We start from the raw sequence: 56,285 nt of genomic DNA, 5'->3' as shown, positions 1-56,285 counted from the left end.
TGTACCTGCGAGTGCGGATCCAGCCGCACCCCCGGTTCCGCCTCGACGGCAGGGACGTGTACGTGGAGCTTCCGGTCACACCATGGGAGGCCGCGCTGGGCGCGACAGTTCCGGTGCCCACGCCGAGCGGGGCGACGGCGAAGGTGAGCGTGCCCGCGGGCTCGTCCAGCGGCCGGCGGCTGCGGCTGCGCGGTGAGGGCATGCCGAACCCGCGCGGCACGAACGGCAACCTCTACGCCGAGCTCCGGATCATGGTGCCGCCCAGGCTCCGCGACCGGGAGCGCGCACTCTTCGAGGAACTCGCCGCCGTCTCCTCGTACGACCCCAGGAGGACACGATGAGTGACCCACGCGCCGGGGCGCGCCAGGCGTCTCGGCCGACAGCTCCCGCGCCGGCACACGTCCGGTACGCGATCGTGCCGGTGCCCAGGCTCTCCCTGCAGACCGTGGCCCGCCGCTCCGGCGTCCATCCCGACCTCATCCGCCGGTTCGTCGCCCTCGGCCTGGTCGAGGCCGAGCGCGACGCCTCCGGAGGGCTGGTGTTCGAACCCACTGCACCGGCAGTCCTCGCCCGCGTCCAGCGGCTGCGCACCGGACTCTGCCTCAACTACGCATCCATCGGCCTGGTGCTCGACCTGCTGGACCGCATCAGCATGCTCGAAGCCGCCCTGCGCCGCGCCGGTACGAGGAGTGAAACACCCCCATGGACATGAACCGTCTCACCCAGAAGTCCCAGGAAGCCCTCCAGGAGGCCCAGAGCGCGGCCGTCGGCATGGGGCAGACCGAGGTCGACGGGGAACACCTGCTGCTCGCGCTCCTCGATCAGGAGGACGGTCTGATCCCACGGTTGCTGCGACAGGCCGGCACCGAGCCGAAGGAGCTGCGCGCGGCCGTGCGTGAGGAACTCTCCCGCCGCCCGAAGGTCACCGGTCCGGGCGCGGCACCCGGCCAGGTCTTCGTCACTCAGCGCCTGTCCCGCCTGCTCGATGCCGCCGAGCGGGAGGCCAAACGCCTCAAGGACGAGTACGTGTCCGTGGAGCACCTCCTGCTCGCCCTGGCCGAGGAGGGCTCGGCGACCGCCGCCGGACGCCTGCTCAAGCAGCACGGCGTCACCCGGGACTCGTTCCTGAGCGCGCTCACCCAGGTCCGCGGCAACCAGCGCGTCACCTCCGCCAACCCCGAAGTGGCCTATGAGGCTCTGGAGAAGTACGGCCGCGACCTCGTCCTAGAGGCCCGATCCGGGCGGCTGGACCCGGTCATCGGCCGTGATGCGGAGATCCGCCGCGTCACCCAGATCCTCAGCCGCAAGACCAAGAACAACCCCGTCCTCATCGGCGATCCCGGCGTCGGCAAGACCGCCATCGTCGAGGGCCTGGCCCAGCGCATCGTCCGCGGCGACGTCCCCGAGGGCCTGCGCGACAAGACGGTGTTCGCTCTCGACATGGGCTCCCTGGTCGCCGGTGCCAAGTACCGCGGCGAGTTCGAGGAACGCCTCAAGGCCGTCCTGTCCGAGGTGAAGGCCGCCCAGGGACGCATCCTGCTCTTCGTCGACGAACTCCACACCGTCGTCGGCGCGGGCGCCGCCGAAGGGGCCATGGACGCGGGCAACATGCTCAAGCCGATGCTCGCCCGCGGCGAACTCCACATGATCGGCGCCACCACCCTCGACGAGTACCGCCAGCACATCGAGAAGGACGCCGCCCTCGAACGCCGCTTCCAGCAGGTGCTGGTCGACGAGCCGAGCGTGGAGGACACCATCTCCATCCTGCGCGGACTGCGCGAACGCCTGGAGGTCTTCCACGGAGTGAAGATCCAGGACACCGCGCTGGTCTCCGCGGCCACCCTCAGCCACCGCTACATCACCGACCGGTTCCTGCCCGACAAGGCCATCGACCTCGTCGACGAGGCGTGCGCCCGGCTGCGTACCGAGATCGACTCGATGCCCGCCGAACTCGACGAGATCACCCGCCGCGTCACCCGCCTGGAGATCGAGGAGGCGGCCCTGTCCAAGGAGACCGACGCCGCCAGCAGAACCCGCCTGGAGGAACTGCGCAAGGAACTGGCCGACCTGCGCGGCGAGGCCGACGCCAAACGCGCCCAGTGGGAGGCCGAACGGCAGGCCATCCGCCGGGTGCAGGAACTACGCCAGGAACTGGAGCAGGTCCGCCACGAGGCGGAGGAGGCCGAACGCGCCTACGACCTCAACCGCGCGGCCGAACTCCGCTACGGCCGCCTCCAGGACCTGGAGCGCCGGCTGAAGGCCGAGGAGGAGCAACTGGCCGTCAAACAAGGGCAGAACCGGCTGCTGCGCGAGGTCGTCACCGAGGAGGAGATCGCCGAGATCGTCGCCGCCTGGACCGGCATCCCCGTCGCCCGTCTCCAGGAGGGCGAACGCGAGAAGCTGCTGCGCCTCGACGAGATCCTGCGCGAGCGCGTCATCGGACAGGACGAGGCCGTCAAACTCGTCGCCGACGCCATCATCCGCGCCCGCTCCGGCATCCGCGACCCGCGCCGCCCCATCGGCTCGTTCATCTTCCTCGGCCCCACCGGCGTCGGGAAGACCGAGCTGGCCAAGACCCTCGCGGCGGCCCTGTTCGACTCCGAGGAGAACATGATCCGCCTCGACATGAGTGAGTACCAGGAGCGGCACACCGTCAGCCGGCTCATGGGCGCACCGCCCGGGTACATCGGCTACGAGGAAGGCGGCCAGCTCACCGAGGCCGTACGCCGCAAGCCGTACTCGGTCGTGCTGTTCGACGAGATCGAGAAGGCGCACACCGATGTCTTCAACACGCTGCTCCAGGTCCTCGACGACGGCCGCATCACCGACTCCCAGGGCCGAACCGTCGACTTCCGCAACACCGTGATCATCATGACGTCGAACATCGGCTCCGAGTACCTTCTCGACGGCGCCACCGCCGAGGGCGAGATCAAGCCGGACGCCCGCGCCCTGGTGATGGGCGAACTGCGCGGGCACTTCCGCCCGGAGTTCCTCAACCGCGTCGACGACATCGTGCTGTTCAAACCGCTCGGCGAGCGGCAGATCGAGCGGATCGTGGAGCTCCAGTTCGACGAGCTGCGCCGCCGGCTCGCCGAACGCCGCATCACTGTCGAACTCACCGAAGCGGCCCGTGAGTTGATCGCCCACCAGGGCTACGACCCGGTGTACGGGGCCCGGCCGCTGCGCCGCTACATCTCCCACGAGGTCGAGACGTTGGTCGGGCGCGCCCTGCTGCGCGGTGACGTCCAGGACGGCGCGACGGTCCGCGTCGACGCCGAACACGGAGAGCTGGTGGTCACCTACGACCAGCCCGAGGACGTGAAGGGAGCGCGGGCGGCATGAGCACGATGCAGGCGACGACCGTCAGGTGCCCCGACTGCGGGCGCGCCAACCGGGTTCCCGTGGCCGCGGAGGGCCGCCCCAGGTGCGGCCACTGCAAGCAGCCCCTGCCGTGGATGGTGGACGCGGGCGACGACGACTTCACCGAGGTCGCCGAGAGGGCCGACGTCCCCGTCGTGGTCGACCTGTGGGCCACCTGGTGCGGCCCCTGCCGCATGGTCAGCCCCGCGCTGGAGAAGGTCGCCACCGATCTCGCCGGCCGGATCAAACTCGTCAAGGTCGACGTCGACAAGAACCCGCGACTGTCGCGGCGTTTCGAGGTCCAGGCCGTACCGACACTGCTGATCCTCGACCAGGGCGAGACGGTCGCCCGGCAGGCGGGGGCGGCGCCCGCCCCCGCTCTGCGCCAGTGGGTGGAACAGTCGATCACCGCCCGGAAAGGGTGATACCGATGACCCTGCACGCAGACCCCCACCTCGCGCTCGTCCGGCCGGTCCGGCCCCTGACCCCGGAAGGGTGTCAGGAGTGTCTGCTGCTCGGCTCCCCGTGGGTCCACCTGAGGCTCTGCCTGACCTGCGGACACGTCGGCTGCTGCGACTCCTCGCCGAACAAGCACGCGCGCCGGCACGCGGCCGCCGACGCCCATCCGATCGTGCAATCGTTCCAGCCCGGCGAGGAATGGCGCTGGTGCTACGTTCACGAGGCGTTCGTCTGATGTCCGGCGACCAGTCGCTGCCGGGCGAAGAACCGGCGCCGGAGAAGGCGGACGAGGCCGCCTTCTGGGAGACCCCGGACATCTACGGCGCGTACCCGCGCCTCACGGAGGACCAGACAGCGCGTCTGGCGCAGCACGGGCAACGCCGGACCATGGCTCCGGACGACGTGCTGATCCGGGAGGGGGAGCGCTGCGAGACGTTCTTCGTCGTCCTCAGCGGTACCGTCGCCGTCGTCGAGGACTACGGCACTCCCGAGGAGCACGTGCTGCGCGTGCACGGCCCCGGTCGCTTCATCGGCGAACTCGGCCTGCTGTACGGACAAGTGGCCTTCTACACCGCTGTCGCCAGGGAGCCGGGCGAGGTCCTCGTCGTCTCCTTGGACCAGTTGCGCCACCTGGTGTCCCAGGACTCCACCATCGGGGACACCGTGCTGCGCGCCTGTCTGTGCCGTCGCGCCCTGCTCGTCGGACAGGGCGCCGGCTTCCGCATCATCGGCTCGCGCTACTCGCCCGACACCAGACGGCTGCGCGAGTTCGCCGTCCGCAACCGGCTGCCGCACCGCTGGATCGATCTGGAGACCGACAAGGAGGCCGAGGAACTGCTGTGCCGCTTCGGTGTCGGCCCGGCGGAGACACCACTCGTCATCTGGCGGGACACCACCTTGTTGCGCAACCCCAGCAACGCGGAACTGGCCCGGCTCATCGGCCTGCCGTCACTGCCCGCCGGAAACCGTCACGGCGACGTCCTCATCGTAGGCTCCGGACCCGCCGGCCTCGCTGCCGCGGTGTACGCCGCCTCCGAGGGCCTGAGCACCACGGTGGTGGAGGCGATGGCCACCGGCGGCCAGGCCGGCACGTCGTCCCGCATCGAGAATCTGCTCGGCTTCCCGTCCGGCGTCTCCGGCGCCGAACTCACCGAACGCGCCGTGCTCCAGGCCGACAAGTTCGGCGCCAGGATCAGCCTTCCGCTGGAGGCGACCGGTCTCCATCCCAAGGACGACGACCACTACGTCGTGACGTTCGCCGACGGCAGCGAGATCGCCGCCCGCGCCGTCGTCCTGGCCATGGGCGCCCGCTACCGCCGGCTCCAGGTACCCGGCATCGAACGCCTGGAGGGTACGAGCGTGCACTACTCGGCGACCGTCTACGAGGCCCAGCAGTGCCGCACCGACCCGGTGGCCGTCGTCGGCGGAGGCAACTCGGCGGGCCAGGCGGTGCTGTTCCTCGCCGGGTACGCGCCGAAGGTGCACCTGCTGGTCCGAGGAGCCGGCCTTGAGGCCCACATGTCCCGCTACCTGGTCGACCAGGTCGAGCGCCATCCGCGGGTGGAGGTCATGCTGCACACCGAGGTCACCGAGGTCATCGGCGAGGAAGTGCTGGAGGAGCTCGACGTGGTCGACAACCGCACGGGCGGGCACCGCCGGCTCGCGGTACGGAGCCTGTTCGTCTTCACCGGCGCCGACCCCCACACCGAGTGGCTCGCCGGCATCGCCCTCGACTCCCGCGGCTTCGTCCTCACCGGGCCGGAGGCCCAGGAAGCCTGCGCCTCCCCCGAGGTGTGGCACGGCCGCGGGCGCTCGTGCATGGCCCTGGAGGCCAGCCTGCCCGGGGTCTTCGCGGTCGGGGACGTCCGCAGCGGCTCGGTCAAGCGGGTGGCCTCCGCGGCCGGTGAGGGCGCGATGGCCATCCACTTCGTGCACCGGCACCTGGGGCACTCGGCCGTACCCGGCACCACGGGCACGTCAGCGGTCGCGGGCCACTCGGACGCCTCCCCACGCATACGTCACAAGGAGTCCGCATGGCTCGCATGACGAACGGCGCCCGTCATGGCGGCCCGGTCGCGAGCACCACGGAGTTCGTCGTCGACGTCTTCGACGCTCCCGTTCCGGCGCGGGACTCGGGCGAATAGGCTGCGCTGAGGAAGCTCGGTGCGATGCTCCGCGCACCGGCACACGCGCGGGTCGACAACGGCAGGGGGTGACGTCCGATGGCTGTGGGCACACATGCGGGCCCGGGTGACCCCGGGCTGTTCACCCCCGCCTCCGTGACCTGGCAGATGCACGGCGACCCCATGATGTGGGTCGCCGGCGTCCGCGCGCTGTACCTCCAGGCGCTGCATCCGCGCGCGGTCCGGGGTGTCATGCAGAACTCCGACTTCCGGCGGGACGCCTGGGGGCGGCTGATGCGGACCGCGCACTTCGTCGGGACCACGACCTACGGCACGAGCGAGGCCGCCGAGCGGGCCGGGGCGCGGGTACGGAAGATCCACAGCATGCTCACCGCGACCGACCCGGACACCGGCGAGCGGTACGGCGTCGACGAGCCGGAGCTGCTGCTGTGGGTGCACTGCGCCGAGATCGACTCCTATCTGCACGTCCTGCGCCGCTCCGGCTTCCCGCTCACCGACGCCCAGGCCGACCGGTACATCGCCGAACACCGCGTCAGCGCCCGCCTGGTGGGGCTCGACCCGCACACCGTGCCGGCGAGCCGGGCGGAGCTGGCCGCGTACTTCGAGGCGGTCCGGCCGGAGCTGGCCGCCGGACCCGAGGCACACGACGTGGACGACTTCCTGCTCCGGCCGCCGGCCCACCCCCTCCTCGTCCCGGCGCGCGCCCTGCTGTGGCGGCGGGTGGCCTTGCTGGCGTACGCGGCCCTGCCGCCGTACGCCCATGAGCTGTACGGCAGACCCGCCCCCGCGCCCGCCGTCGTCACCCGCCGGCTGCGCGTCACCGCAGCCGTGCTGCGCCGGATCCCCGCGCGGCTGCGCTGGCAGCTCCCGCCGAAGCACATCCTGCGCGCCATGGCGCGACTGGGCCCGCAGGCGCGTCCGGCACCGCACAAGGTGAGGGCCTGATCCGGCCCCGGCCCGCCTCTGGCCGTCGTGGATCACCGCGTGCTACGAAGAACCATGTCCGCGAACGAGGGATCCCGCGCGTACGACGCCGTCATCGTCGGCGCAGGCCACAACGGCCTGGTCGCCGCCGCCTACCTGGCCCGGGCCGGCCGCTCGGTGCTGGTGCTGGAACGCCTGGACCACACCGGCGGCGCCGCCGTCTCCACCCGCCCGTTCGCCGGGGTGGACGCCCGTCTGTCGCGCTACTCCTACCTGGTCAGTCTGCTGCCGGACAAGATCGTGCGCGACCTCGGACTGGACTTCCGCGTCCGCTCCCGCACCATCTCGTCCTACACCCCGGCGGAGCGCGCGGGCCGGCCCACCGGCCTCCTCGTCGGCGGCGGCGAGCAGCGCACCCGGGAGGCGTTCGCCCGGCTGACCGGCGGCGACCGCGAGTACGAGGCCTGGCGGCGCTTCTACGGCATGACCGGCCACGTCGCAAAGCGCGTCTTCCCGACGCTCACCGAACCGCTGCCCACCCGCGACGAACTGCGCCGCCGCATCGACGACGAGACCGCCTGGCGCGCCCTGTTCGAGGAGCCGGTCGGCGCCGCCATCGAGCGGACCTTCACCGACGACCTGGTCCGGGGCGTCGTCCTCACCGACGCGCTCATCGGCACCTTCGCCGACGCCCACGACCCCACCCTCGTCCAGAACCGCTGCTTCCTCTACCACGTCATCGGCGGCGGGACCGGTGCCTGGGACGTGCCGGTCGGCGGCATGGGCGCGCTGACCGACGCGCTGGCCGCCGCGGCGCGCGCGGCGGGCGCGCGGATCGCCACCGGGCACGAGGCGATCCGGATCGACACGGACGGCACGACCGCCGAGGTCGTCTACCGCACCGCCGCCGGCGAGGGCACCGCCGCCGCCCGGCACGTCCTGGTGAACGCCTCCCCGCACGAACTGGCCGTCCTCACCGGCGGTCCGACGCCCGAACCCGTCGAAGGGGCCCAGCTCAAGGTGAACATGCTGCTCACCCGGCTGCCCCGGCTGCGCGACCCCGAGGCCGACCCGCGCGAGGCGTTCGCCGGCACCTTCCACATCGCCGAGGGCTACCGGCAACTGGCCACCGCCCACGCCCAGGCCGCCGCCGGCGAACTCCCCGCCGCCCCGCCCTCGGAGATCTACTGCCACTCCCTGACCGATCCCACCATCCTCGGCGCCGACCTGGCCGAACGCGGCTACCAGACCCTCACCCTCTTCGGCCTGCACGCCCCGGCCCGGCTCTTCGACCGGGACAACGACGCCGTACGCGAGGAACTGCTGAAGTCCACCCTCGCCCAGCTCGACGCCCACCTCGCCGAGCCCCTCGTGGACTGCCTGGCCACCGACGCCGACGGCCGCCTCTGCATCGAGGCGAAGACCCCGCTCGACCTCGAACGGGACCTGCGGCTGCCCGGCGGCAACATCTTCCACCGGGCCCTGTCCTGGCCGTACGCCGAGGAGGACAGCGGCCGTTGGGGTGTCGAGACGCGGCACCCCAACGTCCTGCTGTGCGGGGCGGGCGCGGTACGCGGGGGCGGGGTCAGCGGGGTGCCGGGGCACAACGCGGCGATGGCGGTGCTGGAGCGGCACTGACCACGGGGTCCCGGCTCAGTCGGCCGAGCCCTGCCAGCCCACCGCCGCGATCCGTGCCGCGTCCGCCGGGCGCGCCCCGTCGAACAGCACCGTCCCGCCCGCGTCGACGCGCAGCGCGTCGACGTACGCGCCGCGGCCGACGTACAGCGCGTCCGTGGTGTACCGCCAGCGCAGAACCAGCCGGGGGTCGGCCGGCAGGGCGGCGGTCAGCCGGTGCCAGACGCGGCCCGACCAGCCGGTGACCGTGCCCGCCGGGTGGTCCTCGGGGTCCTCGCCATGGCGGGCGGTGGTGAAGGGAACCGGGTGCCAGGTGGTCCCGCCGTCCGTGGTGGACTCCAGGGCCACCAGGTCGGACCGGGGTTCGGTGTCCCACCACAGGGCGCAGCGCAGCCGGGCCGCGCCCGAGGAGGTGTCCAGCGCCGGCAGGGTGAGCGTGGCGGCCGTGGCGTTCGCCATGCCCGAGAACCAGGCCGTACGGCTGCTCGCCGGACGGACCGGCACCGCGCGGGCGAGGTGGTTCCCGGCGGCGACCCGGGGAGCGGAACCGGACCGCCAGCTGCGCACCGGGTGCACGGAGTTGCCGAGGACGACCAGGAACGAGTCGGTCGTGGGGTCGAGCACGAGCGAGGTGCCGGTGAAGCCGGTGTGGCCGGCCGTGTGCGGGGTGGCCATCGCGCCCATGTACCAGTGCTGGTACAGCTCGAAGCCGAGGCCGTGCTCGTCGCCGGGGAAGGCCGTGTTGAAGTCGGTGAACATCAGGTCCACCGACTCGGGCCGCAGGATGCGGGTCCGGCCGTAGCTGCCGCCGCCGAGCAGCGTACGGCCGAGGACCGCGAGGTCCCACGCGCTCGCGAACACGCCCGCGTGACCGGCCACCCCGCCCAGGCTGTACGCGTTCTCGTCGTGCACCTCGCCCCACACCATCCCGCGGTCCAGCCCGGACCAGGGCCGGCGCGCGTCCTCGGTGGCCGCGATCCGCGGCTTCCAGGAGGCGGGCGGGTTGTAGCGGGTGCTGTCCAGGCCGAGCGGGCCGGTGATCTCGTCACGCAGCAGGACGTCCAGCGTGCGGCCGGTGATCTTCTCCAGGACGAGCTGGAGGGAGATCAGGTTCAGGTCCGAGTAGAGGTAGGCGGTGCCCGGCGGGTTCAGGGGCGCCTCGTCCCAGATGAGCTGGAGCTTCCCTTCGTACGTCGGCGCGTCGTACAGCGGGAGCCACGCGCGGAAGCCCGAGGTGTGGGTGAGGAGTTGACGGATCGTCACCGACTGCTTGCCCGCGCGTCCGAACTCCGGGAGGTACGAGGCGACCGTCCCCTCCAGGGCCAGCGTGCCCCGCTCGATCTGCTGCACGGCGAGGAGGGAGGTGAACAGCTTGGAGACGGAGGCCAGGTCGAACACGGTGTCCCGGGTCATCGGGAGCTGCTGTTCGGGCGGCAGTTCGACGCCGGTGTCGGTCTTCTCGTCGTACCGGGCGTAGCGCACCGCCATGCCGATCGGCTCGTGCAGCGCCACGGTGCCGCCGCGCCCGGCGAGCAGTACGGCGCCCGCGTACCAGGGGTGCCGGGGGGAGGGCGCGAGGAACGCCTCGGCGTCCGTGACGAGTTGCCGCAGGTGCGCGGGGAGCAGCCCGGCGCGTTCCGGTGAGCCGTGGCGCAGGGTGGGGTGGCGGCCGGAGGCGGGTGCCGCGGCGGCCGGGCCCGCCGGGAGCGCGGCGAGGGCGAGTGCGCCGCCCGCCGCCAGGGTGCCCGCGACGAGCCGGCGGCGGGTGGGTCCGCTCGCTCGTCCGCCTGCCACGTGGTCCGTCATGCTGCGGCCTCCCGCGTGAAAGAATCTTTCGGTGCCTGCCTTGCACCGTGAAACTTTCCTGTCAGGAAGGGGATGTGTCAACGGGGCGCGTGAGCTCCGAGAGACCTGACGATGTATCAGAAGTGGGCTTCCGTCGTCCGGCCGGCTGCGGCATCCTGCGCCCATGCAGACGGAGCTGAGCGGGAAACCGGGAATCGAGCACGCCGTCTTCGGCTTCACGCCGTTCCCCGCCGTCGTCGCGGCCATCAGCCGGGCCGGCGGCTTCGGCGTGCTCGGGGCGGTCCGCTACACCGCCCCGACGACCTCGAACGCGACCTCGACTGGCTCGACGCCCACGCCGGGGGCCGGCCCTACGGACTGGACGTGGTCATGCCCGCGAACAAGGCCGAGGGCGTCACGGAGGCCGACGTCGAGGCGATGATCCCCGAGGAACACCGGCGGTTCGTCCGGGACACCCTCGCCGCGCACGGCGTCCCGGAACCGGCCGAGGGCGAGGCGTCCGGGTGGCGTATCACCGGCTGGATGGAACAGGTGGCCCGCACCCAGCTCGACGTGGCCCTCGACTACCCGATCAGACTGCTGGCCAACGCCCTCGGCTCTCCGCCCGCCGACGTCGTCGAGCGGGCCCACGACCGCGACATCCTGGTCGCCGCGCTCGCCGGCAGCGCCCGGCACGCCCGCAAGCACCGGGAAGCCGGTATCGACGTCGTGGTGGCCCAGGGCTATGAGGCCGGTGGCCACACCGGGGAGATCGCCACCATGGTGCTCACGTCCGAGGCCGTGGAGGCCGTCGACCCGCTCTCGTCCTGGCGGCGGGCGGCATCGGCAGCGGACCACAGGTGGCCGCCGCGCTCACCTTCGGCGCCCAAGGTGTATGGCTGGGCTCCATATGGCTGACCACGGCAGAAGCCGACCTCCACTCGCCCGCCCTGACCCGCAAACTGCTCGCCGCCGGGTCCGGGGACACCGTCCCCTCCCGCGCCCTGACCGGGAAACCCGCACGCCGGCTGCGCACCGAGTGGACAAGCGGCGGCTGCGGGACCCCTACTGGGAGGGCCGCACACGCCCCGTGTGAGACCGGTGTGGTCCCGCCCCATGGGGGACGGGACCACAGACAGGCTCGCGGCTCAGTGTTCGCGCCGGATCGCACCCGATCCGCACGTTCCGCCTCCCAACATCGCGGAGGAAATCAACGGTTGGCGTGCCGCCCGGTACGCGTCCGGGCCGCCCGGGTGCTTGACCCGCCCCGGCGCCGGACCCAGGATCGTGAGCCATGACGCAGGGACAGGGCAGCACGGTGGACGGGGTGCTGCGGCGCAGCGCCCGGCGCACCCCCGCACGGGTCGCGGTCGAGTACGCCGACCGTGCCTGGACGTACGAGGAACTCGACGAGGCCGTCTCCCGCGCGGCGGGCGTCCTGCTCGGCCAGGGCCTCGCCCCCGGCGACCGGGTCGGCTCCTACGGCCACAACTCGGACGCGTACCTGATCGGCTTCCTGGCCTGCGCCCGCGCCGGTCTCGTACACGTGCCGGTCAACCACAACCTCACCGGCGGCGACCTCGCCTACCTCGTCCGCCAGTCCGGCAGCTCCCTGGTGCTCACCGATCCCGGCATCGCCGGCCGGCTCCCCGACGGCGTCCGCACGCTGCCCCTGCGCGACACCGGCGATTCACTCCTGGCACGCCTGGCGACCACACCCCCGTACGACGGCCCCGAGCCACGCACCGAGGACCTGGTGCAGCTCCTCTACACGTCCGGGACCACCGCCCTGCCCAAGGGCGCGATGATGACGCACCGCGCCCTGGTCCACGAGTACCTGAGCGCGATCACCGCCCTCGACCTCGGCGCCGGCGACCGCCCCGCGCACTCCCTGCCGCTGTACCACTCCGCGCAACTGCACGTCTTCCTGCTGCCCTACCTCGCGGTCGGCGCCACCAACCTGATCCTCGACGCGCCCGACGGGGACCGGCTGTTCGACCTGATCGAAGCGGGCCGCGTGGACAGCCTGTTCGCCCCGCCGACGGTCTGGATCGGCCTTGCGGGCCGCCCGGACTTCGCGACCCGGGACCTGTCCGGGCTGCGCAAGGCCTACTACGGCGCGTCGGTCATGCCGGTGCCGGTCCTGGAACGCCTGCGCGAGCGGCTGCCGGAGCTCGGCTTCTACAACTGCTTCGGCCAGAGCGAGATCGGCCCGCTGGCCACCGTCCTCGCGCCCGACGAACACCAGGGCCGGATGGACTCCTGCGGCCGGCCCGTCCTGTTCGTCGACGCCCGCGTGGTCGACGAGGACGGCAAGGACGTCCCCACCGGCACGCCCGGCGAAATCGTCTACCGGTCACCGCAATTGTGCGAGGGTTACTGGGACAAGCCCGAGGAGACCGCCGAGGCCTTCCGCGACGGCTGGTTCCACTCCGGGGACCTCGCCGTGCGGGACGCCGACGGGTACTTCACCATCGTGGACCGGGTGAAGGACGTCATCAACTCCGGTGGCGTCCTGGTGGCTTCGCGCCAGGTCGAGGACGCCCTGTACACCCACGAGGCGGTCGCCGAGGCCGCCGTGGTCGGCCTGCCGGACGAGCGGTGGATCGAGGCCGTCACGGCGGTCGTCGTCCCGCGCGGCGAGGTGACGGAGGAGGAGCTGATCGCGCACGTGAAGGCGAGGCTCGCGCCGTTCAAGGCGCCCAAACGGGTGCTGTTCACGGGGGAGTTGCCGCGCAACGCGAGCGGCAAGATCCTCAAGCGCGAGCTGCGCGACCGCTTCGGCGGCCAACCGGGGGCGTAGGGCGGCCGACCGGGCCGCACGGCGACCGCCCGGACGTGTGGCCGCCTGGGCCCGGACGTACGGCGCTCGGGCCGCCACCGCTGTACGGCCTCACCGGGTTCCGCCGACCGGGTCTCACCCGGCGTCGCGTGGCCGCAGGTCCATGATCCGGCGGATCTTGCCCACCGAGCGCTCCAGTGACTCGGGTTCGACGATCTCCACGCCGACCGACACCCCGATGCCGTCCTTGACCGCCGCGACGATGGACCGGGCCGCCGCCTCCCGCACCTCCGGCGGCGCGTCGGGACGGGCCTCGGCCCGCACGGTCAGCGCGTCCATGCGGCCCTCGCGGGTGAGGCGCAACTGGAAGTGCGGCGCCACACCGGGCGTGCGCAGCACGATCTCCTCGATCTGGGTCGGGAACAGATTGACCCCGCGCAGGATCACCATGTCGTCGCTGCGCCCGGTGATCTTCTCCATCCGCCGAAACACCCGGGCCGTGCCGGGCAGCAGCCGCGTCAGGTCCCGCGTCCGGTACCGGACGATCGGCATGGCCTCCTTGGTCAGCGAGGTGAACACCAGCTCGCCCCGCTCGCCCTCCGGCAGCACCTCACCCGTGATCGGATCCACGACTTCCGGGTAGAAGTGGTCCTCCCACACATGGAGGCCGTCCTTGGTCTCCGCGCACTCCTGGGCGACGCCGGGGCCGATCACCTCGGACAGCCCGTAGATGTCGACGGCGTCGATCGCGAACCGCTCCTCGATCTCCCGCCGCATCTGCTCGGTCCAGGGCTCGGCACCGAAGACGCCCACCCGCAGCGAGGTGGTGCGCGGGTCCACGCCCTGCCGTTCGAACTCGTCCAGCAGGGTGAGCATGTAGGACGGGGTCACCATGATGACGGACGGCTTCAGGTCCTGGATCAGCTGCACCTGCCGGGCCGTCATGCCCCCGGACGCGGGGACGACCGTACAGCCCAGGCGCTCGGCGCCATAGTGCGCGCCGAGACCACCGGTGAACAGCCCATAGCCGTACGCCACATGGACGACATCGCCCGGCCGGCCGCCGGCCGCCCTGATCGACCGCGCCACCATGTCGGCCCACATGGAAATGTCGTTGTCCGTGTAGCCGACGACCGTGGGGCGTCCCGTGGTGCCGCTGGAGGCGTGCAGCCGGCGGATCTTCTCCCGGGGCACGGCGAACATGCCGTACGGGTAGTTCTCCCGGAGGTCCGCCTTGGTCGTGAAGGGGAAGCGCGCGAGATCGGCGAGGGTGCGGCAGTCCTCCGGGCGGACGCCGGCCTTGTCGAAGGACTCACGGTAGAACGGCACGTTCTCGTACGCGTGCCGCAGCGACGCGCGCAGCCGCTCCAGTTGCAGCGCCCGCAGCTCCTCGGGTCCGAGCCGTTCGCCCGCGTCGAGCAGGTCCGTCACATCCGCCATCGCGACGTCTCCCTCACCAGCACGTCATTCCACCGACCGATCATTCGGTCGAGGTGTTCCGGGTCAGTAAATGCAGGTCACGAACCCCGAGGCAAGAGGGCGGCGAAGAATTTCCGCGCGGGATCCCCCTTCCCGTTGCGTCCGAGCGGCGGGTGCCGCCATGATCGGCGGCATGCCGATCTTCAGCGCGTCCGACGGCACCCGGCTCGCCTACCACCTGCGGGGACGGGGGGAGCCGCTCGCCGTGGTGCCCGGCGGGCCCATGCGGGCCTCCGAGTACCTGGGGGACCTGGGCGGGCTGACCGCGCACCGCCGGCTGGCCCTGCTCGACCTGCGGGGGACCGGTGACTCGGAGGCGCCCGCGGACCCGGCGACGTACCGCTGCGACCGGATGGTCGAGGACCTGGAGGTATGGCGGGACCACATGGGCCTGGAGCACATGGATTTGCTCGCCCACTCGGCGGGTGCCGCCCTCGCGATGCTCTACGCGGCCCGCCATCCGCAGCGGATACGACGGCTGGTGCTGGTCACCCCCAACCCGTCCGCCCTGGGCCTGCGGGCCGTGGCCGAGGACCGGCTGGCCGCGGCCCGGCTGCGTGCGGGCGAGCTGTGGTTCGGGCGGGCGTTCCCCGCCTTCCGTGCCTGGCTCACGGGCGAGGCGGACTTCGACGACGTGTTCCTGCCGTTCTTCCACGGCCGCTGGGACGACACCGCCCGGGCCCACACGGACGCCGAGCTGCGCCAGACCAACGAGGAGGCCGGCGAGCGCTACTTCGCCGAGGGCGCCTTCACCCCGGACGCCACCCGGAAGGCCCTCGCCGCCCTGACCGCGCCGGTCCTCGTCTACGCGGGCGCGCTCGACGGCTGGCCGAGCCCCGCCGTCGCCCGCCGCACCGCCGAGGCCTTCCCGCACGCCGAGTGCGCCGTCCAGCCCGGCGCCGCGCACTACCCCTGGCTGGACGACCCGGAACGGTTCGTCGGCCGGACGCTCGCCTTCCTCGACCGGTGACGGGTTCCCCGGCCGGGGGGCTGGGGAGCGTGGGCGACGAGGGTGACCGGCACACGCAGTGATCACCGGGTGCGGTCCCGGCGGCGCGGGGCACCCCGCACTACGGCCGCTCCGCCCCGACCGCCACCTGCCGTGCCCACCGGTAGTCCGCCTTGCCGCTCGGCGACCACCGGCCCCGGACACCGCCTCCAGGGCCGGTGCGCCCACCCGCAGCAGATGCCGCAGCTTCGGCGCCCGCGGCAGCGCACCCGCCACCCGGTCCTCGAACTCCGCGTCGAAGACCAGCGCCACCAGGTCGGCGTCCCGGTAGAGATACCAACTCCTCTTCGGCATAGCGGTAGTTGACGTTCACCGGGACGATCCTGGCCTTCAGGCAGGCCGGCACCGTCTGGAGGTACTCCACGCCGTTGTACAGGTGCAGGCCGAGGTGCTCGCCGGGGCGCAGGCCGTAGTCGATCAGGTGGTGCGCGACGCGGTTGGCGGCGGCGTCCAGCTCAGACCGGCCACCGGCGCTCCACCCAGCAGTCCTCCGATGTCGAGATGCTCATGCCGGTCCTGCACGACGTCCTGGCGCAGACCGTCCTCCGACGGAGCCTTCGCCATGGTCCTCACCGACCGCGTCGGGGCCGCCCGCGCCCCCCGGCCGCCCGCCTGGCTGCTCGGCGGCGCCATGCGCAGCGAGCCCACCCTGTTCGCCGGCAAGGACTTCGTCTCCCCGAGGGCCGGCCAGGACTGCGCCGCCGACGTCTACCGGCAGGCCGGCATCACCGACCCGCGCCGGGACATCGACGCCGCCGAGCTGTACGTGCCGTTCTCGTGGTACAAGCCCATGTGGCTGGAGAACCTGGGCTTCGCCGCGGAGGGCGAGGGCTGGAAGCTCACCGAGTCCGGCGTGACCGGGCTCGACGGGGACCTGCCCGTCAACATGTCGGGCGGTGTGCTCTCCACCAACCCCATCGGCGCCTCCGGCATGATCCGCTTCGCCGAGGCCGCCCTCCAGGTGCGCGGCCAGGCCGGAGAACACCAGGTGGACGGCGCCCGCAGGGTGCTCGGGCACGCGTACGGCGGCGGCTCCCCGTTCTTCTCGATGTGGCTCGTGGGCGCCGAACCCCCCGACTCCTGACGGCCCCGCCGGAGCGGCCGGCCGGCCCGCCGGAGGGGTTCTCCCCGCGTGCCCTGTCCGCCGTGGCGACCGGTCGCTAGGCTGGCCCGCGGACGACGAACCGGGAGGAGCAGGGACGTGGCCGAGAGCACCATCCAGCAGCCGCCGCTCGCGGGCTGGGACAAGCCGGAGCTGGACCTGAGCAAGGCCGAGTGGCAGTCCAGCAGCCGCGGCCTGGGCGATGTCCAGATCGCCTTTGTCGAGGGCTTCATCGCGATGCGGAACAGCGGCCGGCCGGAGAGCCCTTCCCTGATCTTCACCCCCGCGGAATGGGGCGCCTTCGTCTCCGGCGCGCGCGAGGGCGAGTTCGACCTCACCTGAACCGGGGGTGTTCCGGCCGGATTTCCGGACACGCGACCGGCAGAGCCCTGCCGGGGCCGGGCCTGAGCCAGGCTGGCCCCAGCAAGGGGAAGGTCGTGTTCCGGAGGTGGGGCAAGGATGAACACTGCGCCGGTCATCGCAGCGGTCGACGGTTCCGCGGACAGTCTGCGCGCCCTGGACTGGGCCCTGGACGCCGCACGCCGCCGCGCGGCACCGCTGCGCGTGGTGCACGTACGGCAGTACGCCGCCTGGGGTCAGACCGACGTGCTGGTCGCCGGGCCGCCCGAGGCGGCGGGTGATCCGGTGCTCGACGAGGTGCGCGGCCGGCTCGCGGACCACGCCGGGCCGCCGGCCGTGGAGTACCTCGCCATGGAGGGCGTACCGGGTGCCGTCCTGCCCGAACTGGGCAGCGAAGCCCAGTTGTTGGTGCTCGGCTCCCGGGGCCGCGGCGGTTTCACCGGTCTGCTCCTCGGCTCCAACGGCCTCGCCGCCGCCCGGGACGCCGACTGCCCGGTGGTCGTCGTACCCCGGCCGGGCCGGGAGGTGCACGGGGAGGGGCCGGCCGAGCCCGGCGCGCGGGTCGTCGTCGGCCTGCACGTCGACAGCCCCGACGAGTCCGTCCTCGCCCTCGCGTTCGCCGAGGCCGCCCTGCGCGACGCCCGGCTCCAGGTGATCGCCGCCTACCCGTGGCCGGTGCAGACCTGGTCGGCGCCCGGCCAGCTGGTGCCGCCCCCGATCGACCAGGACGCCGTGGCGGACGAGACCCGCGCCCTCGCCGAGGGCTTCCTCGCCCCGCACCGCGAGCGGCACCCCCAGGTCCGCGCCGACGCCGAGGCGCTGCCGGGCGACGCGGCCGGCCACCTCGTCGCCGCCTCGAAGGACGCCGACCTGGTCGTCGTCGGCCGGCACCGGCGGCGGCTGCTCGCCCCGGCCCGCATGATGGGCTCGGTCACCCAGGCCGTCCTGCTGCACGCGGCGAGCCCGATCGCGGTGGTGCCGCCTGCGCCGCCACAGGAGTGAGGCCGGCAGAGTCCGTCGGTTCAGGGACGCGGGCGGCGTGATGCGGGCCGCGTGATCCAGGGTGACATCGGCTTAGCAGACCGCCCCGCGCTGCGCAATCCGTCCGGTGCCGACCGGCAGTCCTCCCGCTGTGGTGCGCCGCGCCATGGTGCCCGGACACACCCGAACCTATGGTTCCGGCACTCCCGGCTGGTCCGCCCCGCGTGGGAGCGGCCGGGACCCGTGTGTCCACCGAAGGAGCCGCCATGCCACTGTCCCCGTTCAGCCGGGCACCCGGAGCGCCCCCACGGGCCCGCCTGCTGCCCCGCCTGCTCGCCGTCCTCGCCGTCGTCCTCGGCACCGCGCTCGCCGGCCCCGCGCCCCAGGCCCACGCCGCCGTCACGCTCACCCGGGTGAGCGACTTCGGCTCCAACCCGGGCGCCCTCACCATGTACGTGTACCGGCCCGCCACCCTGCCGGCCCACCCGCCGGTGGTCGTGGCCCTGCACGGCTGCACGCAGAGCGCCCAGGTCTACGCCGACAACTCCGGGCTGCCGCAACTCGCCGACCGCGACGGCTTCCTGCTCGTGCTCGCCGAGACCGGCACCGCCAACAACGCCAGCAAGTGCTTCAACTGGTTCCAGACCGGCGACAACCGGCGCGGCCAGGGCGAGGCCCTGTCGGTCCGGCAGATGGTGAGCAACGCCGTCACCGCCTACGGCGCCGACCCGCAGCGCGTCTACGTCACCGGCCTGTCCGCCGGCGGCGCGATGACCGCGGTCATGCTCGCCGCCTACCCCGACGTGTTCTCGGCGGGCGCGGTCGTGGCCGGCCTGCCCTACGACTGCACCAAGGACAACAGCCCCTACACCTGCATGAACCCCGGCGTCGACCTGAGCCCGGCCGCGTGGGCCCAGCGGGTGCGGGACGCCTACCCGTCGTACGGCGGGCCGTGGCCGCGCACGGCCATCTGGTACGGCGACCAGGACACCACCGTCGTACCGCGCAACGCCACCGAACTGCGCGACCAGTGGACGGCCCTGCACGGCCTGTCCCAGACGCCCACGCGCACGACGACGATCGGGCCGGACGCCACCCGACAGGACCAGTACCTGGCCGCCGACGGCACGGTCGCCGTCGAGGTCGACCGGGTCCCGGGCATCGGGCACGGCACCCCGGTCGACCCGGGCACCGGCAGCGAACAGTGCGGGAGCACCGCGGCCCCGTACTTCCTCGACTCGATCTGCTCCAGCCGCTGGATCGCCCGGTTCTTCGGCCTGGACACCAGTACCCCGGGCGGCCCGGACCCGGACCCGGGCGGCGGCACCGCGGCCTGCTGGACGGCGAGCAACTACGCCCACGTACAGGCGGGACGGGCCACCACCAGCGGCGGCTACACCTACGCCAAGGGCTCCCAGCAGAACATGGGCCTCTACAACACGTTCGTCACCCACACCCTGAAGGAGTCACCCCCGGGCTACTTCACCGTCGCCGACACCGGCTGCCCCTGACAGCCGGTCAGCGCCCACGCAGGGTCGCCATGGTGCCCGACGCCGTCGAACGCGCCGTCATCATGGCGGCCCCACACATGTCCGGAACCTCCACACCACCCCTAGCCTCCAGCGCGTCCCCAACCCGTCGGAGGAACCCCATGCTTCCCCACCCCACACCACCGCTCGGCCGCGCCGGACGGCGCACCCGGGCCGCCCGGCGCACCGCGCTGGGCGCCCTCTCGCTCGCCGCCGCCTGCTCCCTCCTGGCCACCCCCGCCACCGCGGCACCCGTCGGCCCGGGACCGGCGGACGCCCACTGCGCGGCACAGGCGCGGCTGCACGTCCCCGGCGCCGCCCACCAGCAGGCCGACTGCCTGGACGAGCTGACCACCGCCGGGACCGTGGCCACCGGCCACACCGACCCGGCCGACTACGCGGGCCTCACCCCCAGGGACCTGCCCACGCCCAGCGGCGTCCCCGGCATCCAGATCGACGGCTACTTCCCGGACACCTCCACCACCAACACCAACCACGGCTGGCAGCACGACTCCCAGTTCGTCATCCGGCTGCCCGACCACTGGAACGGCGGCCTGGTGGTCGCCGGCACCCCCGGCAACCGCGAGCAGTACGCGAACGACCGGGCCATCGCCGACTGGGTGCTCGCCCGCGGCTACGCCTACGCCGCCACCGACAAGGGCAACACCGGCACGGCCTTCTACCGCGACGGCCGCCGTCCGGGCGACGCCATCGCCGAATGGAACACCCGCCTCACCCAGCTCACCCGCGCCGCCCGCGCCGTCGTCACCCAGCGCTACCACCGGCCCCCGGCCCGCACCCTCGCCACCGGCATGTCCAACGGCGGCTACCTGGTGCGCTGGCAGCTGGAGAACCACCCCGAGCTGTACGACGGCGGAGTCGACTGGGAGGGCACCCTCTGGCGCACCGACGGCCCCAACCTGCTGACCTTCCTGCCGGCCGCGCTGCGCCACTACCCCGCCTACGCCGCGGGCGGCCCCGGCGCGGCCGAGGCCGAGGCGGCGCTGCACCGGGCCGGCTTCCCGGCCGGCTCCGAGTTCCTGTGGCCGTACCACCACCAGGTCTACTGGGACCTCACCCAGCGGATCTACCGGGAGGAGCTCGACCCCGGCTACGACGGTGACACCGAGGCGGGCACCCCGTACTGCGCCTCCGGCACCCCCGCCTGCGACGCCGACTACGCCTACCCGGACCGGCCCGCCGACGTCCACCGGGCCGTCGACCGCATCGCCCTGACCGGACGCATCGGCAAGCCCCTGATCACCCTCCAGGGCACCCTCGACGTACTCCTGCCGATCAGCCAGGACTCCGACGTCTACGCGCGCATGGTCCACCAGGCCGGCCGCGGCTCCCTGCTGCGCTACTACCGCATCGAGGACGGCACCCACACCGACTCGCTCGCCGACGCCTTCCCCGACCGGCTCCGCCCGATGGTGCCCTGCCACCGCTCCGCCTTCACGGCCCTGGAACGCTGGCTCGCCGGAGCCGGCCGCCCGCCCGCCGACCGCACCGTCGCCCGCCCGGCCGACGCGGACCCGGCCACCCTGCTCACCAGCTGCCCCCTGCGCTAGGGCCTCTCGTTTGGATCATGCCGGGCTCGCGGGCCCTGGCACCGCGCCTCGCCGCGTTGTCGTCGGTTGCCATGGCTCCGCCATGGCGCCCTCCTCCGCCTTGCGATGCACTGCACCAGACCCCGCTCCCTGATCCGGCCTGATCCAAACGAAAGACCCTGGCCGCTGCCGTTGATCACCCCGGCGTCACGGGGCCGGCACGCTCCTCCGCCTGGCGGTGGCTGCACGTGCCGGGCCCGCCCGGCTCGGCTCGACGGCCCCCGGCAGCCGGTCCGGTCCGCACGGCAGCGCCTGGCCGATCTCCCGGGCGCCCGCAGGTCACCCACCGGAGCCCAGGCACGTACCATGGCCGCATGTCGTTCCTCCGCCGCCGCAGCGCGACCCCAGCCGGACCCGACTTCGACGTGCTGGCCATGGACCCGGGCGACTGGCCGGGCAACCTCGGCGCGGGCCTGCTGCCCGCCCCCGACGGCACCTGCCAGGGCGTCTTCCTGCGTTACGACCTCTTCGGCGGACGCGGCCCCGCCATGATCATCGGCAACCTCCCCGAGGGCTCCCCGGCCCGTGACGTCGCCGAGGGGGAGATCCCCTTCGAGGTGGGACAGCTGCTGCTGGCGCTGGAGAACGACGAGGAGGTCACCGTCGTCGGCGTCGAGGACACCCCGGTGCTCCAGGGCGACAACCTCCTCATCGTGCGGCGGCTGAAGCTCTCCGAGAGCCGGATCTCCTGCGTCCAGTTCGACCGCAGCGACGGCGTCCTCGTCACCATCGCGGCCTGGGACCGCCCGATCACCGACGACCTGTACGCCCTGCTGAAGCCGCTCCCGGCGGAGCTTTTCCAGCAGGGCTGAGAGCAGGGACGGGCGCGGGGCGAGGGCCGGGGTGACAGACCCCGGCCCTCGCTAGTGCGCCCGCCCTTCGAGCGTCACGTCCGCCGCCCGGACGAACCCGACCCGGTGGCCGTACTGGATCTCGTAGTACAGGTCCTGGCCCACCACGACCCGGTGCGAGTCGGGGGTGAAGGTGACCGCGTAGTAGTACTCGCCCGGCACCTCGTCACCGACCACGTACCGCTGCCCGGCCGGGATCGTGTAGGGCAGGGGTACCACCGACTGGGCGGGGACGTCCGCCGGGTAGGCCGCCTTCTCCGGGTAGGCGCGGCCGTACACCGGGATGCTCGCCAGGCCGTCCCTCGGCCTCACCACGAGGCCCTTCGCAGGTACCGCCGTCGGGTCCCCGACCGGGTTCCGGAACCATGCCTTCTGCCCCAGGTACCAGATGGCCGTCCAGTCGCCCCAGCGGTCGGCAACCGCGTACTGCTGGCCGGTGGAGACCCGCGAGGACAGGTCGTTCACCCCGTCGGTCGGGTCCGTCCCCAGCCCGATGTCCTTGATCAGCGGGGCGGTCACGTCATGGTCGGTGTACAGCCGCACCTCGCTGGAGCCGTGCGCCGCGCACGGCTCGCCCTTGGTGGTGCAGCCGGTGTACACGGGCCGGTTCGACGCGTAGTCCGGCAGGATCGTCAGCACCTTGGCGTGCCGGCCGGCCGTGGGCCGGAACGGGTGGCCGAGCAGCTGGAAGTAGTGCTGCCAGTCCCAGTAGGGGCCGGGGTCCGTGTGCATCCCCGGGACGCTGGACGCGGTCGGACCGGGCACGTTGTCGTGGCCGAGGATGTGCTGCCGGTCCAGCGGGACGTCATACGTCCGGGCCAGGTACCGCACCAGCCGCGCCGAGGACCGGTACATCGCCTCCGTGTACCAGGCGTCCGGCGAGGCGAGGAAGCCCTCGTGCTCGATGCCGATCGACTTGGCGTTGACGTACCAGTTGCCGGCGTGCCAGGCCACGTCCTTGCCCTTGACGTGCTGGGCGATCAGACCGTCGGTGGAGCGGATCGTGTAGTTCCAGGACACATAGGTGGGGTCCTGGATGAGGTTCATGACCCCGTCCCAGGCGCCCTCCGTGTCATGGATGACGATGTACTTGACGCTCTGCGACGCCGGGCGGTCACCGAGGTCGTGATTGCCGTAGTCGTTGTCCCCGAACTCCTCGTACGGCGCCGGGACCGACACACAGGACACCGACTTGGGGCACTCGGTGCCGTCCGCGGACAGCGTGCGCAGGCCGGTGCGGCCCAGTCGGCCGGTGTCGGGGGTCAGCCGCGGCTGGGCGGCCAGGGACACCTGCTGGCCGTCGTCCGTGACGCGCTCCTCGCCGGTGCGCAGCACGTCGTACACGTCGTCGGCGTACGCGGCGGCGGTCGCCGTGTCGTCGGCGCCGGAGAACCGGGCCACCGCGCCGTACCAGTCGGCCGGGTCGGCGCTCAGCGGCTCGCCCAGCTCCTTCTGCGTGGCGGCGAGCAGGGCGGCACCGCCCGCCACGTTCGCCGCGGGGTCGGTGCGCAGCTCCTCGGCGGGGATGCCGGTCAGCTCCGCCGCCCTCGGCAGCGTCTTCAGACGGGCCGGGACCGCCGACTCGGCCGGAGCCTCGACGACGGGGTGCAGCGCGGCACGAGCGCTGTCGCCCCGGGCGTCCTCCGTTCCCTCGGCGAAGTGCTCCGCGGTGGCGAGCGCGGTCCGGGCGTCGGTGAGGTGCATCGGGCCGTAGCCGCCGGTCACGCTCGGCGCGCCGCCGTGCGCGTCCCAGCGCGACTGGAGGTAGGAGACGGCCAGCAGAACGCTCTGCGGCACGTGGTAGTCGGCCGCCGCGGTGGCGAACGCGTGCTGCAACCGGTGCGTGGTGGAATCCGCGGCGGCGGAATCCGCGGCGGTGGGCGCCGGGGCGGCGCCGAGCAGGGGCAGCAGCAGGGCCGCGGAGGCGAGCGGGACGGCGGTCCGCCGCAGACGTCTGTGGCCGGTGGACGTGGGGTCGGTGGCGGATCCTCGCAATGCGGCCTCCTGTGACGGGCGGGGCGTGGCGGGGCGTACGGCGCCGAGCTGGGTCAGTGGTACCGGCTTGCCGACGATCCGTCAATGATGCCTTCAGGCCCGTGATTTCCCATGTCACGGAGGGTTTCCGGCGAGTTTCGCGGCGGCGGTGCGCGGGCCTGCGGGGCGTCACTGGCATACACCAGTGGCTCTCGGAGTCCGGGGGTGCGGAGAAGGTCCGCGGTGCGCCGCCGCTCAGGACGCACCGCGGAGCCGTCGCCCCGTCAGCGAGTGCCGACCGCCGCGCGGACGGCCTTGCGGGCCATCTGGCAGTCGTCGTGCAACCGCCTGAGCAGCAGCCGCTGTTCCTCGCCGGACGGCATGGCACCGGGATGGGACACGGCCGGTGCCGCCGGGGCCGTGTCGTGCATCGAACGCTGCACGGCCGTCTCGTACCTGCGGATCTCCCGGGTCAGCAGGAGCATCAGGTTCACCAGGAAGGCGTCCCGGGAGGCCGGGCCCGCCGACTGGGCGATCTGGCTGATCTGCCGCCGGGCCACCGGCGCGTCCCCGAGCACCAGCCACAGCGTCGCCAGGTCGTACCCCGGCAGATACCAGCCCGCGTGCTCCCAGTCCACCAGCACTGGACCGGCCGGTGACAACAGGATGTTCGACAGCAGGGCGTCGCCGTGGCAGAACTGGAGCATGCCGTGCCGGCCCACCTCATGGGCGATGCCGTGCAGCAGCTTTTGCAGGTCGCCGAGGTCCCGGTCGGTGAGCAGGCCCAGCTCGTGGAACCGGGAGATCCGGGCCGCGTAGTCCAGCGGCACGTCGAAGGTGCCCGCCGGGGGCCGCCAGGCGTTCAGCCGGCAGATCGCGCCGAGCGCGGCCCTGATGTCCGCGCGCGGCGGGGCCTCCATCGGATGCCGCTGGAACGCCGCCGTCCGGCCCGGCATCCGCTCGATCACCAGCGTGCAGTTGTCCGGGTCCGCCGCGATCAGCCTCGGCACCCGGACCGGCGGCCGGTGCCGGACGAACGAGCGGTATGCGGCTATTTCCTGCCGGCTCCGCTCCGCCCAGGCAGGTGAGTGGTCCAGGAGACACTTCGCGACGGCCGTGCTGCGCCCTGTCGTCCCGACGAGGAGGACGGATCGTCCGCTGCGCCGCAGGACCTGCACCGGGGCGAACTCCGGGCAGATCCGGTGCACCGAGGCGAGCGCGGTGCGCAGCTGCGCGCCCTGGGGGCCGGACAAGTCCAGCCTCCCGCTGAGCGGTTGGGTGCCGGGCTGGCCCGGGACCCGCCGGGTGCGGCCCGCGACCGGCACGGGACCGCCCGGACGCGGCGCCGGGTCGAGATAGGGCCCGCCGCCCGCCGGGCGGGGGCGCAGCGGCCGGGGCGGGGCGGACACGGAGGACGATGCTGCGTACATGGGAGAAACAGATCCCTTCGTGTGCCTGCGGTGCCTGCCTGTACGTCCGCGTCCCGAACTCATGCTCACGTCGCGTGCCCCGTGAGCGTGGTTCCGGGAGCGTGCGCCCACCCGGCCCGGCCGTCTGGGTACACCCTGGGGAATGTGCCCGTCACCGCCCGCCGTGATCCTCCGTGTACGGCTGTCGTATCCGTCGTATCCGTCGTGTCCGCCGTATACGGCCGTCATATGCGGGTGGCGACCGGGTCGGGGTGGCGCGTTCCTACCTGACACCCGATCGCCGGTGGCACACCATCTGGCGGACCCTGGCGAACCCTGGCGAATAGTCGCCCGGCAACGTGCACCCGGCTACTGTCAACTCAGCCGAGTACCTGGGGGCTTGATGTGAGCGGACAACCCAACACCCGCCTTGCGGACCTGTTCGGCCTGGCCGGCTGGTCGAAGGGCGAACTCGCGAGGCTGGTCAACCGGCAGGCGGCGGCCATGGGCCACCCCCAGCTGGCGACCGACACCTCCCGGGTGCGGCGGTGGATCGACAAGGGAGAGATCCCGCGCGATCCGGTGCCGCGGGTGCTGGCGGCCCTGTTCACCGAGCGTCTCGGCCGTGTCGTGACCATCGAGGACCTAGGTCTGGTGCGGCACGGGCGTACGGGGAAACGGCAGAGCGACGGGATCGAGGAGCATCCCGGCGGTGTGCCGTGGGCGCCCGAACGGACCGCCGCGGTCCTCACCGAATTCACGGGAATGGACCTCATGCTCAACCGACGCGGCTTGGTGGGCGCGGGTGCCGCGCTCGCCGCGGGATCCACACTCAGCAGCGCCATGCACGACTGGCTGCACACCGACCCGGCCCTGAAGGCCGACGCCCCTGTCCTCGACGACCCCCTGCACGCCGACCCCGCCGGGTTCGACCGCTACGAGGCCGCCCCCATCGGGTCCCAGGAGGTCGAGGAGCTGGAGCGCTCGGTCGAGGTGTTCCGCGCCTGGGACGCGGCCCGCGGCGGCGGGTTGCAGCGCAAGGCGGTCGTGGGCCAGCTCAACGAGGTGGGCGGCATGCTCGCCTACCACCATCCCCCCCACCTCCAGCGGCGCCTGTGGGGCGTCGCGGCCAACCTCGCCGTCCTCGCGGGCTGGATGTCGCACGACGTCGGCCTGGAGCCCACGGCGCAGAAGTACTTCGTCATCGCCGCCCACGCCGCCAGAGAGGGAGGTGACCGGCCGCGCGCGGGCGAGGCGCTGTCGCGGGCGGCCCGGCAGATGGTGCACCTCGGCCGGCCGGACGACGCGCTGGACCTGATGAAGCTCGCCCAGTCCGGCGCCGGGGACCGCCTGCAACCACGGACGAAGGCGATGTTCCACACCATCGAAGCCTGGGCGCAGGCGTCGATGGGCAAGGGCCAGGCGATGCGCCGCACGCTCGGGCGGGCGGAGGACCTCTTCGTCGCCGACCGGCAGGACGTGGAACCGCCGGACTGGATGCAGACCTTCAAGGACGAGGATCTGTACGGCATGCAGGCGCTCGCGTACCGCACGCTGGCGGAGTTCGACCCGGGCGCGGCCGCGTCCGCCCAGCACTACGCGCAGAAGGCCCTCGCCCTCCGCGTCGACGGGCGGGAGCGGTCGAAGATCTTCGACCATCTGTCCATGGCGTCGGCCTGCTTCATCGCCGACGACCCCGAACAGGCCGACCGCTACGCCCGGCTGGCCCTGATGTCGATGGGTTCGAACTCCTCCCGGCGCACCTGGGACCGGCTGCGGCAGATGTACCGGCTGACCGCGGAGTACGCCGGCTACCCGAAGATCCACGAACTGCGGGAGGAGATCAGGCTCGCCCTGCCCAAGCCGAGGAGCAAGGGGGACGGCAACAGCGCTCAGGCGTAGGGGCCTGTGCGCTGCCCGGCCGGAGGGCCGGTCATGTGGTGACCGTCAGGTCGTGACCTTGACGACGAGCACGCACGCGTCGTCCTCGCGCCCGGCTCCGCCGAACTCCTCGACGACCGTTCGCACACAGTCCTGCGCGGTGCGCGCCGCGCCGAACCGTGGGGCGAGGCCGAGCAGCCGGTCCGCAGCCGCCGTCCCGCTGCGGCCCGACAGCAGCCCGTCGGTGTGCAGGAGGAGCAGGTCGCCCGGTCGCAGGGTGACGACGGACTGTCCGTAGACGGCGCCCGAGGAGGCGCCGAGCAGGACGCCGTCCGGTGTGTTCAGCACGCGCCCCGTCCCGTCGCGGTACAGCAGCGGGGCGGGGTGTCCTGCCTGCGCCCACACCAGGGTGCGGGTCTCGGGCCGGTAGCGGCAGCAGACGGCGCTGCCGAGGGCGGGCTGCACGGTGGTGTCGAGTAACTGGTTGAGCAGGGTGAGCAGTTGGCCGGGCTCCGTGCCGGCCATCGCCATCCCGCGTACGGCGCCGAGCAGTGTGGCCACGCCGGAGGCGACGGCCACGCCCTGTCCGGTGAGGTCGCCGACGCTGAGCAGGGTCTGGCCGTCGGGTAGTTCCAGGGCGTCGTACCAGTCGCCGCCGAGCAGCGTGGGGGTCGCGGCCGGGAGACGGTGGGCCGCCAGGTCCAGCGCGCCCGGCCCCTGGCGCGGGAGCCGCAGGGAGCCGCGCCAGGGCGGCAGCACGGCTTCCTGCAACTCGACCGCGATCCGGTGCTCGGTCTGCTGCTGCCGGCGGTGGAGGTGCAGCGAGTCACGGGTCTCGCGCACCGTCCGCTGGCTGCGGCGCAGTTCGCTGACGTCGCGCAGCACGGCCCACATGGAGGTCGTGCCGCCGTCGGCGCCGAGCACCGGTTCGCCCATCATGTGCACGGTCCGCACGGAGGCGTCGGGCCGTACGACACGGAACTCGCCGTCGATCGGCTTGGCGTCGACCAGGCAGTCCGTGACCATCGCGGTGAGTTTCGGCCGGTCCTCGTCCAGGACCAGGCTGGGCAGCTCATCCAGGGTGAGCGCCGGACGGTCGGGGTCGAGGCCGAGGATCTGGTACAGCTCGCCGGACCAGGTGGCCTCGTCCGTCAGCAGATCCCACTCGGCGCTGCCGACGCGGCTGAGCAGCGAGCCGCTCGGGACGGCGGCCGGCGCGGGCGCTCCCGCGGGCGGCGCCGCGGGCTCGGCCGGGGCGGGCCGCGGGCCGTCCCGCAGCTGGGCCAAGTGGGCGTCCAGATCGTCGAGTTGGTGCAGGGCGAGGTGGTACAGGGCCCGCTGCCAGCGCTCCTCGGGGTCCGCGCCGTCGCTCCGGGTGTCCCGCCGTACGGCGTCCACGTCGCCCTTGAGTCGCCGCGCCTGCGTGATCAGCGCCTCGACCGAGCCGCGACCGGGCGGCTGGGCGGCTGGGCGGTCCGCGGAGACTGGGGACGGCATGACGCACTCCGATGCGGGACGGTACGGCGGGGACGACGGGGGACCGCTACGACTGTCGCACAGCCCGCGACGCCCTGTAAGGGATTTGGCAACACACGATACGGTGGTGCTTTTGGCATATGCCAGAGTCTTCCCGGAGGGATCCGCAGGTACGAATGGCGTACCCGCCGAGGTGGCCAAGTCGTAGAACTGATACGCGAGTTGAGCCAGCTCGTGCCGCCCGGCCCCGATGTTCAAGCGCATGTTCGACGTTTGTGTGTTCGGTGACGGAGCGGAGCGGCCGGTACCTGACGAAGTCTGACTGGAATTGGCGGCATGTGACAGGGCCGAGCCGACTCCTTAAGAGCATGGACATCACCGTCGAACAGCTCGCCGAGGCCCGGCTCGTCACCGCCCAGGACCAGGAGGTCCCGGTGCCCGCCACTCTTCGTTACACCGCCGCCGACCCCCTCGCCGTGTTCGTGGACTTCCCGGCCGAGGCCGCGCTGCACGGTGAGGAGGTCACCTGGACCTTCGCGCGCGCCCTGCTCGACCAGGGGCTGCGGGCCCCAGCCGGCCACGGGGACGTGCAGATATGGCCGTACGGCCGTACCCGGACGGTCGTGGAGTTCCACTCGCCGCACGGCATGGCCCTGCTGCTGTTCCCGGCGTCGTCGCTGCGGCGCTTCCTGGTGCGCACGTACGAGGTGGTGGCCGGCGGGCAGGAGGACGTGGCCGACGTGGTGGAGCGGGGGCTGAGCGCGTTGTTCGGCGGGGTGTGAGGCGGTGACACCTCAGCGGCGGCGGTTCGCCAGCCAGCCAGGCGACCAGCCAGCCAGGCAACCAGCCAGCCAGGCAGCCAGCCAGCTGGCCGGACGGCACCGGCCGGCCGCGCCGCCGGCGTCAGCGGCTCGCGGTGGCGTACAGGTCCGGACGCGGGGCCAGGTCGACGGCCACCCGGCCTCCCGTCCGAAGCGCACGGACCCCCGCCTCGGCGACGGCGGACGCCGCGTAGCCGTCCCACACGTCCGGCCCGGTGACCTCCCCGCGCCGGGTCGCGTCGACCCACGCCTGCACCTCACGGTCGTAGGCGTCGGCGAAGCGGACGAGATAGTCCTGCGCCACCTCTTTCCGGGCGCCGCCCCGGGTGGTGACCACCATGGTGTGCTCGTCGCCGATCCGGGCGCTGCCCGCCTCGCACACCGCCTCGCAGCGCACCTGGTAGCCGAAGCCGCTGTTCACGAAGACCTCCACGTCCACCAGGGCGCCCCGCTCGGTCTCGAAGAGCACGAACTGCGGGTCGAGCAGGCCCTCGGGCGCGCCCGAGGACGGCGTGGGCCGCAGCACGGTGACCGCCGTCAGCTCCTGCCCGAGCAGCCAGCGGGCCGCGTCGATCTCGTGCGAGACCGAGCTGTTGATCAGCATGGCGCTGGTGAAGCCGACGGGGGAGGAGACGTTGCGATGCGTGCAGTGCAGCATCAGCGGCCGGCCCAGGCCGCCCCCGTCCAGCAGGGCCTTGAGCCGCCGGTACTGGGCGTCGTAGCGGCGCATGAAGCCGATCTGTGCCAGCCGGCGGCCCAGCGCCGCCTCGGCCTCCACGATCCGCAGGGCGCCGGCGGAGTCCGGCACCATGGGCTTCTCGCACAGCACCGGCAGCCGGCGGGCGAAGGCGGCGAGCAGCGCCTCCTCGTGCGCGGGGCCGGGGGAGGCGATCAGGACGGCCGCCACACCGGGCGCGTCGAGCGCGGCCACCGGGTCCGTGTGCACGCTGACCCCGTCGAGCCCGGCCGCCGCTGACGCGGCCCGCTCGGCATCGGGGTCGGCCACCGCCGCGACCCTCGCTCCACTGACCACCTGGTCGAGCCGTCGTATGTGATCGGCCCCCATGTGTCCGGCACCCAGTACCGCCACACCCAGCAGGTCACCCATGTGTGCGCTCCCTCACGCCGACGATCACGCCGTAGCGTACGCCGACGCGAGGGCGGGCCCGCAGGGTCAGTACCGCAGCACTCCCGCGATGCCGTCGGCGTCGCCCAGCGCGCCGTCGGGCACGAAGCGCACCTCGGCGCCCGTCTCCAGGCACTGCTCGACGATCTCGTCCACGATGTCGTCGCGGGCGTCGAGGTCGCCGGGTTCGGCCGGCACCAGGTGCTCGCCGACATCGCGGACGGTGGCCCGGAAGTCCTCCTCCACGGCCAGCAGCCGGACCCGGCCCTCCCGGGCGCTCTGCCACAGCTCGTCCAGCCCGGCCGCGTACGTGCGGTGACCGCGCGCCGAGGTCAGCTCCTCGACCACGGCCGTGGTGTCCTTGCGGGACTCCTCCGCCAGTACCGGGCGCAGCGCCTGCCAGACCGCGTCGGGGCCGGCGTGCCCGAGGCCGCCGTGCGGGACGTGCACGGCGGACTTGGCGACGCTGCCGACCTCGTCCAGCAGCGAGAGCGCCGCCTGCTCGCCCATGACGTAGAGCGGCCGGGGCTGTTCGCGCAGGACCGTGCTCATGGCGGTGTCCGCCTCGCGCAGGAACTGGCGGGTGCCCTCGTCGCGGAAGGTGCTCGGCAGATCGCCGATCCGCATCTGGCGCTCCGCGTCGAAGTTCTCCCGTCTGCGCTCCAGCGGGAAGCCGCCCCCGTGGGCCTCCACGACCCGGTCCGGGCCGCCGCTCCACAGGGTGACGCGGTCCGCGGAGACGGACAGCACCCAGTAGGGCCGCTCGGCGGTGTGTGCGGCGACCAGGTTGCGGGTGAGGAAGGTGTCGGACAGCACCACGCGCTCGGGGACGGTCCGGGCCAGGGACCAGACCTGGTGCTCACCCGGCGCGGCGAAGATCACCAGACCGTCCTCGGCATGCGTCAGGTCGACCTCCGCGAGGGCGCGGTCGAGCTGTGCCACCACGTCGGCGCGCCGTTCACGGGTGACGGCGGGGTCGGACTCCAGGCGCCTGCGCGCCTCGGTCAGCGCGTTGCGCAGCCGGACCGGATCCTGGCCGCTTCCGCGTTCCCGACGGTGCGTCGGGGTCAGTACGGAGACTGCCGGATAGGGGCGCGGGCGCCGCAGTTCGGCAAGGGTCACGGGACTCAGTGCGTGCTCCATGACACGACGATAGGGCGGATTCACCATTACGGCATTCGGGGTAATCCGGGCCTCGGCGGCGGTGACGCGGCCCGGCGGCCGGTGGCCGTACTCGCCAGTAACCGGACCGTGTCGCGCCCGGGACGCCCTCGCGCCGCACCGCGACGTCGACGGACCGCCGCCGGCGTACGACGACGAGGGCCCGCGCGGCGCGGCGGAGGTGCCCGTGGTCTTCGTGCACGGCCGGACCGCGAACCGGCACCGCTGGGGCCACCGGATGACGCACTTCTCCGCACGGCGCCGAGCGGTCGGCTGGACTGCGCGGACACGGCGAGAGCGCGGGCGCGGGGGCGCGGACCGTCACCGAACCGGCACGGGTCGTCATGGCGCTCCGCGATCACCTCGGCGCGGATCGGTGCGCGCCGGTCGCCCACTCGACGGGCGGGATGGTCCCGCGGACCGTGGCCCCCACGCACTCCGCGCACTCCGCGCACCCCGCGCGGCTGGAGCGGATGGTGCTGGTCGACTCCCTCGGCCGGATGACCTACCGCAGCGGCCGGGGCCTGCCCATGGGGCGGCCCCCGCCCTGGTGCCGTTCCGGCTGTTCGTGGCCGCCGCCATCGACGCCCCTGTGCGCCGGGTCGCCCGCGCGAGGAGATCCGGGCGCGCGTCCCCGCGCCTCCACCGCCACCCCGCGCGAGGTCGTCCTGGCGCTCTACGGCGCGATGCGGGCCTTCGGCGTCCCGGGCCGGGCGGGGGAGGCCGCCGTACCGAACCTGACGGTGCACGGCCACCACGACGTCCGGCTGCCGGTGCGGCGGATGCTCCGGCCGGCCGAGCCTGCCTCGACGCGGTCGTCCGCGTCCTGGACGCGGGTCACGGACCGCCGGTGGAGCAGCCGGCCGAACTGATCGGGGTGATGGACTTGTTTCTGACCGCGAAGCCGTAGCGGGGCGTACCGCTCGGGCTGCTTGAGGAAGTTTTTGCCTGTGGCCGGTTCGTGTCGTCCCATGCCCGGTGGCAGGCCTGTCCATGGATTTTGCTGAGGCAAAACGCGGCTGAAACGCGGCTGAAACCGTGGGGCGGACGTCCGCGCCGTGTTACGTCTGCGTTGACTCGGCGGACCGCCTGACGGACGCTCGTCATATAGGTGCTCGATACAACTGGTTTGCCGGTCGATTCCCCCCGCGACCGTGAAAGCGCAGGTGAACGCGGGACCGACGGGCAGCCGGAGGCAGGAGGTAGCGCATGTGCGGCATCACCGGATGGGTCTCCTTCGACCGCGACCTCGCGGCCGAGTCCGCCACTTTGCATGCGATGACCGAGACGATGGCCTGCCGCGGCCCGGACGACCGCGGCACCTGGACCGAGGGCCCCGCCGCCCTGGGACACCGCCGGCTCGCCATCATCGACCTGCCGGGCGGCCGTCAGCCGATGTCCCTGCCGACCCCCGAGGGCACCGTCGCCCTCGTCTACTCCGGGGAGACCTACAACTTCACCGAGCTGCGCCGGGAACTCACCGACCGCGGCCACCGGTTCACCACCGACTCCGACACCGAGGTCGTGCTGCACGGCTACCTGGAGTGGGGCGACGCCGTCGCCGAACGGCTCAACGGCATGTACGCGTTCGCCGTGTGGGACGGCCGCCACGACAAGCTGGTCATGATCCGCGACCGCATGGGCATCAAGCCGTTCTACTACCAGCCCACCGCCGACGGCGTCCTCTTCGGCTCCGAACCCAAGGCGATCCTCGCCAACCCGCTGGTCCGGCCCCGCGTCACGCTGGACGGCCTGCGCGAGCTGTTCGTCATGGTCAAGACGCCGGGACACGCCTTCTGGGACGGCATGCGCGAGGTCGAGCCCGGCACGGTCGTCACCGTCGACCGCTCCGGCCTGTCCACCCGCGTGTACTGGCGCCTGGAGACCCGCCCGCACACCGACGACCGCGACACCACCATCGCCACCGTGCGCTCGCTCCTCGACGACATCGTGCGCCGCCAGCTGGTCGCCGACGTGCCGCGCTGCACCCTGCTCTCCGGCGGGCTCGACTCCTCCGCCATGACCGCGCTGGCCGCCCGGCAACTCGCCGCGCAGGGCGAGAAGGTGCGCAGCTTCGCCGTCGACTTCGTCGGCCAGGCCGACAACTTCGTCGCCGACGAACTGCGCGGCACCCCCGACACGCCCTTCGTGCACGACGTGGCCCGGCTCGCCGGCACCGACCACCAGGACATCGTGCTCGAAGCCGACGCCCTCGCCGACCCCGCCGTCCGCGCCCAGGTCATCCGGGCCCGCGACCTGCCGTCCGGCCTCGGCGACATGGACAGCTCCCTGCTGCTGCTCTTCCGTGCCATCCGGGAGAAGTCCACGGTGGCCCTGTCCGGCGAGTCCGCCGACGAGGTCTTCGGCGGGTACCTCCAGTTCTTCGACGAGGAGGCGCGCCGCGCCGACACCTTCCCGTGGCTGACGACCATGGGCCGCCACTTCGGCGAGGACGCCGACGTGATCCGTGCCGACCTCGCCAAGTCCCTGGACCTGGAGAGCTATGTCGCCGACGGCTACCGCACCGCCGTCGCCGGCATCGACCGGCTGGACGGCGAGAGCGACTTCGAGTACCGGATGCGGCAGATCAGCCACCTGCACCTGACCCGCTTCGTGCGCATGCTGCTCGACCGCAAGGACCGCATGAGCATGGCCGTCGGGCTGGAGGTCCGGGTGCCGTTCTGCGACCACCGGCTGGTCGAGTACGTCTACAACGCGCCCTGGGCCCTGAAGTCCTTCGACGGCCGGGAGAAGAGCCTGCTGCGGGAGGCGGCGGCGGACGTCCTGCCGCGCTCGGTGTACGAGCGCGTCAAGAGCCCGTACCCGTCCACGCAGGACCCCCGGTACGCCCGCGCCCTCCAGGAGCAGACCAAGGAGCTGCTCGCCCGGCCCTCCCACCCCGTCTTCGACCTCGTCGACCGGGACCGGGTCCGCCAGGCCGCCGAACGCGAGGCGCCGGTCTCCACCCAGGCGGCCCGGCGCGGCCTGGAACGCACCCTGGACCTCGCGCAGTGGCTGGACCTCTACTCGCCGGAGCTGGTGCTCGACTGAGCGGTCAGCCGAGCCCGATGGCGCGGTCCGCGGCCTGTGCCGACGGCTGCCACCAGGTGGTCACCGGCTCCCAGACGAGCACCCGGCGCCCGGTGCCGAGCCGCCCCGCGGTGAAGGAGCGGCCCCAGTGCGCGGCCGATGCCGCCACCCCCACCCCCACCACCCGGCGGGCCTCCGGGTCCGCCGGGTCGGCGATGGTCCGCACGTCGGCGTAGGCCGTGCCGCCCGCCGCGAGCCGGTAGCTGCCCGCGCCGCCCTCCGGCAACGGCAACGCGATCCCGTCCAGGTCCCCGAAGGTCACCGTGGGCACCCGGTCGACGGCACACGCGCGCGTGCCGCTGTTGGTGACGCTGGTGCGCAGCACGGTCGGGTGGCCGGTCACGGCCTTCGCCCGGATCGTCAGCGCCTTCTCGGCACAGCGGGCGGGCCGGTCCCGGCCGGGGGCGGCCTGGCTCTGCGGGGCGGTCAGCAGCAGGGCCGCCACGGCGGCCGAGGCGGCGGATACGGCGATGACGGCGCGCATGCGCATGACGGGCTCCCTGTCGCGGTCACGTACGGGATGGGGGATACGGCGGCCTGGGCACGCCTTGTCGAGTGGGACGGCCGGCGCGGCCGGGAGGTTGCCCCGGTACGCGGCATTCACCCGGATGCGCCACATCCGGTGCGGGCCGGCGCGGGCGGGACCGGCGGCCGGCGGTGTGCGGCCCTCAGCCGGTGCTGTCCGAGGCGGCACTCTGGCGGCTCGCGTCGGCCGGGCAGGAACTGCCGCTCGCGGGCAGCGAGCCGTACAGCAGGAAGTCGTTGACCTTGCGGTGCACACACAGGGAGGACGAGTACCCGGTGTGGCCCTCGCCCTTGTTGTCGAGCACCACCGCCGACGGGCCGAGCCGGTCCGCCGTCTCCACGGCCCACCGGTACGGCGTCGCCGGATCGCCGCGCGTGCCGACGAGCAGCATCTTCGCCGAGCGGACGTCCTTCACCCGGTCGCGGATGAAGTCGGTGCCCCGGGGCCGGCCGTAGTACAGCAGCAGTTGGGTGAGCCGGTAGCGGCCGAAGACCGGCGAGGCCTGGTCGTAGGCGGCCCGCAGGTCCTTCAGGTCCTCGGTGAGCCGTGCCGCGGTGGGCCGGTCGGGGTCGTCCGCGCAGTTGATCGCCATCAGCGCCGCCGGCAGGTTGTCCGCCGGGACGTCCTGGGCGTCGGTCAGCCCGCCGTCCGTCCGGTGCCGCTCGTGGGACGGCAGCCCGATGCCGCCCGTGGTGAAGGCCAGGACGCCCCGGGTGTCACCGTCGTCGACCAGCGAGGCCAGCGCCCGTTCCAGCGAGGGCCACAGGTCCCTGCTGTACAGGGCCTGCCCGATGGCGCCCACCAGGTCCTGGCCGGAGAACGATCCGCCGAAGTCCGTGGGCACCGGGTTCTCGTCGAGCGAGCGCACCAGCCGGATCACCTGGTCCCCGGCCCTGCGCCGGTCCCGCCCGAACGGACAGCCGAGGTCCGTCGTACACCAGTCCAGGAAGTCGTCCAGCGCCGTCTGCTGCCCCTCGGCCCCCGCCACCCCCTGCTCGGCCAGCGACTCGGTCAGCGTGTCCACGCCGTCCAGGACGACCCGGCCGACCTTGCCGGGGAACTGCGCCGCGTACACCGCGCCGAGCCGGCTGCCGTACGAGAAGCCGAGGTAGTTGAGCCGGCCGTCGCCGAGCGCCTGGCGGATGACGTCCAGGTCGCGGGAGGCGTTCACGGTGCCGATGTGCGCCAGCACCGGGCCGGAGGACCGGGCGCACTGGTCGGCGGCCTGCCGCAACCGGTTGAGCAGCGTCCGCGGACGGCTGATGTCGGTGTCCTTCTCGGTCACGGCCGAGGCCTCGTCGCTCCCGTCGCCGCAGCTGACGGGGGAGGACCGGCCGACCCCGCGCGGATCGAAGGTGACCAGGTCGTAGCCCTTGGTCAGGTCCATGAACTGCTTGCCCTCGGCGGCCAGAGAGGGGATGCCGGCGGCGCCCGGACCGCCGAAGTTCAGCAGCAGCGAGCCCTGGGACGTCCCGCTGGCGCGGTAGCGGGCCAGCGCCACGTCGAGCGTGCCGGCGCCCGGTCGCGCGTAGTCGAGCGGGACGGTGACCTTCGCGCACTGGAGGTCCTTCGGCATGGCCGTCCCCCGGCAGGGGGCCCAGGTGAGCTTCTGCCGGTAGAACCGGGACAGGTCGGGCTGCGGCTGGTCGGCGGCAGCCGCGGGCAGCCCGGCTCCGAACAGCGCGAGGGCGAGGGCCGAGGCACCCGCGCAGCGCCGGACGGCGGGCCGTGTGGACAGCTTGGCCAGCATCGTTCGCCTCCCGGGGCGCCCGCCGCGGACCGGGGTCGGCGCCCTCGGATCAGGTTAAGCGGGCCCCGGACGGCCCGCCTCCGGGCGAGCGGGGCGGCTGCCGGCGGTGTATTGTGCCCGCCCTCCGTGCCCGTCGGCGATCTTTCAGCGGCTTTGCGTGCAGTTCGATAACCGTGCCGCTCGATGGGGTGAAAGGCCGATCGGCCATAACTCCGATTGGCTGGACTCCGTTTTAGGTGGTGCGGGTGAGTACTCGCGATGATGTCTGGAAGGCAGGGAACCTATGAGACGGGCTACCCGAAACGGTGTGATCGCCGTCGCCGCCGCGTCCGGTGCGATGGCCGTGGCGCTGCCGGTGTCCACCGCCTTCGCGGCGGGCGGGTCCGACGCCCACGGCTCGGCGGCCGGCTCGCCCGGCGTGGTCTCCGGCAACGGCATCCAGCTGCCGGTGCACGTGCCGGTGAACGTCTGCGGCAACACGGTGGACGTCGTGGGGCTGCTCAATCCGGCCGCGGGCAACGCGTGCGCGAACACCGGCGGGGGGAAGAGCGGCGGCACGGGAAAGGACGGGGCGTCGGCCACGTCCGGCGGGGCGTCCGCCCACGGCGCCACCGAGGGCTCGCCCGGGGTGCTGTCGGGCAACGGCATCCAGCTCCCCGTCGACCTGCCGGTCAACGTCAGCGGGAACAGCGTCGACGTCGTCGGCATCGGCAACCCGGCGATCGGCAACCAGTCGGTCAACGGCCCCGGCGACGAACCGACCCGGCCCCCGCGGACCCCGGCCCCGACACACCGGGCCCCGAAGCCGCCGGCCCCCGTCCGGTCGCACCCCGCTCCGCACCCGGCCACCTCCACGCTGGCCCACACGGGAGCGGACATGACGGCCCCGGCCGTCGCCGGCAGCGCCGCGCTCCTCCTCACGGGCGCGATCCTGTACCGCCGCTTCCGCCCCGGCCGCCCCCACTGACCCACCCCTCACACGGCCCCGCCGGACCCCGGCCCGGCGGGGCCGTGCGCTGCCGCGCGGGGTGCGGTGAGGGACACGGCAGACGTCGGACGCGGCCCCGCGCCCCCCACTCGAAGCCGTACGACCCCGCGGAGCGGCCGACGGCACCGCGAAGTCGATCGGCGCCCTCGGGGCCCTGGTGGTCGGCATCCTGCATCGAAATCCAAACGCCCGCCAACTCCCCGGTCCCGTAGGTGGAATCCAGCCGTATCGTCCGATCTCCCCATGGCGTGGCCTCCCTCGATTCGGAAGGATGCTGCGGGCGGCCGGCGGACGGCCGTGGCGTACCGACAGCCCCACCCGACCGAAACGGAGCGCATCGATGACCTCTGCGATCCCCCACGACCTCGTCGTCACCCGGGCCACCCTCGACGACTGGCCGGTGATCAGCGGGTGGGCGGCCGCGGAGGGCTGGAATCCCGGGCTGTCCGACGGGCCCGCGTTCTTCGCGCAGGACCCCGAGGGGTTCTTCCTCGGCCGGATCGACGGGGAGCCGGTGTCGGCCATCTCCGTCGTCAACCACGGCCCCGACTACGCCTTCCTCGGCTGCTACCTGGTCCGCCCCGACCTGCGCGGCCAGGGACACGGGCTCACCACGTGGAAGACCGCGCTGGCCCACGCCGGGAACCGGACCGTCGGCCTGGACGGGGTCGTCGCCCAGCAGGGCAACTACCGCCAGTCCGGCTTCCGTTCCGCCCACCGCACCATCCGCTTCACCGGCACCGCCGCCGACGGCGGCACGCCCACCGGCGTCCGCCCGGCCGGGCCCGCCGACCTGGCCGCGCTGACCGCCTACGACAGCGCCTGCCACCCCGCCGACCGCCCCCGCTTCCTCGCCGAGTGGCTCCGCACGCCCGGCCACCGTGCCGTCGTCCGCGAGGAGGACGGCCGCCCGACCGGCTACGGCGTGCTCCGCCCCGGCCACGACACCCTGCGCATCGGCCCCCTCTTCGCGGACACCGCCGACGACGCCCGCGCCCTGTTCGCCGCCCTCACCGCCGAGGCGGCCGGCAGCGAGGTGGCGATCGACGTCCCCGAGCCGAACACGGCCGGCGTCGCCCTCGCCGAAGCGGCGGGCCTGCGCCCCTCGTTCGAGACCGCCCGCATGTACACGGGACCGGTGCGCGCGTACGCCCGGGAGCGGGTGTTCGGCGTCACCACCCTCGAACTCGGCTGAGTCTCAGGCGCCTTCGGAGCGCCCGGCGCGGTGGAGGCGGTGCAACTGCCGTACCTCCTCCACCAGTTCCGGCACCGGCCCCTCCACGGCCACGTTCGGCGCCACGTCCCGCACGGGCAGCGTGCGCACCGGAGGCGCGGGCACGCCCAACTCGGCCAGCAGGGCGGAGAGCTGGGCGGAGGAGACGATGTACACGATCCGGCCGAGCCCCACCCAGGCGTGCGCCGCCGCGCACATCGGGCAGTGCTCGCCGGAGGTGTAGACGGTCGCCGCGGCACGCTCCTCGGGCGTCAGGTGCGCGGCCGACCAGCGGGCCAGCTCGAACTCGGGATGCCGGGTGCGGTCCCCGCCCGCCACCCGGTTGCGGTCCTCCGCCAGCACCGTCCCGTCCCCGGCCACGAGCACCGACCCGAAGGGTTCGTCACCGGCGTCCAGCGCCTCCGTCGCCAGCTCCACACAGCGGCGCAGATATCGCAGCTCACTGTCCCGTACCATCGGCCCGCCTCCTCACGGCATGATCTCCGGCAGGGCAGGCGACGGCCACCGCGGCCGACCCGGCCAGCGCGTTTGCCCCGATGGCAACAGCCGGTCGCCGTGCCGGGAAGGCGCGGCGGCGCCCGGCCGCGACCGTCGCGAGCGCCAGCAGGACCGGCGGCAGCGCGGTCCAGGGCAGCGCCCCGGCGCCCGCGGCGTCCAGCGCCAGACCGCCGGTGAGCGAACCGGCGGCGATGCCCGCGTTGTACACCGTGGTCTGCAACGAGGTCGCCACATCGGCGTCGGCCGGCCCGGACGCGTCGACCAGCGCGGTCTGGATCAGCGTGGGCGCCCCGCCGAAGGCCACACCCCACAGCGCCACCGCGCCGACCAGCAGCCCGGGCAGCCGGGCGCCCAGGCCCAGCGCCGGCAGTACGGCGGCGACCAGCGCGAGCGCCGTGAGCAGGGCCGGGCGTGGCACGCGGTCGACCAGCACGCCGGTGAGCCAGATGCCGGCCACCGTGGCGGACCCGAACACCGCGAGCAGCACGCCCGTACGGCCGTACCCCGCGTGCGCGGCGAACGGGGCGAGGTACGTGTACATCACCTGGTGCCCCAGCAGCAGGAACAGCGTCACGGACAGCACCGGGCGGATCCCGGGGCGTACGGCGACCCGGACCAGGGGCACGCGCGCGTGCGGCGGTTCACCCGGGAAGCCCGGCACCCGCAGCCGTACCCAGCCCACGAGCAGCACGGCGAGCACGGCGAGCGTGCCGAACGCGGACCGCCAGCCCAGCGCTCCGGCCAGCGCGGTACCGGCGGGCACGCCCAGCGCCAGGGCCAGTGTGATCCCGGCCAGCACCACCGCGATGGCCCGGCCGCGCCGCTCGGCCGGCGCCATCCGGGCCGCGTACCCGGCGAGCATGGCCCACAGCGTGCCGCCCATCGCCCCGGCCAGCAGCCGGGCCGCGACGGTGAGCGGGTACGACGACGACAGCGCGACCAGGGCGTCGCTGACGGCGAACCCCAGCAGCGTGCCGCAGAGCACCGGCCGCCGGGGAAGGCCCCGCAGGGCCGCGGTCAGCGGGATCGCGGCCACGAACGAGGCGGCGGCGTACGCGGTGACGAGGAAACCGATCCGGGACTCGGCCACCCCCAGCGGGGGAGCCATCGCGGGCAGCAGGCCCGCCGGGAGGAGTTCGGTCAGTACGGCGGTGAACGCGGCGCAGGACAGGGCGAGCAGCCCCGACCACGGCAGGCCGCCGCCCTTGACCTGGGAGGACAGGGTCATGCGACCATGGTCGAAGCCTCACATCAGTGTGAAGGTCAAGCGCGGTTCCGGGAGGCCGGCATGCGGATCGGTGAGCTGTCCCGGCGTACGGGCGTCCCCACCCGGCTGCTGCGGTACTACGAGGAACAGCAGCTGCTCCACCCGGAGCGCACCGGCAACGGCTACCGCAGCTATCCCGAGTCGGCGGTCGCGCGCGTGGGGCAGATCCGCGGCCTGCTGGACTCCGGTCTGACCACCGGGATGATCCGCGTGATCCTGCCGTACCTCTGCGGTCCGGATCACCTCGTGCCGGCTCCCGAGGACGTGCCGGCGGAGACGGCCGCCCTGCTCCAGGGGCACATCGACCGCATCCAGGCCCGCATCGACTGCCTGGCCCGCAACCGCGACCGCCTCACCGCCTACCTGGCGGCGGTACGGCCGGACGGCCGCTGACTTCCTGCCACATCTTCCGGTCTGCCCGGTAAATCCTTTGTGTCTGCCCGGTCGGCGTGCTGAAGTGAGGACATGGATCATGCCTCAGTGCTCGCTGTGTACGACCGGGACCTGCGCGAGGGTGCCCGGCCCGACGGACCCGGGGCCCGGATCGAGCGGGCCGACGGGGTGGTGCGCCAGGTCGCGGACGCGCACGGCTGGAACGGCGTGCTCTGGTCCGGCCTGGGCGCGGCGGACGTGGACCGGACCGTCCGCGAGCAGATCGCCTACTTCGGCGGCCTGGGCCTGGACTTCGAGTGGAAGCTCTACGGCCATGACGAGCCGGCCGATCTCGGCGACCGGCTGCTCGCCGCCGGATTCCGGGCCGAACCCGCCGAGACGCTCATGGTGGCCGAGGTGGCCGGGCTGCCGCTGGACACCGCACCGCCGGCCGGCGTCCGCTTCGTCGAGGCCGGCGATCCGGCCGGCGTCGACCTCGTCGTGGACGTGCACGAGAGGGTCTTCGGGACCGACGGCGGCGGTCTGCGGCACCAGTTGCTCGCCCGTCTGGCCGCCGACCCCGGCACGGTCGTCGCCGTGGCCGCCCTCGCCGACGGCGAACCCGTCGCCGCCGCCCGCATGGAGCTGGTGCCGGGCACCCGGTTCGCCGGGCTGTGGGGCGGCGGCACGGTCGCGGCCTGGCGGGGCCGGGGCATCTACCGCGCCCTGATCGCCCACCGCGCCCGCGTCGCCGCCGCCCAGGGCTACCGCTACGTGCACGTCGACGCCTCGTCCATGAGCCGCCCGATCCTGGCCCGCCTCGGCTTCCACGCACTGAGCACCACGACGCCCTACGTCTACGAGAACTGACTCAGCGACGGGCCCGGCTCCGGTCCAGCGCGGCCACTCCGACGGCCGCCAGGGCTATCTGGATGAGCCACTCGATCCAGTCGGGCCCCTTCGTGTCGGCGACCCCCAGCCCGGCGGCGATCGCCGAGCCCAGCAGCGCGGCCACGATGCCGACGACGATGGTCCACAGGACCCCGATGTGCTGCCGTCCGGGGACGACCAGCCGCCCCAGCACACCGATGACGAGGCCGATGACGATGGCGCTGATGATCCCTGAGATCTCCATGGCCGACCCTCCTTGACGTTCTTGTCGGTGATCCCCCGCTGATGTGGCATGTGCCCGCTGTAAGCGGAGCCACTCCGACCCGGTTGCCCCCGGAGGCCTCTGTTCACCGCCCCTTCATGCCATGTACCTTTCAATCGTTCGACGCGTGTAGAACCCTCAAGCGGGTTCTACGCGCGCAGACTTGGCGCCCGCACCGCCCTCTTCCCCATCCCTTCACGGAGGTTCGACGGATGCCCGGATCCGACAGATCCCGCCGCATATTCACCACCGCCCTGGCCGGCCTGGGCCTGTTGGCCACCGGAGCCGCCCTCCAGGTCGGCACCGGCGCCCCCGCCCACGCGGCGACCACGCACCGCGTCCTGTTCGACAACGCCCACGCCGAGACGGCCGGGAACGCCGACTGGATCATCTCCACCAGCCAGCCCGACCCGCTCGGCCAGGACTCCACCCCGTCCGCCGAGACGGACTGGACCGGCGCCCTGTCCTCCTGGGGCGTGGCGCTCCAGAAGACCGGCGACTACAGCCTCAAGACCCTGCCGTCGGGCTCCAGCCTCGCCTACGGCGGCACGTCCGCGAGCGACCTGTCGAACTTCGACACGCTGGTCCTGCCGGAACCCAACACGCTGTTCACCAGCGCCGAGAAGACGGCGATCATGAACTTCGTGAAGAACGGCGGCGGTCTGTTCATGATCTCCGACCACACCGGCGCCGACCGCAACAACGACGGCTACGACGCGGTCGAGATCTTCAACGACCTGATGACGAACAACAGCGTCGACTCCACCGACCCGTTCGGCTTCTCCGTCGACTCGCTGAGCATCAGCTCCGACCACCCGTCCGCGATCGGCGACAGCACCGACCCGGTGCTCCACGGCTCCTTCGGCACCGTCACCAAGAGCCTGATCGCCAGCGGTACGACCGCCACCCTCAAGCCCGCCGACAACGCGGCCGTCAAGGGCCTGCTCTACCGCACCGGTTACTCCGGCAACACCGGCGCCTTCTTCGCCACCAGCACCTTCGGCAGCGGCCGGGTCGCGTTCTGGGGCGACAGCTCACCCATCGACGACGGCACCGGCCAGTCCGGCAACACCCTGTACGACGGCTGGAACGACTCCAGCGCCACGGACGCGGCCCTCGCCCTCAACGCCACCGAGTGGCTGTCCGGCGCCAGCGGCAGCAGCGGCGGCGGTACTGGTGGCGGCACCTGCACGGCCGGCCAACTCCTGGCCAACCCCGGCTTCGAGTCCGGCGCCACCTCCTGGACCGCCTCCAGCGGTGTGATCACCAACGACACCGGCGAGGCCGCCCGCACCGGCTCCTACAAGGCCTGGCTGAACGGCTACGGCTCCGCCCACACCGACACCCTCGCGCAGTCGGTGACCATCCCCGCCGGCTGCACGAGCGCCACCCTGAGCTTCCACCTCCACGTCGACACCGCCGAGACGACCACCTCGACGGCCTACGACACCCTCAAGGCGCAGGTGCTGAGCAGCAGCGGAACGGTGCTGTCCACCCTCGCGACCTACTCGAACCTGAACGCGGCGAGCGGCTACACCCAGCGCGGCTTCAACCTCGCGAGCTACGCCGGCCAGACCGTCACGATCAAGTTCACCGGCACCGAGGGCTCCACCCTCCAGACGTCGTTCGTCCTCGACGACACCGCGCTCACCGTGAGCTGAGCTGAGCCGGGACAGGGACAGGGGGTGGGCCGCGCGGGCCCACCCCCTGTGGCGTCAGGCCGCCGGCACCGTTCGCTCCGGCGTGTTCCACCCGGACACCCGCACGGCCGGGGCCGAGCCGCGCAGGTCGGCCGTCCGGTAGGTGGCGGTCAGCGTCACCGACTCGCCCGGCCACAGGCTCACCTCGTTGTCCGACCAGCGCACCGGCAGCACGGGCTTGCCGCGTCCGTCCACGAGGTGCACGTCCGTCAGCAGCGCCGGGGTCCTGCCGCTTCCGCCGTGGCGCAGGGTCACCGTCGTGGTCGCCGTGCCGTCCGACGAACGCGTGGTCGCCGTCGCCGTCACCGGGACCGGCGCCATCGAGGCGAGCCCCTTCATGTCGGCGTAGCTCGTCGTCGGCGTGTGGTACCAGGTGGTGCCGTCCCAGTCGAGGGTGTCGGGCCGGGTGGAGAGCCAGTACACGTTCCGGCTCACCTCCGCGCCGTGCGCGTCCGTCAGCACCAGCCGGAGCAGATACGTCCGCGCCAGCCCGCTCACCGAGGACGGCAGGGTCAGCGGTGTGCCGTGCGCCCCGCTCCCGTCCACCGCCACGCCGGTGACGGTCCTGTCGTACCGCTGCGTGCCGTCGGGGTCGTACAGCGTGGCCCGCGCGGTGAGGCCCTTGGCGGCGGCGGGCCGGTTGTTCACCACCACGACCGAGCGGTCGTCGTAGGAGTACTGGATGTGCAGCGGCTCGTTCGCCTTCTTCGCGCCGAAGTAGGAGCCGTTCTGGTCGAGGTAGCGGTCGGTGAGCTGCCAGTGCAGGGAGGTCCAGCCGCTGTTGAACATCCAGTGGATCACCCCGGTGGCGGGCCGGTCCTGGTCGGTCGCGTTGCGTCCGTACGCCTCGAACTGGGCGCGGACGTTCTCGTACTGGGCCAGCTGGGCCTTGCGGACGTAGTCGGTGAGACCGGTCGGGGCGCCGTAGCGGCCGGCGAGGGCGTCGTCGTAGATCTTCAGCGTGCCGAAGACGGGGGACGGCGAACGGTGGTACTGCCTGGCGTCCGGGTCCTTCCACAGGGTGTCGAGTTCGGCGGGCGTCATCATCCGGCGCAGGGTGTCGAGGGTGGGGATGCTCGGGCCCGCGCTGGTCTCGGAGTTGAACCCGGTCGCCCCGCCCTCCCGCTTGGCGTACCAGTAGCCGGGCGGCACCCAGTCGTAGGGGCCGGTCATCTTCATGCCCGAGCTGCCCAGCCGTGGGGAGGACCGGTCGGAGGCGGAGGAGACGACGGGCGTGGGCCAGTCGGCGGACTCCAGGGAGTCCAGGTAGGTCTTCTCGATCTTCGCGTCGGGGGCGAAGTCACTGCCGATCAGGAAGGAGACGACGCTCGGGTGGTCACGCAGCCGCGCCGCCTCGGCGGCCATGGACGCTCCGGCGACCGGGTAGTCAGCGTCGGTCCACCGGTTGCCCTTCTCACCGCCGTTGACCTGGCCCTCCCATTTGTTGCAGCACTCCCAGCCCGGCAGGGTGAGCACGCCGTGGCGGTCGGCCAGGTCGAAGAACTCGTCCGGTTCCAGGTGGCCTTCCAGGCGCAGGGTGTTCAGGCCCAGGTCCAGGGCGTACTTCAAGCGGTCCTCGACATAAGCGGGGTCCCAGCGCAGGAACTCGTCCGGGGACCAGCCGCCGCCCTTGATCAGCAGCTTGCGGCCGTTGATCCGGTACTGCCGGGCGCCGTCGGAGTCCAGCGGGGCCTTCACGTCCCGGATGCCGAAGGTCTCGTGCGCGGTGTCCGACGTCGTGCCGGCCACGGTGGCGGTGAGGTCGAGGTCGTACAGCGGCTGCCCGCCCATGCCGGCCGGCCACCACACCTTCGGGTCGGTCAGGTGCAGGCCGGGGGTGTCGGCGGGGGAGAAGGTGACGGTCTTCGTCTCGTGTGCCGCGAGCGACACCGTCGTACGGAACGCGGTCCCGTCGACGCTGCCGGCGACCTCCGCCGTGACCGGCGCGTCCGTGTCGTTGCGGGCCCGGGCCTTGACCGTCAGGTCCGCCGTGTCGAGCTTCGGCACCGCCAGCTCGGTGACCACGTGCGCGTCGCGCAGCGCGACCGGGCCGCCCCTGCGGACCAGGACGTCCCGGACGATTCCCATGTTCTGGTCGGGCGGCGGCTGGATCCAGTCGATCCAGCCCATGGTCAGGTCCTTGAGCGGATCGTTGGGCCGGACGAGGAAGGCGACCGTGTTGGTGCCCGGCCTGACCAGCGAGGTGATGTCAAGCTCGTGGTGGGTGTAGGCGCCGGTCACCTCGGCGGCCTTCGCCACCTGCCGGCCGTTCACGTAGACGTCCGCTGCCGAGACGACCCCGCTGAAATCGAGGGAGGTGCGCTGCCGGGTGTCCCCGACGGTGAAGTCGGCGCGGTACCACCAGGGCACCTCGAAGTCGGCCCGGGGGATCTTCTGCTGGTCGGTGGAGTGGAACGGGTCGGCGTACACACCGTTCGCCAGCAGTGCGGCCAGCACCGTGGAGCGTGGGCCCGCCGGATACCAGTCCCGCGCCGGATAGCCGGGGGAGGAGACGGCCGCCGCCGAGTCGCTCACCTTCGCCGTGGACTGGACGGCGTAGCCGGACAGCGGGGTGCTGGTGCCGGCGGCGGAGGGGACAGGGGTGATCCGGACGGGCCGGTGGGGTTCCGCCGCGTCCCGGGGGCCGGCCCAGGCGCCGATGGCCAGGGAGCCGACCAGGGCGAGGAGCGCGGCGGTCAGGGGGAGCCGGCGGGCGGGGCGAGGGAACACGGCGGTCTCCAGCCTCGTAAAGTTAGGAAACTTTACTAACCCGGGCCACGCTAGGGCGCGCCACGGACCGTGTCAACGACCCCCGCCGTGGTGGCCGTTGCACGGGTCAGGTTCCGGCCGTACGGCGTTCGAACACCAGGTCGCGGGCCGTGTCCAGCGCCGTGGCCACCGCGCCCAGCAGGACGGCGTCCTCGCCGAGCCGGCTCGGCGCGATCCGGGGCCGCAGCGGCGTCAGCGTCCGCAACCGCTCCCGTACGGGCCGCAGCAGCAGATCGACACTGTGCCCGACACCGCCACCGAGCACCACGAGGTCCGGGTCGAGCACGGCGGCGGCAGCCGCCACGGTGTGCGCTATCCGCTCGCCCTCCAGCTCCACCGCCCGCACGGCGCCCGGATGTCCCTGCCGGGCCGCGTCGAACACGGCCTTCGCCGTGAGCTGCCCGTGCATCCCGAACCGCCGGGCGGACTCCACCACCGCCACCCCCGACACCGCGTCCTCCAGCCGCTCCGGCTTCTGCCTGCCGTGCCACGGCAGGAAGCCGATCTCCCCGGCCAGCCCGCGCGCGCCCGTGAACAGCCGCCCCTCGCTGACCACCCCCATCCCCAGCCCGGTGCCGATGAGGATGTACGCGAAGAGCCGGCTGCCCGCGCCGACGCCGTAGGTGTACTCGCCGAGCGCCGCCAGATTGGCGTCGTTGTGCACCTCCAGCGGCACACCCAACTCCGTGCGTATGCCGTCCACCAGCCCGGCCCGTCCCCAGCCCGGCAGGTGCATCGCGTAGCGCACCCGCCGCTGCCTCTCGTCGTACACCCCCGGCGTGCCCAGCACCCCGTGCACCACCTCGGCCGGGTCCACGCCCGAGTTGGCGATCACCTGGCGGGCGGTGCTCACGACCAGGTCGGTGAGGGCGGCCGAGGCACGGGCCCGGTTGCGTATGTCGGCGCGGGCCACGACCGTGCCGTCCAGGTCGACCACCGCGACGCGCAGCCAGCCCCGGCCGATGTCCACGCCGAGCGCGTACCCGGCGGCCGGATCGGGGGCGTAGAGCACGGCGGTGCGCCCGCGCTCCGGGGCCTGCGTGCCGACCTCGTGCACCAGGCCGGCCGCCGCCAGCGAGGCCAGCGCGCTGGAGACCGTCGGCTTCGACAGGCCCGTCTCACGGGCCAGTTGGGCGCGCGAGGCGGCACCGAGCGCACGCAGCCGGTCCAGCAGGAGCCGCTCGTTGGTACTGCGCAGACGCCGGCGGCTCCAGGGCTGTTCCGGCTGCTCTACGACGTCGCTGGCGGGCATCGCACCATTCTCGTGCATTCCTGTCGCACACTTGACGCCTCTAGTAAGGCTCCTTAACTTTATCCGCCAGTCACCCTCCGCCGGGCGTCGCGCGCCCGTCGCGTCAGGAGTCCCCCATGTCCGGTAGCCCGCCACCCCCGGGTGGTTTCGTCCGCCGTGTCGGTCTGTTCCAGGCCACGGCGATCAACATGAGCCAGATGTGCGGCATCGGGCCGTTCGTGACGATCCCGCTGATGGTCGCCGCGTTCGGCGGCCCCCAGGCGGTCATCGGGTTCGTCGCCGGCGCGGTCCTGGCGCTGTGCGACGGCCTGGTCTGGGCCGAGCTGGGCGCCTCGCTGCCCGGCTCCGGCGGGAGCTACCTCTATCTGCGCCAGGCCTTCCAGTACCGCACCGGCCGTCTGATGCCGTTCCTGTTCGTGTGGACGGCGATGCTCTTCATCCCGCTGATCATGTCCACGGGCGTGGTCGGCTTCGTCCAGTACCTCGGCTATCTCGCCCCCGGCCTCGGGCAGACCGCCGGTGACCTGATCGGCCTCGGCGCCATCGCCCTGGTGGTGGTCCTGCTCTGGCGCGGCATCGAGCACATCGCCCGCATCACCGCCGTGATGTGGATCGTGATGATCGCCTCCGTGCTGCTGGTGATCGTCGCCGCCGCCACTCACTTCAGCCCACACATGGCCTTCACCTACCCGGCCGGGGCTTTCAATGTGATGAGCAACCACTTCTGGCTCGGGTTCGCGGCCGGCCTGACCATCGGCATCTACGACTACCTCGGCTACAACACGACCGCCTACATGGGCGCCGAGATCAAGGAGCCCGGACGTACGCTGCCGCGCTCCATCCTCTTCTCGATCCTCGGCATCATGGCGATCTACCTGATGCTTCAGATCGGCACCCTCGGTGTCGTCGACTGGCACCGGATGACCGACCCGCACGACATCGCCTCCTCCTCGGTGGCCTCCGCCGTGCTGGAGGAGACCTGGGGCAAGGGCGCGGCCGACACGGTGACCGTGCTGATCCTGATCACCGCGTTCGCCTCCGTCTTCGCCGGCCTGCTCGGCGGCTCCCGGGTGCCCTACGACGCCGCCCGCGACCGGGTCTTCTTCCGCCCGTACGCCAAGCTGCACCCGAGGCACCGCTTTCCCATGCTCGGCCTCGCCACCATGGGCGTGATCACCGCCGTCGGCTTCCTGATCGGCCGCCACACCGACCTCGCGACCCTGATCCAGTTGCTCACCACGGTGATGGTCATCGTGCAGGCGCTGGCCCAGATCGTCGCGCTGACGGTGCTGCGCCGACGCCGGCCGGACCTGCCCCGTCCGTACCGGATGTGGCTGTACCCCCTGCCGAGCGTCGTCGCCTTCGTCGGCTGGTGTGTGATCTACGGCTACGCCGACGAGAACTCCCCGGGCCGTCATCCCATCGAGTGGTCCCTGGCCTGGCTGGCCCTCGGCGGTGTGGCCTTCGTGATCTGGGCGCGGCTGGAGAAGGTGTGGCCGTTCGGCCCGAAGGAGGTCAGCGAGGAGACCGGCGCGGACTCCCCGGAGGCGGTCACGGCAACACCCTTGGCATGAGCTAGAGTTACCGCCGTCGAAGCGCACCTCCCCGGCCGGACCGCAGTCCGCCGGGGACGCTTCGGTTCATGACCAGAATCATGACCGACATCATGACCGCGGACGTCACCGTCCGCCCCGCGACCCCCGAGGAACGGCCCGCCGTGGAGCGGCTGTGGCTGATGTTCCGCCACGACCTGTCCGAGTTCACGGGCCTCCTGCCCGCCGCCGACGGCACCTTCCGCAGTGAACGCGTGACATACGCCTTCACGGAGCCGGGCTGGGCGCCGTACCTGCTGACCTGCGGAGAACACCCCGCCGGATTCGCCTTCGTCCGCGGGCTCGACGGTCCGGTCCGCGTGCTGAACAGCTTCTTCGTGGTACGCGGCGCCCGGCGCCGGGGCATCGGGCTGCGGGCCGCGCGCGAGGTGCTCACCCGGCACCCGGGGCCGTGGGAGATCGCCTTCCAGCAGGACAACCCGGCCGCGGTGAGCTTCTGGCCGCGCGTCGCCGGGGATCTGGCCGGCGACGCGCGGACCCGGGAGCCACGGCCGGTGCCGGGACGGCCGGACCTGCCCCCGGACATGTGGATCTCCCTCACCGTGGCCGGCTGACCGCCCCGGACCGCACCCGGTGACCGTCCGCCGCGCGGACGCGGGCACGCGGAGGCCGGTCCGCCACGGGCGGACCGGCCCCGCGTCATTCCCTTCCTTTCCTCGGTCTCCTCTTTGAAGGCTCTTACGGCTCTTCTACGGCCTGGGGGCGCTCTTCGCCGCCGTACCGGCGCATATCAGTCCGAGGACGAGGGCCAAGGCTCCGATGACGATGTTGTTGATGACGACGCCCGTGTCCGGGCCGCTGCCCACGATCCACGGAGCGATGATCATCCAGATGCCCAGGGCGCACATGGCCCAGCTCAGGCCGTACATGCGCTCGGGTGCCCGGGTGAATCCCAGTGCCAGCAGGCCTATCGCGATGCCCATGATCAGGTTGTGGGTCATGAGGGCGGGCTGGCTGGCCGTGTAGTGCAGGATCCACGGGGAGGCGGCGCAGTACAGGCCGAGCAGGAACACCGGCCCGTCCACGAGCGCCACATCACGACCGCCGAGCATGCGGGCGTAGCGGTCCCGCATTTCGGAGACATCGGGGTGGCTCGATATGTCACCCCTGTGCAAGTTGGCCATGAGTCGTCTCCTTTGGCGTTGCAGGCCAGACCGCGTCTGGTGCGGCATGCGATGAGCGCCGCATACTCCAGTTTGCCCTTATTTCTTCCTTATGTGTAGGGCTGGGGCGGCGGTCCCTGCTCGCTGTCGCTGGAGGCTGCCGCGCCGGGGTGCCGCCGACCCCGCACGCCATGGGCCGCGGACGGGCCCCGGCGGGGGAGCGGTACGTCGAGGCCAAGCGCGTGTTGCCCTGGCACGTGCGGCCCGGTCAACCGCGACTCCGCGCCCGTCTGAACCGGGCCAGCCCGTCGGCGAGGTCGACGATCGGCTCCGGATACGCGGCGACGAGCTCGCGGTCGGGGCCTCGCAGCTTCCACGGCTCGTGCACCGCCGCGCCCGCCACCTCCTTCAGCTCGGGCACCCACCGCCGCACGTACACCCCGTCGGGGTCGTACCGCCTGGCCTGGATCAGCGGGTTGAGGACCCGGTTGGGGCGGGTGTCCGTGCCGGTGCCCGCGACCCACTGCCAGTTCAGCTGGTTGTTGGCCAGGTCGCCGTCGACCAGCCACTCCAGGAAGTGCCGGGCCCCGACGCGCCAGTCGACGTACAGCGTCTTCGCCAGGAAGCTCGCCGTCAGCAGCCGGGCCCGGTTGTGCATCCAGCCCTCGTGGCGCAGCTGGCGCATCGCCGCGTCGATCACCGGCCAGCCGGTACGGCCCTCCCGCCACGCCTCGATGTCCTCCCGGGCCGTCCGCTCCGACCGCCAACGGTCGTGCCGGGTGCGGTAGTCGGCGACGGCCGCGCCGGGCCGGGCCGCCAGCACCTGACGGTGGAAGTCCCGCCAGGCGACCTGCCGTACGAACGCCTCCGCTCCCGGACCGTCCGCCCGGCGCGCCCGGTGGACCAGCTCGACGGGGGACACCGTGCCGAAGTGCAGGTGCGGGGAGAGCCGGGAGGTCGCGTCCCCGGCCAGGTCGTCGTGCCGGTCCGCGTAGAGCGCCATGCCGGAGCGGAGCCAGGCCGCGAGCCGCTTCCGGCCGGCCGCCTCGCCGCCCTCCGCCAGCCCCGGCGAGGTCCCCGGCAGCGAGGCCCGGGACGGCAGCTCCTCGGAGCCGATGCCGGGCGGCACGGGGACCGAGCGGGGCGCACCCAGGACGTCCCGCGGCCGTTGTCGCGACCACTGCCGGAAGTACGGCGTGAACACCGCGAAGTGGTCCGAGGAGGCAGGGGTCACCTCGCCGGGCGGCACCACCGTGGTCACGGCCTCGTGCACGTGCAGCCGCCGCCCTTCGGCCTCCAGGGCGTGCCGCAGCCGCCGCTCCCGCGACCGGGCGTAGGCACTCGCGTCGGCCGCCATGTGCACCTCGTCGGCGTCCGCCTCCGCGGCCACCGCGCAGACCTGTTCCACGACGTCGCCGGAGCGCACCACCAGCCGCCCGCCGCGCTCACGGAGCCCGGTGTCCAGGTCCCGCAGGCAGTCGGCGAGGAACGCCAGCCGATTGGGCGCCGCGAAGCCCGCGTCGGCCACGCCCCGGTCGCGGACGAACAGCGGGACGACCTGACGGGGGCCGTCCAGCGCGGCCCGGAGCGGCGGATGGTCGTACAGGCGCAGGTCGGCGGTGAACAGGACGACCGAGACATCCATGGCGCGGCTCCGGAACGAGGAGGAACGAGCGAGAACGAGCGAGAGAGGGCAATCCGGTCACTTCCGTTCCGGTGGGCCTTGCGGATGCGGCGTCAGCGAGCGACGTCGGGGCCCTGCCGGGCCGCCGCCCGCGCGATGTTGCGGGCCATCCCGCCGAAGACCACGGCGTGGAACGGTGAGACGCTCCACCAGTACGCGTGGCCCAGCAGCCCGCGCGGGTGGAACAGGGCCCGCTGCCGGTACCGGCTGCGACCGCCGCCGGCCGGTTCCGCGCACATCTCCAGCCAGGCCAGCCCGGGCAGGCGCATCTCCGCCCGCAGCCGCAACAGGTGTCCCCGTTCGATCTCCTCCACCCGCCAGAAGTCCAGCGAGTCACCGGCCCGCAGGCGCTCCGCGTCCCGCCGGCCCCGGCGCAGGCCCACCCCGCCGACCATCCGGTCCAGCCACCCACGCAGGCTCCACGCCAGCGGGAAGGAGTACCAGCCGTGCTCTCCGCCCACGCCCTCGATCACCCGCCACAGTTCGTGCGCCGGGGCGTCCACCACCGCCTCGCGACGGTCCGTGTACAGGCTGCCGCCGGCCCAGTCGGGGTCGGTGGGCAGCGGATCACTGGGCGCGCCGGGTACCGCGGCGGACGACCAGCGGGTGGTCACGCGCGCCTCGCGCACCCGGCGCAGGGCGAGTCGTACGGCCTGGTCGAAGCCGAGCGGATGCCCCGGCGGGTCGGGCAGATACCGGGCGATGTCGTGCTCGCGGCAGACCACCTCGTGGCGCAGCGACTCGGTCAGCGGGCGCGCGATGGACGCCGGGACGGGCGTGACGAGCCCCACCCAGTGGCTGGACAGGCCGGGGGTGAGGACCGGCACGGCCACGATGAGCCGCCGGGGAAGCCCCGCGACGCGCGCGTACCGGACCATCATGTCCCGGTACGTGAGGATGTCCGGCCCGCCGATGTCGAAGGCCCGGTTCACGTCGCCCGGCAGGCCCGCGCTGCCGACCAGCAGCCGCAGCACGTCCCGCACGGCGATGGGCTGGATGCGGGTGCGCACCCAGCTCGGCGTGACCATCACCGGCAGCCGTTCGGTGAGGTAGCGCAGCATCTCGAAGGAGGCCGAGCCCGAGCCGATGATCACGGCGGCACGCAGCACGGCGGTCGGCACGCCGGAGGCCAGCAGGATGCGGCCCACTTCCGCCCGGGACCTCAGGTGCGGGGAGAGCCGGTCCGCGGGCACTCCGGACGGCGTGAGACCGCCGAGGTACACGATGCGCCGCACACCGGCCGCCTTCGCCCGTTCCGCGAAGACGCCGGCCGCGCGGCGGTCGGTGTCCTCGAAGTCCTTGCCGCTGCCGAGCGCGTGCACCAGGTAGTACGCCACGTCGACGTCCCGCATCGCCCGGGCGACCGAGTCCGCGTCCGTGACGTCCCCCCGCACCACCTCCGCCTCGTCCGCCCACGGGTGGTCGCGCAGCTTCTCGGGGGAGCGGGCCAGGCAGCGCACCCGGTGCCCGGCGGCCAGCAGTTCGGGCACGAGCCGGCCGCCGATGTAGCCCGTGGCTCCCGTCACCAGGCAGCGGAGCCGGTCCGTCGAGTCGTCGTGGTCCATCCCGTGCAGGCCCTCCGTGTCGGTGGTCCCCCGGGAATCACTTCCCGCCGGGCCCGGCGGGCGGATGCGTGTCGTCCCATCGGCCGAACGTCAGGGCGCGTCCGTGGGTCCGAGCCTTCGTGGGTCACGTGTGTCAGGTGTGTCAGTTGTGTCACGTGTGTCCTGTGCGTTCGTGCGCGCCCGTGCGTCCGTGCACTCGCGCGTCGGCCGGTCGGCCGCCGCCGGTCGCCGCCCGGCCCGCCGCGCGGTGCCGAGGACCGGATGCGGTGACATGTCCTCAGCGATCGGGGGCAGCCGGTCCGGTACAAGCTGTACATTCCGTTCGGTCAGCGACGCAGGAGGTGTCCGCCGCCATGAGTGCCAAGGTGCTGGAGCGATTTCCCGCAGGGGCTCCGCGTGGATCGTGGCCCGCGGAGGAGTACGCCGCCGCCCGACGCGCCGAGGGCGAACCGGCGACCGTGGTCATGGACTTGAAGTCGGACGCGTTCCTCGTCGTGGTCGAGGCACAGGAGGAGGGCGGCCGGGCCTGAGGCGTTCGGTCCCGTGGGAGGCGTTGGCGATTTCCAGCCACGCCTTCCTTCTCTTCCCCGGTCCGCCATACGAGACCGGTCGGGAATTCCTTGACGACCGTCGCCGGCTGCTGCGACGATCACGGCATGACGATGCGACTGGACCTCACGCGGCGACGCCATGTCGACCTCGCGCGCGTCTCCAGCGCCTCCTGTCGCCCCACGGCCTGATCCGCGATTTCCCGCCGGTCCCGTCGGCCCCATCGGGCCTCCTCTACGTGTGACTCACCTGCCCTCGCCGCCCTCTCGGGGCCGGAATTCCGCCTGCCCGGACATTCCGCCGGGTAATTCCGCGGCGGGAATCCCGTAGTTCCGGGGTTTCTCGGTCCGCGCGGTTCCCGGATTCCTGGAGTTCGCGGGTTCGCGGGTTCGCGGAATTCGTCGCATTCCGCATGCCCGGAGCGCCTATGACATCCGCCCGCCGGGTCCCCGCCTGACCGCCGAGCCGGAATCCGCTCCCCTTCGACTTCACCGGGCGCCCGTCCCCGTGCGCGCGTGCCCGGAGCACCCCAGAAACGAGGCACCCATGGCCACCGTCCTGTCCGTCTCCGGCAGCCCCTCCGCCTCCTCGCGCACCGGCCGTCTGCTGCGCCACCTGGACCAGCGGCTCATCGCCCAGGGCCACGAGGTCATCCCGCTCGACGTCCGTACCGTCCCGGCCGAGGCGTTGCTCGGCGCGGACTTCCGGCACCCCGCCATCGTCGAGGCCACCGAACTGTTCGCCCGCGCCGACGGCGTCGTGGTCGGCACCCCCGTCTACAAGGCGTCGTACTCCGGCGTCCTCAAGGCGCTCCTGGACCTGCTCCCGCAGTACGCGCTCACCGGCAAGACCGTGCTGCCGCTCGCCACCGGCGGCTCCACCGCCCATGTGCTCGCCATCGACTACGCCCTGCGCCCGGTGCTGAACTCCATGGGTGCCACGCACATAGTCCAGGGCTGGTTCACCCTCGACAAGGACATCACCGTACGGGAGGACGGCGCGGTGTCCCTCACGCCCACCACCGCCGAGGCCCTGGGGCACGTGGTGGACCAGTTCGCCGCGGCGCTGGACCGCACCCCGCTGCTGGCGGCGGCGAGCTGACGGCGCTGGCTGCCGGATGCCGGCAGCCGCTCCCACGCCTCCGCCCCCCGGCGTGTGCGCGCCCCACACCTCCGCCCCCCGTCGGCGCGCAACGCGTCACACCGTGCCGCACCGCTCCACCCGGCCGCCGCCCCGGCAGGGCCTGCTCTGATCGGAGTCCCCACGTGTCCCTCACCTTCCACTGGTTCCTGCCCACCAACGGCGACAGCCGGC

Annotated in this window: 46 protein-coding genes and 4 pseudogenes (1 of these 50 running past the window's edge); 31 read left to right on the top strand and 19 right to left on the bottom strand. The window is 73.0% G+C overall.

Annotation, left to right across the window (positions count from 1 at the left end; genetic code table 11):
* The 8 genes from AQJ11_RS23880 to AQJ11_RS23845 form a co-directional block, all read left to right on the top strand.
* Positions 1-341 carry the final stretch of a DnaJ C-terminal domain-containing protein gene (locus AQJ11_RS23880; RefSeq protein WP_059264317.1) on the top strand. The gene continues 598 nt to the left of window position 1, outside the view, so 341 of the gene's 939 nt are visible here — the last part of the coding sequence; the start codon falls outside the window, past its left edge; it ends in the stop codon at positions 339-341.
* Positions 338-712 carry a chaperone modulator CbpM gene (locus AQJ11_RS23875; RefSeq protein WP_244218328.1) on the top strand — a complete coding sequence of 125 codons (375 nt, stop codon included), beginning with the start codon at positions 338-340 and terminating at the stop codon, positions 710-712. The genes AQJ11_RS23880 and AQJ11_RS23875 overlap by 4 nt, the downstream gene beginning before the upstream one ends.
* The gene (gene clpB, locus AQJ11_RS23870) at positions 703-3,342 is read left to right on the top strand and encodes an ATP-dependent chaperone ClpB (RefSeq protein WP_059264316.1); all 2,640 of its coding nucleotides are present in this window, start codon (positions 703-705) and stop codon (positions 3,340-3,342) included. Before AQJ11_RS23875 ends, clpB begins: the two co-directional genes overlap by 10 nt.
* Complete coding sequence (gene trxA / locus AQJ11_RS23865; RefSeq protein ID WP_041664971.1) at positions 3,339-3,785, top strand: thioredoxin; 447 nt, start codon at positions 3,339-3,341, stop codon at positions 3,783-3,785. The genes clpB and trxA overlap by 4 nt, the downstream gene beginning before the upstream one ends.
* Before the next feature lie 5 nt (positions 3,786-3,790).
* The gene (locus AQJ11_RS23860; RefSeq protein WP_059264315.1) at positions 3,791-4,054 is read left to right on the top strand and encodes a UBP-type zinc finger domain-containing protein; all 264 of its coding nucleotides are present in this window, start codon (positions 3,791-3,793) and stop codon (positions 4,052-4,054) included.
* Positions 4,054-5,865 carry an FAD-dependent oxidoreductase gene (locus tag AQJ11_RS23855; protein WP_059264314.1) on the top strand — a complete coding sequence of 604 codons (1,812 nt, stop codon included), beginning with the start codon at positions 4,054-4,056 and terminating at the stop codon, positions 5,863-5,865. The genes AQJ11_RS23860 and AQJ11_RS23855 overlap by 1 nt, the downstream gene beginning before the upstream one ends.
* A 176-nt stretch (positions 5,866-6,041) precedes the next feature.
* Complete coding sequence (locus AQJ11_RS23850; protein WP_041664969.1) at positions 6,042-6,908, top strand: oxygenase MpaB family protein; 867 nt, start codon at positions 6,042-6,044, stop codon at positions 6,906-6,908.
* Between the two features lie 54 nt (positions 6,909-6,962).
* A complete protein-coding gene (locus tag AQJ11_RS23845) occupies positions 6,963-8,525 on the top strand; it encodes a phytoene desaturase family protein (protein WP_059264313.1) in 1,563 nt (520 codons plus the stop codon).
* Between the two features lie 15 nt (positions 8,526-8,540).
* Here the strand turns inward: AQJ11_RS23845 and AQJ11_RS23840 are convergent, their stop codons facing one another.
* Positions 8,541-10,328: a serine hydrolase domain-containing protein gene (locus AQJ11_RS23840; RefSeq protein WP_059264312.1), complete on the bottom strand. Its 1,788-nt coding sequence runs from the start codon at positions 10,326-10,328 to the stop codon at positions 8,541-8,543.
* A 163-nt stretch (positions 10,329-10,491) separates the two neighbouring features.
* Between AQJ11_RS23840 and AQJ11_RS23835 the strand changes: the two are divergent.
* Positions 10,492-11,353: pseudogene (locus tag AQJ11_RS23835) on the top strand (nitronate monooxygenase); the annotation flags it as partial.
* Between the two features lie 248 nt (positions 11,354-11,601).
* The gene (locus AQJ11_RS23830) at positions 11,602-13,110 is read left to right on the top strand and encodes an acyl-CoA synthetase (RefSeq protein WP_059264311.1); all 1,509 of its coding nucleotides are present in this window, start codon (positions 11,602-11,604) and stop codon (positions 13,108-13,110) included.
* A gap of 114 nt (positions 13,111-13,224) precedes the next feature.
* Here AQJ11_RS23830 and paaK read toward each other — a convergent pair whose 3' ends face one another.
* A complete protein-coding gene (gene paaK / locus AQJ11_RS23825) occupies positions 13,225-14,529 on the bottom strand; it encodes a phenylacetate--CoA ligase PaaK (protein WP_059264310.1) in 1,305 nt (434 codons plus the stop codon).
* Between the two features lie 172 nt (positions 14,530-14,701).
* Here paaK and AQJ11_RS23820 point away from each other — a divergent pair, with 172 nt between their 5' ends.
* A complete protein-coding gene (locus tag AQJ11_RS23820) occupies positions 14,702-15,538 on the top strand; it encodes an alpha/beta fold hydrolase (RefSeq protein WP_208616596.1) in 837 nt (278 codons plus the stop codon).
* 183 nt (positions 15,539-15,721) lie between these two features.
* On the opposite strand, the pseudogene AQJ11_RS46230 reads toward AQJ11_RS23820, so the two are convergent.
* Both AQJ11_RS46230 and AQJ11_RS49895 read right to left on the bottom strand, forming a co-directional pair.
* Positions 15,722-16,037: pseudogene (locus AQJ11_RS46230) on the bottom strand (AMP-binding protein); the annotation flags it as partial.
* Positions 15,995-16,141, bottom strand: coding sequence for a hypothetical protein (locus tag AQJ11_RS49895; protein ID WP_167360872.1), 147 nt, complete (start codon positions 16,139-16,141; stop codon positions 15,995-15,997). The gene AQJ11_RS49895 and the pseudogene AQJ11_RS46230, both read right to left, overlap by 43 nt.
* Here AQJ11_RS49895 and AQJ11_RS23815 point away from each other — a divergent pair.
* The 6 genes and pseudogenes from AQJ11_RS23815 to AQJ11_RS23790 all read left to right on the top strand — a co-directional run.
* Positions 16,116-16,661: pseudogene (locus AQJ11_RS23815) on the top strand (thiolase C-terminal domain-containing protein); the annotation flags it as partial. The gene AQJ11_RS49895 and the pseudogene AQJ11_RS23815 overlap by 26 nt on opposite strands.
* A 117-nt stretch (positions 16,662-16,778) precedes the next feature.
* Complete coding sequence (locus AQJ11_RS23810) at positions 16,779-17,021, top strand: DUF397 domain-containing protein (protein WP_014670828.1); 243 nt, start codon at positions 16,779-16,781, stop codon at positions 17,019-17,021.
* 117 nt (positions 17,022-17,138) lie between these two features.
* Entirely contained in the window at positions 17,139-18,041 is a 903-nt protein-coding gene (locus AQJ11_RS23805) for a universal stress protein (RefSeq protein ID WP_059264308.1), read from the top strand.
* Positions 18,042-18,286: 245 nt separating this feature from the next.
* Positions 18,287-19,531, top strand: a complete 1,245-nt coding sequence (locus AQJ11_RS23800; RefSeq protein ID WP_059264307.1) for an extracellular catalytic domain type 1 short-chain-length polyhydroxyalkanoate depolymerase — start codon at positions 18,287-18,289, stop codon at positions 19,529-19,531.
* Positions 19,532-19,671: 140 nt separating this feature from the next.
* A complete protein-coding gene (locus tag AQJ11_RS23795) occupies positions 19,672-21,120 on the top strand; it encodes a 3-hydroxybutyrate oligomer hydrolase family protein (protein WP_059264306.1) in 1,449 nt (482 codons plus the stop codon).
* A 353-nt stretch (positions 21,121-21,473) separates the two neighbouring features.
* On the top strand, positions 21,474-21,971 hold the full coding sequence (locus tag AQJ11_RS23790; RefSeq protein WP_014670824.1) for a glycosyltransferase family protein: 498 nt from the start codon (positions 21,474-21,476) through the stop codon (positions 21,969-21,971).
* A gap of 51 nt (positions 21,972-22,022) precedes the next feature.
* Here the strand turns inward: AQJ11_RS23790 and AQJ11_RS23785 are convergent, their stop codons facing one another.
* On the bottom strand, positions 22,023-24,005 hold the full coding sequence (locus AQJ11_RS23785; protein WP_059264305.1) for an N-acetylmuramoyl-L-alanine amidase: 1,983 nt from the start codon (positions 24,003-24,005) through the stop codon (positions 22,023-22,025).
* Between the two features lie 263 nt (positions 24,006-24,268).
* Entirely contained in the window at positions 24,269-25,414 is a 1,146-nt protein-coding gene (locus AQJ11_RS23780) for an aminoglycoside phosphotransferase family protein (protein ID WP_041664967.1), read from the bottom strand.
* A 384-nt stretch (positions 25,415-25,798) separates the two neighbouring features.
* Between AQJ11_RS23780 and AQJ11_RS23775 the strand changes: the two genes are divergently transcribed.
* Positions 25,799-27,295, top strand: coding sequence for a DNA-binding protein NsdB (locus tag AQJ11_RS23775; RefSeq protein ID WP_059264304.1), 1,497 nt, complete (start codon positions 25,799-25,801; stop codon positions 27,293-27,295).
* Between the two features lie 45 nt (positions 27,296-27,340).
* On the opposite strand, the gene AQJ11_RS23770 is transcribed toward AQJ11_RS23775, so the two are convergent.
* On the bottom strand, positions 27,341-28,771 hold the full coding sequence (locus tag AQJ11_RS23770) for a PP2C family protein-serine/threonine phosphatase (RefSeq protein WP_059264303.1): 1,431 nt from the start codon (positions 28,769-28,771) through the stop codon (positions 27,341-27,343).
* A 347-nt stretch (positions 28,772-29,118) separates the two neighbouring features.
* Here AQJ11_RS23770 and AQJ11_RS23765 point away from each other — a divergent pair, with 347 nt between their 5' ends.
* Positions 29,119-29,532 (top strand): SsgA family sporulation/cell division regulator, encoded by a 414-nt coding sequence (locus AQJ11_RS23765; protein WP_014670819.1) that lies wholly within the window; start codon positions 29,119-29,121, stop codon positions 29,530-29,532.
* 121 nt (positions 29,533-29,653) lie between these two features.
* Here AQJ11_RS23765 and AQJ11_RS23760 read toward each other — a convergent pair whose 3' ends face one another.
* Together AQJ11_RS23760 and AQJ11_RS23755 are read right to left on the bottom strand one after the other, a co-directional pair.
* The gene (locus AQJ11_RS23760) at positions 29,654-30,679 is read right to left on the bottom strand and encodes a Gfo/Idh/MocA family protein (protein ID WP_079082393.1); all 1,026 of its coding nucleotides are present in this window, start codon (positions 30,677-30,679) and stop codon (positions 29,654-29,656) included.
* A 66-nt stretch (positions 30,680-30,745) separates the two neighbouring features.
* Positions 30,746-31,840 carry a baeRF3 domain-containing protein gene (locus AQJ11_RS23755; protein WP_059264302.1) on the bottom strand — a complete coding sequence of 365 codons (1,095 nt, stop codon included), beginning with the start codon at positions 31,838-31,840 and terminating at the stop codon, positions 30,746-30,748.
* Positions 31,841-31,973: 133 nt separating this feature from the next.
* On the opposite strand from AQJ11_RS23755, the pseudogene AQJ11_RS23750 reads away from it, so the two are divergent.
* Both AQJ11_RS23750 and asnB read left to right on the top strand, forming a co-directional pair.
* Positions 31,974-32,768: pseudogene (locus tag AQJ11_RS23750) on the top strand (alpha/beta fold hydrolase); the annotation flags it as partial.
* 299 nt (positions 32,769-33,067) lie between these two features.
* A complete protein-coding gene (gene asnB / locus AQJ11_RS23745; RefSeq protein WP_059264301.1) occupies positions 33,068-34,909 on the top strand; it encodes an asparagine synthase (glutamine-hydrolyzing) in 1,842 nt (613 codons plus the stop codon).
* Between the two features lie 4 nt (positions 34,910-34,913).
* Here asnB and AQJ11_RS23740 read toward each other — a convergent pair whose 3' ends face one another.
* Positions 34,914-35,438, bottom strand: a complete 525-nt coding sequence (locus AQJ11_RS23740) for a DUF4232 domain-containing protein (protein ID WP_059264300.1) — start codon at positions 35,436-35,438, stop codon at positions 34,914-34,916.
* Positions 35,439-35,616: 178 nt separating this feature from the next.
* Positions 35,617-37,224, bottom strand: coding sequence for an alpha/beta hydrolase (locus AQJ11_RS23735; RefSeq protein ID WP_059264299.1), 1,608 nt, complete (start codon positions 37,222-37,224; stop codon positions 35,617-35,619).
* A gap of 283 nt (positions 37,225-37,507) precedes the next feature.
* On the opposite strand from AQJ11_RS23735, the gene AQJ11_RS23730 reads away from it, so the two are divergent.
* Together AQJ11_RS23730 and AQJ11_RS23725 are read left to right on the top strand one after the other, a co-directional pair.
* On the top strand, positions 37,508-38,191 hold the full coding sequence (locus tag AQJ11_RS23730) for a chaplin (RefSeq protein WP_208616595.1): 684 nt from the start codon (positions 37,508-37,510) through the stop codon (positions 38,189-38,191).
* A gap of 361 nt (positions 38,192-38,552) precedes the next feature.
* Positions 38,553-39,407, top strand: coding sequence for a GNAT family N-acetyltransferase (locus tag AQJ11_RS23725; RefSeq protein WP_059264297.1), 855 nt, complete (start codon positions 38,553-38,555; stop codon positions 39,405-39,407).
* Between the two features lie 3 nt (positions 39,408-39,410).
* On the opposite strand, the gene AQJ11_RS23720 is transcribed toward AQJ11_RS23725, so the two are convergent.
* On the bottom strand, positions 39,411-39,902 hold the full coding sequence (locus AQJ11_RS23720; protein ID WP_059264296.1) for a nucleoside deaminase: 492 nt from the start codon (positions 39,900-39,902) through the stop codon (positions 39,411-39,413).
* Entirely contained in the window at positions 39,886-41,172 is a 1,287-nt protein-coding gene (locus AQJ11_RS23715) for an MFS transporter (protein ID WP_059264295.1), read from the bottom strand. Before AQJ11_RS23715 ends, AQJ11_RS23720 begins: the two co-directional genes overlap by 17 nt.
* 60 nt (positions 41,173-41,232) lie before the next feature.
* Between AQJ11_RS23715 and AQJ11_RS23710 the strand changes: the two genes are divergently transcribed.
* Positions 41,233-41,604 carry a MerR family transcriptional regulator gene (locus AQJ11_RS23710; RefSeq protein ID WP_058079327.1) on the top strand — a complete coding sequence of 124 codons (372 nt, stop codon included), beginning with the start codon at positions 41,233-41,235 and terminating at the stop codon, positions 41,602-41,604.
* 72 nt (positions 41,605-41,676) lie between these two features.
* A complete protein-coding gene (locus tag AQJ11_RS23705; protein WP_203348838.1) occupies positions 41,677-42,453 on the top strand; it encodes a GNAT family N-acetyltransferase in 777 nt (258 codons plus the stop codon).
* Position 42,454: 1 nt separating this feature from the next.
* Here the strand turns inward: AQJ11_RS23705 and AQJ11_RS23700 are convergent, their stop codons facing one another.
* Positions 42,455-42,718 carry a GlsB/YeaQ/YmgE family stress response membrane protein gene (locus tag AQJ11_RS23700; protein ID WP_014670806.1) on the bottom strand — a complete coding sequence of 88 codons (264 nt, stop codon included), beginning with the start codon at positions 42,716-42,718 and terminating at the stop codon, positions 42,455-42,457.
* Positions 42,719-42,948: 230 nt separating this feature from the next.
* Between AQJ11_RS23700 and AQJ11_RS23695 the strand changes: the two genes are divergently transcribed.
* Positions 42,949-44,397, top strand: a complete 1,449-nt coding sequence (locus AQJ11_RS23695; RefSeq protein ID WP_059264294.1) for a hypothetical protein — start codon at positions 42,949-42,951, stop codon at positions 44,395-44,397.
* A gap of 54 nt (positions 44,398-44,451) precedes the next feature.
* Here the strand turns inward: AQJ11_RS23695 and AQJ11_RS23690 are convergent, their stop codons facing one another.
* A complete protein-coding gene (locus AQJ11_RS23690; RefSeq protein WP_059264293.1) occupies positions 44,452-47,166 on the bottom strand; it encodes a glycoside hydrolase family 2 protein in 2,715 nt (904 codons plus the stop codon).
* A 106-nt stretch (positions 47,167-47,272) separates the two neighbouring features.
* Positions 47,273-48,457 (bottom strand): ROK family protein, encoded by a 1,185-nt coding sequence (locus AQJ11_RS23685; protein ID WP_014670803.1) that lies wholly within the window; start codon positions 48,455-48,457, stop codon positions 47,273-47,275.
* Positions 48,458-48,573: 116 nt separating this feature from the next.
* On the opposite strand from AQJ11_RS23685, the gene AQJ11_RS23680 reads away from it, so the two are divergent.
* Together AQJ11_RS23680 and AQJ11_RS23675 are read left to right on the top strand one after the other, a co-directional pair.
* The gene (locus tag AQJ11_RS23680) at positions 48,574-50,031 is read left to right on the top strand and encodes an APC family permease (RefSeq protein ID WP_079082392.1); all 1,458 of its coding nucleotides are present in this window, start codon (positions 48,574-48,576) and stop codon (positions 50,029-50,031) included.
* Positions 50,032-50,111: 80 nt separating this feature from the next.
* The gene (locus tag AQJ11_RS23675; protein ID WP_059264292.1) at positions 50,112-50,624 is read left to right on the top strand and encodes a GNAT family N-acetyltransferase; all 513 of its coding nucleotides are present in this window, start codon (positions 50,112-50,114) and stop codon (positions 50,622-50,624) included.
* Between the two features lie 135 nt (positions 50,625-50,759).
* Here AQJ11_RS23675 and AQJ11_RS23670 read toward each other — a convergent pair whose 3' ends face one another.
* From AQJ11_RS23670 to AQJ11_RS23660, 3 genes are all read right to left on the bottom strand, one after another.
* On the bottom strand, positions 50,760-51,194 hold the full coding sequence (locus AQJ11_RS23670) for an SPW repeat protein (RefSeq protein WP_041664964.1): 435 nt from the start codon (positions 51,192-51,194) through the stop codon (positions 50,760-50,762).
* Positions 51,195-51,441: 247 nt separating this feature from the next.
* Positions 51,442-52,818, bottom strand: coding sequence for a cryptochrome/photolyase family protein (locus AQJ11_RS23665; RefSeq protein WP_059264291.1), 1,377 nt, complete (start codon positions 52,816-52,818; stop codon positions 51,442-51,444).
* 92 nt (positions 52,819-52,910) lie between these two features.
* The gene (locus tag AQJ11_RS23660; protein ID WP_059264290.1) at positions 52,911-54,422 is read right to left on the bottom strand and encodes an SDR family oxidoreductase; all 1,512 of its coding nucleotides are present in this window, start codon (positions 54,420-54,422) and stop codon (positions 52,911-52,913) included.
* A 353-nt stretch (positions 54,423-54,775) separates the two neighbouring features.
* On the opposite strand from AQJ11_RS23660, the gene AQJ11_RS49890 reads away from it, so the two are divergent.
* The 3 genes from AQJ11_RS49890 to ssuE all read left to right on the top strand — a co-directional run bounded on the left by AQJ11_RS49890 (position 54,776) and on the right by ssuE (position 56,072).
* Positions 54,776-54,952, top strand: coding sequence for a hypothetical protein (locus tag AQJ11_RS49890; protein ID WP_167360873.1), 177 nt, complete (start codon positions 54,776-54,778; stop codon positions 54,950-54,952).
* Positions 54,953-55,078: 126 nt separating this feature from the next.
* Positions 55,079-55,162, top strand: coding sequence for a putative leader peptide (locus AQJ11_RS52720; protein ID WP_355075612.1), 84 nt, complete (start codon positions 55,079-55,081; stop codon positions 55,160-55,162).
* Positions 55,163-55,517: 355 nt separating this feature from the next.
* On the top strand, positions 55,518-56,072 hold the full coding sequence (ssuE, locus tag AQJ11_RS23655) for an NADPH-dependent FMN reductase (protein ID WP_059264289.1): 555 nt from the start codon (positions 55,518-55,520) through the stop codon (positions 56,070-56,072).
* Positions 56,073-56,285: the final 213 nt, after the last annotated feature.

This window comes from Streptomyces corchorusii (assembly GCF_001514055.1).
GTDB classification, from domain to species: domain Bacteria; phylum Actinomycetota; class Actinomycetes; order Streptomycetales; family Streptomycetaceae; genus Streptomyces; species Streptomyces olivaceoviridis.
This window is presented reverse-complemented; position numbering and strand designations above follow the sequence as displayed.

Excerpts from the sequence above, each read along its gene's own strand:
- AQJ11_RS23875 (WP_244218328.1), top strand. The coding sequence starts at position 338 with ATGAGTGACCCACGCGCCGGGGCGCGCCAGGCGTCTCGGCCGACAGCT.
- clpB (WP_059264316.1), top strand. The coding sequence starts at position 703 with ATGGACATGAACCGTCTCACCCAGAAGTCCCAGGAAGCCCTCCAGGAG.
- trxA (WP_041664971.1), top strand. The coding sequence starts at position 3,339 with ATGAGCACGATGCAGGCGACGACCGTCAGGTGCCCCGACTGCGGGCGC.
- AQJ11_RS23860 (WP_059264315.1), top strand. The coding sequence starts at position 3,791 with ATGACCCTGCACGCAGACCCCCACCTCGCGCTCGTCCGGCCGGTCCGG.
- AQJ11_RS23855 (WP_059264314.1), top strand. The coding sequence starts at position 4,054 with ATGTCCGGCGACCAGTCGCTGCCGGGCGAAGAACCGGCGCCGGAGAAG.
- AQJ11_RS23850 (WP_041664969.1), top strand. The coding sequence starts at position 6,042 with ATGGCTGTGGGCACACATGCGGGCCCGGGTGACCCCGGGCTGTTCACC.
- AQJ11_RS23845 (WP_059264313.1), top strand. The coding sequence starts at position 6,963 with ATGTCCGCGAACGAGGGATCCCGCGCGTACGACGCCGTCATCGTCGGC.
- AQJ11_RS23840 (WP_059264312.1), bottom strand. The coding sequence starts at position 10,328 with ATGACGGACCACGTGGCAGGCGGACGAGCGAGCGGACCCACCCGCCGC.
- AQJ11_RS23830 (WP_059264311.1), top strand. The coding sequence starts at position 11,602 with ATGACGCAGGGACAGGGCAGCACGGTGGACGGGGTGCTGCGGCGCAGC.
- paaK (WP_059264310.1), bottom strand. The coding sequence starts at position 14,529 with ATGGCGGATGTGACGGACCTGCTCGACGCGGGCGAACGGCTCGGACCC.
- AQJ11_RS23820 (WP_208616596.1), top strand. The coding sequence starts at position 14,702 with ATGCCGATCTTCAGCGCGTCCGACGGCACCCGGCTCGCCTACCACCTG.
- AQJ11_RS49895 (WP_167360872.1), bottom strand. The coding sequence starts at position 16,141 with ATGGCGAAGGCTCCGTCGGAGGACGGTCTGCGCCAGGACGTCGTGCAG.
- AQJ11_RS23805 (WP_059264308.1), top strand. The coding sequence starts at position 17,139 with ATGAACACTGCGCCGGTCATCGCAGCGGTCGACGGTTCCGCGGACAGT.
- AQJ11_RS23800 (WP_059264307.1), top strand. The coding sequence starts at position 18,287 with ATGCCACTGTCCCCGTTCAGCCGGGCACCCGGAGCGCCCCCACGGGCC.
- AQJ11_RS23795 (WP_059264306.1), top strand. The coding sequence starts at position 19,672 with ATGCTTCCCCACCCCACACCACCGCTCGGCCGCGCCGGACGGCGCACC.
- AQJ11_RS23790 (WP_014670824.1), top strand. The coding sequence starts at position 21,474 with ATGTCGTTCCTCCGCCGCCGCAGCGCGACCCCAGCCGGACCCGACTTC.
- AQJ11_RS23780 (WP_041664967.1), bottom strand. The coding sequence starts at position 25,414 with ATGTACGCAGCATCGTCCTCCGTGTCCGCCCCGCCCCGGCCGCTGCGC.
- AQJ11_RS23770 (WP_059264303.1), bottom strand. The coding sequence starts at position 28,771 with ATGCCGTCCCCAGTCTCCGCGGACCGCCCAGCCGCCCAGCCGCCCGGT.
- AQJ11_RS23765 (WP_014670819.1), top strand. The coding sequence starts at position 29,119 with ATGGACATCACCGTCGAACAGCTCGCCGAGGCCCGGCTCGTCACCGCC.
- AQJ11_RS23760 (WP_079082393.1), bottom strand. The coding sequence starts at position 30,679 with ATGGGTGACCTGCTGGGTGTGGCGGTACTGGGTGCCGGACACATGGGG.
- AQJ11_RS23755 (WP_059264302.1), bottom strand. The coding sequence starts at position 31,840 with ATGGAGCACGCACTGAGTCCCGTGACCCTTGCCGAACTGCGGCGCCCG.
- asnB (WP_059264301.1), top strand. The coding sequence starts at position 33,068 with ATGTGCGGCATCACCGGATGGGTCTCCTTCGACCGCGACCTCGCGGCC.
- AQJ11_RS23740 (WP_059264300.1), bottom strand. The coding sequence starts at position 35,438 with ATGCGCATGCGCGCCGTCATCGCCGTATCCGCCGCCTCGGCCGCCGTG.
- AQJ11_RS23735 (WP_059264299.1), bottom strand. The coding sequence starts at position 37,224 with ATGCTGGCCAAGCTGTCCACACGGCCCGCCGTCCGGCGCTGCGCGGGT.
- AQJ11_RS23730 (WP_208616595.1), top strand. The coding sequence starts at position 37,508 with ATGAGACGGGCTACCCGAAACGGTGTGATCGCCGTCGCCGCCGCGTCC.
- AQJ11_RS23725 (WP_059264297.1), top strand. The coding sequence starts at position 38,553 with ATGACCTCTGCGATCCCCCACGACCTCGTCGTCACCCGGGCCACCCTC.
- AQJ11_RS23720 (WP_059264296.1), bottom strand. The coding sequence starts at position 39,902 with ATGGTACGGGACAGTGAGCTGCGATATCTGCGCCGCTGTGTGGAGCTG.
- AQJ11_RS23715 (WP_059264295.1), bottom strand. The coding sequence starts at position 41,172 with ATGACCCTGTCCTCCCAGGTCAAGGGCGGCGGCCTGCCGTGGTCGGGG.
- AQJ11_RS23710 (WP_058079327.1), top strand. The coding sequence starts at position 41,233 with ATGCGGATCGGTGAGCTGTCCCGGCGTACGGGCGTCCCCACCCGGCTG.
- AQJ11_RS23705 (WP_203348838.1), top strand. The coding sequence starts at position 41,677 with ATGGATCATGCCTCAGTGCTCGCTGTGTACGACCGGGACCTGCGCGAG.
- AQJ11_RS23700 (WP_014670806.1), bottom strand. The coding sequence starts at position 42,718 with ATGGAGATCTCAGGGATCATCAGCGCCATCGTCATCGGCCTCGTCATC.
- AQJ11_RS23695 (WP_059264294.1), top strand. The coding sequence starts at position 42,949 with ATGCCCGGATCCGACAGATCCCGCCGCATATTCACCACCGCCCTGGCC.
- AQJ11_RS23685 (WP_014670803.1), bottom strand. The coding sequence starts at position 48,457 with ATGCCCGCCAGCGACGTCGTAGAGCAGCCGGAACAGCCCTGGAGCCGC.
- AQJ11_RS23680 (WP_079082392.1), top strand. The coding sequence starts at position 48,574 with ATGTCCGGTAGCCCGCCACCCCCGGGTGGTTTCGTCCGCCGTGTCGGT.
- AQJ11_RS23675 (WP_059264292.1), top strand. The coding sequence starts at position 50,112 with ATGACCGACATCATGACCGCGGACGTCACCGTCCGCCCCGCGACCCCC.
- AQJ11_RS23670 (WP_041664964.1), bottom strand. The coding sequence starts at position 51,194 with ATGGCCAACTTGCACAGGGGTGACATATCGAGCCACCCCGATGTCTCC.
- AQJ11_RS23665 (WP_059264291.1), bottom strand. The coding sequence starts at position 52,818 with ATGGATGTCTCGGTCGTCCTGTTCACCGCCGACCTGCGCCTGTACGAC.
- AQJ11_RS23660 (WP_059264290.1), bottom strand. The coding sequence starts at position 54,422 with ATGGACCACGACGACTCGACGGACCGGCTCCGCTGCCTGGTGACGGGA.
- AQJ11_RS49890 (WP_167360873.1), top strand. The coding sequence starts at position 54,776 with ATGAGTGCCAAGGTGCTGGAGCGATTTCCCGCAGGGGCTCCGCGTGGA.
- AQJ11_RS52720 (WP_355075612.1), top strand. The coding sequence starts at position 55,079 with ATGACGATGCGACTGGACCTCACGCGGCGACGCCATGTCGACCTCGCG.
- ssuE (WP_059264289.1), top strand. The coding sequence starts at position 55,518 with ATGGCCACCGTCCTGTCCGTCTCCGGCAGCCCCTCCGCCTCCTCGCGC.